The sequence below is a fragment of the Sphingopyxis soli genome, from assembly GCF_018682675.1.
Lineage (GTDB): Bacteria > Pseudomonadota > Alphaproteobacteria > Sphingomonadales > Sphingomonadaceae > Sphingopyxis > Sphingopyxis soli.
Window position 1 is genome coordinate 1 of record NZ_JAFMTR010000085.1, and the last position, 47,609, is coordinate 47,609.

At 66.6% G+C, this 47,609-nt stretch carries 37 protein-coding genes and 2 tRNA genes; 20 read left to right on the forward strand and 19 right to left on the reverse strand.

All coding sequences use genetic code 11. The features are described 5' to 3' along the window. Positions 1–57: 57 nt before the first annotated feature. Entirely contained in the window at positions 58–690 is a 633-nt protein-coding gene (locus J1N50_RS13230) for a glutathione S-transferase family protein (RefSeq protein ID WP_215354185.1), read from the reverse strand. Between the two features lie 102 nt (positions 691–792). On the opposite strand from J1N50_RS13230, the gene J1N50_RS13235 reads away from it, so the two are divergent. Next, positions 793–1,554 (forward strand): competence/damage-inducible protein A, encoded by a 762-nt coding sequence (locus tag J1N50_RS13235; RefSeq protein ID WP_215354187.1) that lies wholly within the window; start codon positions 793–795, stop codon positions 1,552–1,554. Here J1N50_RS13235 and J1N50_RS13240 read toward each other — a convergent pair. Continuing rightward, on the reverse strand, positions 1,527–2,753 hold the full coding sequence (locus tag J1N50_RS13240; RefSeq protein WP_425516945.1) for an MFS transporter: 1,227 nt from the start codon (positions 2,751–2,753) through the stop codon (positions 1,527–1,529). The genes J1N50_RS13235 and J1N50_RS13240 overlap by 28 nt on opposite strands. A 97-nt stretch (positions 2,754–2,850) precedes the next feature. Here J1N50_RS13240 and J1N50_RS13245 point away from each other — a divergent pair, with 97 nt between their 5' ends. After that, the gene (locus J1N50_RS13245) at positions 2,851–3,636 is read left to right on the forward strand and encodes a transglutaminase-like domain-containing protein (RefSeq protein ID WP_215354191.1); all 786 of its coding nucleotides are present in this window, start codon (positions 2,851–2,853) and stop codon (positions 3,634–3,636) included. An 8-nt stretch (positions 3,637–3,644) separates the two neighbouring features. Here J1N50_RS13245 and J1N50_RS13250 read toward each other — a convergent pair. Continuing rightward, positions 3,645–3,718 (reverse strand) — tRNA-Gly (locus J1N50_RS13250). 51 nt (positions 3,719–3,769) lie between these two features. After that, the gene (locus tag J1N50_RS13255; protein WP_215354194.1) at positions 3,770–4,240 is read right to left on the reverse strand and encodes an Lrp/AsnC family transcriptional regulator; all 471 of its coding nucleotides are present in this window, start codon (positions 4,238–4,240) and stop codon (positions 3,770–3,772) included. A gap of 99 nt (positions 4,241–4,339) precedes the next feature. Here J1N50_RS13255 and putA point away from each other — a divergent pair, with 99 nt between their 5' ends. Beyond that, entirely contained in the window at positions 4,340–7,432 is a 3,093-nt protein-coding gene (putA, locus tag J1N50_RS13260; RefSeq protein WP_215354196.1) for a bifunctional proline dehydrogenase/L-glutamate gamma-semialdehyde dehydrogenase PutA, read from the forward strand. Here the strand turns inward: putA and J1N50_RS13265 are convergent. After that, a complete protein-coding gene (locus tag J1N50_RS13265; RefSeq protein ID WP_246553486.1) occupies positions 7,429–8,367 on the reverse strand; it encodes a tetratricopeptide repeat protein in 939 nt (312 codons plus the stop codon). The two genes, putA and J1N50_RS13265, sit on opposite strands and share 4 nt — an antisense overlap. A gap of 158 nt (positions 8,368–8,525) precedes the next feature. Here J1N50_RS13265 and gdhA point away from each other — a divergent pair, with 158 nt between their 5' ends. The 11 genes from gdhA (at position 8,526) to ribA (ending at position 25,690) form a co-directional block, all read left to right on the forward strand. Then, positions 8,526–9,881: an NADP-specific glutamate dehydrogenase gene (gene gdhA, locus J1N50_RS13270; protein WP_215354205.1), complete on the forward strand. Its 1,356-nt coding sequence runs from the start codon at positions 8,526–8,528 to the stop codon at positions 9,879–9,881. A 48-nt stretch (positions 9,882–9,929) separates the two neighbouring features. Continuing rightward, positions 9,930–11,390, forward strand: a complete 1,461-nt coding sequence (locus J1N50_RS13275; protein WP_215354207.1) for a cytochrome c family protein — start codon at positions 9,930–9,932, stop codon at positions 11,388–11,390. A 4-nt stretch (positions 11,391–11,394) separates the two neighbouring features. Then, the gene (locus J1N50_RS13280; RefSeq protein WP_215354209.1) at positions 11,395–13,371 is read left to right on the forward strand and encodes a GlcG/HbpS family heme-binding protein; all 1,977 of its coding nucleotides are present in this window, start codon (positions 11,395–11,397) and stop codon (positions 13,369–13,371) included. Positions 13,372–13,374: 3 nt separating this feature from the next. Beyond that, entirely contained in the window at positions 13,375–15,312 is a 1,938-nt protein-coding gene (locus tag J1N50_RS13285; RefSeq protein WP_425516946.1) for a hypothetical protein, read from the forward strand. A 3-nt stretch (positions 15,313–15,315) separates the two neighbouring features. After that, positions 15,316–19,647: a hypothetical protein gene (locus J1N50_RS13290; RefSeq protein WP_215354212.1), complete on the forward strand. Its 4,332-nt coding sequence runs from the start codon at positions 15,316–15,318 to the stop codon at positions 19,645–19,647. A 117-nt stretch (positions 19,648–19,764) separates the two neighbouring features. Further along, complete coding sequence (locus tag J1N50_RS13295; RefSeq protein ID WP_215354214.1) at positions 19,765–22,077, forward strand: FtsK/SpoIIIE family DNA translocase; 2,313 nt, start codon at positions 19,765–19,767, stop codon at positions 22,075–22,077. Positions 22,078–22,168: 91 nt separating this feature from the next. After that, positions 22,169–22,408 carry a hypothetical protein gene (locus tag J1N50_RS13300; protein ID WP_215354216.1) on the forward strand — a complete coding sequence of 80 codons (240 nt, stop codon included), beginning with the start codon at positions 22,169–22,171 and terminating at the stop codon, positions 22,406–22,408. Next, positions 22,401–22,820 carry an aspartyl protease family protein gene (locus J1N50_RS13305; protein ID WP_215354218.1) on the forward strand — a complete coding sequence of 140 codons (420 nt, stop codon included), beginning with the start codon at positions 22,401–22,403 and terminating at the stop codon, positions 22,818–22,820. The genes J1N50_RS13300 and J1N50_RS13305 overlap by 8 nt, the downstream gene beginning before the upstream one ends. A gap of 71 nt (positions 22,821–22,891) precedes the next feature. Further along, a complete protein-coding gene (locus J1N50_RS13310) occupies positions 22,892–23,533 on the forward strand; it encodes a LolA family protein (RefSeq protein ID WP_215354220.1) in 642 nt (213 codons plus the stop codon). A 301-nt stretch (positions 23,534–23,834) separates the two neighbouring features. Next, positions 23,835–24,626: an exodeoxyribonuclease III gene (locus J1N50_RS13315; RefSeq protein ID WP_215354222.1), complete on the forward strand. Its 792-nt coding sequence runs from the start codon at positions 23,835–23,837 to the stop codon at positions 24,624–24,626. 5 nt (positions 24,627–24,631) lie between these two features. Continuing rightward, the gene (gene ribA, locus J1N50_RS13320; protein WP_215354265.1) at positions 24,632–25,690 is read left to right on the forward strand and encodes a GTP cyclohydrolase II; all 1,059 of its coding nucleotides are present in this window, start codon (positions 24,632–24,634) and stop codon (positions 25,688–25,690) included. Positions 25,691–25,750: 60 nt separating this feature from the next. On the opposite strand, the gene J1N50_RS13325 is transcribed toward ribA, so the two are convergent. From J1N50_RS13325 to J1N50_RS13335, 3 genes are all read right to left on the reverse strand, one after another. After that, positions 25,751–26,557 (reverse strand): LytR/AlgR family response regulator transcription factor, encoded by an 807-nt coding sequence (locus J1N50_RS13325; protein WP_215354224.1) that lies wholly within the window; start codon positions 26,555–26,557, stop codon positions 25,751–25,753. Then, positions 26,554–27,684 (reverse strand): sensor histidine kinase, encoded by a 1,131-nt coding sequence (locus J1N50_RS13330; protein ID WP_215354227.1) that lies wholly within the window; start codon positions 27,682–27,684, stop codon positions 26,554–26,556. The genes J1N50_RS13325 and J1N50_RS13330 overlap by 4 nt, the downstream gene beginning before the upstream one ends. Before the next feature lie 91 nt (positions 27,685–27,775). Beyond that, positions 27,776–28,285, reverse strand: a complete 510-nt coding sequence (locus J1N50_RS13335; RefSeq protein ID WP_215354229.1) for a winged helix-turn-helix transcriptional regulator — start codon at positions 28,283–28,285, stop codon at positions 27,776–27,778. Between the two features lie 127 nt (positions 28,286–28,412). On the opposite strand from J1N50_RS13335, the gene J1N50_RS13340 reads away from it, so the two are divergent. The 4 genes from J1N50_RS13340 (at position 28,413) to J1N50_RS13355 (ending at position 33,102) form a co-directional block, all read left to right on the forward strand. Further along, a complete protein-coding gene (locus J1N50_RS13340; RefSeq protein WP_215354231.1) occupies positions 28,413–28,742 on the forward strand; it encodes a CC_3452 family protein in 330 nt (109 codons plus the stop codon). Between the two features lie 166 nt (positions 28,743–28,908). After that, positions 28,909–31,002 carry a RelA/SpoT family protein gene (locus J1N50_RS13345; RefSeq protein ID WP_058456042.1) on the forward strand — a complete coding sequence of 698 codons (2,094 nt, stop codon included), beginning with the start codon at positions 28,909–28,911 and terminating at the stop codon, positions 31,000–31,002. Between the two features lie 68 nt (positions 31,003–31,070). After that, complete coding sequence (locus J1N50_RS13350; protein WP_215354233.1) at positions 31,071–32,300, forward strand: FAD-dependent monooxygenase; 1,230 nt, start codon at positions 31,071–31,073, stop codon at positions 32,298–32,300. Positions 32,301–32,394: 94 nt separating this feature from the next. Further along, a complete protein-coding gene (locus tag J1N50_RS13355) occupies positions 32,395–33,102 on the forward strand; it encodes a sigma factor (RefSeq protein ID WP_215354235.1) in 708 nt (235 codons plus the stop codon). Between the two features lie 34 nt (positions 33,103–33,136). Here the strand turns inward: J1N50_RS13355 and J1N50_RS13360 are convergent, their stop codons facing one another. Together J1N50_RS13360 and J1N50_RS13365 are read right to left on the reverse strand one after the other, a co-directional pair. Continuing rightward, the gene (locus J1N50_RS13360; RefSeq protein WP_215354237.1) at positions 33,137–33,790 is read right to left on the reverse strand and encodes an LON peptidase substrate-binding domain-containing protein; all 654 of its coding nucleotides are present in this window, start codon (positions 33,788–33,790) and stop codon (positions 33,137–33,139) included. Beyond that, positions 33,790–34,701: a tetratricopeptide repeat protein gene (locus J1N50_RS13365; RefSeq protein WP_215354240.1), complete on the reverse strand. Its 912-nt coding sequence runs from the start codon at positions 34,699–34,701 to the stop codon at positions 33,790–33,792. The genes J1N50_RS13360 and J1N50_RS13365 overlap by 1 nt, the downstream gene beginning before the upstream one ends. Positions 34,702–34,861: 160 nt before the next feature. Between J1N50_RS13365 and J1N50_RS13370 the strand changes: the two genes are divergently transcribed. Next, a tRNA-Gly gene (locus tag J1N50_RS13370) sits at positions 34,862–34,936 on the forward strand. 31 nt (positions 34,937–34,967) lie between these two features. Here J1N50_RS13370 and J1N50_RS13375 read toward each other — a convergent pair. The 9 genes from J1N50_RS13375 to dapB all read right to left on the reverse strand — a co-directional run bounded on the left by J1N50_RS13375 (position 34,968) and on the right by dapB (position 46,676). Then, positions 34,968–36,236, reverse strand: coding sequence for a thiolase family protein (locus tag J1N50_RS13375; protein ID WP_246553489.1), 1,269 nt, complete (start codon positions 36,234–36,236; stop codon positions 34,968–34,970). 155 nt (positions 36,237–36,391) lie between these two features. Next, positions 36,392–37,810 (reverse strand): efflux transporter outer membrane subunit, encoded by a 1,419-nt coding sequence (locus J1N50_RS13380; RefSeq protein ID WP_215354243.1) that lies wholly within the window; start codon positions 37,808–37,810, stop codon positions 36,392–36,394. A 138-nt stretch (positions 37,811–37,948) separates the two neighbouring features. Further along, a complete protein-coding gene (locus J1N50_RS13385; protein WP_215354245.1) occupies positions 37,949–41,131 on the reverse strand; it encodes an efflux RND transporter permease subunit in 3,183 nt (1,060 codons plus the stop codon). A gap of 160 nt (positions 41,132–41,291) precedes the next feature. After that, positions 41,292–42,569, reverse strand: coding sequence for an efflux RND transporter periplasmic adaptor subunit (locus J1N50_RS13390; protein ID WP_215354247.1), 1,278 nt, complete (start codon positions 42,567–42,569; stop codon positions 41,292–41,294). Positions 42,570–42,573: 4 nt separating this feature from the next. Next, positions 42,574–42,990 carry a hypothetical protein gene (locus tag J1N50_RS13395; RefSeq protein WP_246553490.1) on the reverse strand — a complete coding sequence of 139 codons (417 nt, stop codon included), beginning with the start codon at positions 42,988–42,990 and terminating at the stop codon, positions 42,574–42,576. Positions 42,991–43,349: 359 nt separating this feature from the next. Next, a complete protein-coding gene (locus tag J1N50_RS13400) occupies positions 43,350–43,961 on the reverse strand; it encodes a TetR/AcrR family transcriptional regulator (RefSeq protein ID WP_215354249.1) in 612 nt (203 codons plus the stop codon). 81 nt (positions 43,962–44,042) lie between these two features. Beyond that, entirely contained in the window at positions 44,043–44,714 is a 672-nt protein-coding gene (nth, locus tag J1N50_RS13405; protein WP_215354251.1) for an endonuclease III, read from the reverse strand. Then, on the reverse strand, positions 44,711–45,889 hold the full coding sequence (locus J1N50_RS13410) for a M48 family metallopeptidase (protein ID WP_215354253.1): 1,179 nt from the start codon (positions 45,887–45,889) through the stop codon (positions 44,711–44,713). The genes nth and J1N50_RS13410 overlap by 4 nt, the downstream gene beginning before the upstream one ends. Before the next feature lie 61 nt (positions 45,890–45,950). After that, the gene (gene dapB / locus J1N50_RS13415; protein WP_215354256.1) at positions 45,951–46,676 is read right to left on the reverse strand and encodes a 4-hydroxy-tetrahydrodipicolinate reductase; all 726 of its coding nucleotides are present in this window, start codon (positions 46,674–46,676) and stop codon (positions 45,951–45,953) included. A 126-nt stretch (positions 46,677–46,802) separates the two neighbouring features. On the opposite strand from dapB, the gene J1N50_RS13420 reads away from it, so the two are divergent. Further along, positions 46,803–47,507: an NAD-dependent deacylase gene (locus J1N50_RS13420; RefSeq protein ID WP_215354258.1), complete on the forward strand. Its 705-nt coding sequence runs from the start codon at positions 46,803–46,805 to the stop codon at positions 47,505–47,507. The last annotated feature ends 102 nt before the right edge of the window (positions 47,508–47,609 follow it).

A 47,609-nucleotide genomic window follows, 5' to 3' on the forward strand; every position in this document is an offset into this window, starting at 1 on the left:
CACGGCAAAACAGGAATCTGGAGTGCCGGTTTTGATTCAATCAAAACCGAACGCACTCTAGGCGGGCGTCGCCTGCATCTCGGCGATCAGCGCGTTGTCGATCGCCTTCGCCGCCTTGTACCCCGCGCGCTCGCGAAGGCCGACCGCATAGGCCTCGAATGCCGGGCGCGACGGGATCGTGCCGAACTGCAGCCCCCAGTCGATCTGGCTGCCGACATAGACGTCGGCGGCGCTGAAGCGCTCGCCCGCGACATAGGTCTTGCCCGCAATGGCACCCTCCAGCGCGTCGAGTGCAGCCCCCAGCGAGCCGAAACCCGCCATCCGCTGCTGGTCGGCGTCGGGCTCGATGCCGAAATGCTTTGCGGTGATCGCCTGTTCGACCGGCCCGGCGGCGAAGAACAGCCAGCGATAATAATCCGCACGGTCGGTCGTTGCCGGCGCGAGCCCCGCCGACGGAAAGGCATCCGCCAGATAGGCACAGATTGCGGCGCACTCGGTCACCACCCTGCCGTTATGGACGATCGCCGGAACCTTGCCCATCGGATTGATCGCGAGATAGGCCGCATCCTTCATCGACGTGCCATAGCCGAGGATCTTCGTTTCATACGGTGCGCCGACCTCCTCGAGCATCCAGCGGACGATCTGGCCGCGCGACATGGGGTTGGTATAGAAAATCAGCTCGTCGGCCATCGCGTCTCTCCTGTGAATTGCGAGTCGAATGCGAACATATCAGGAACGATCTTGTCATGCCAGCGGGGTTGTTTTGTCACCGTTCGCGGCTAAGGCAAAGCGATGAGCGACGAACGCATCTGGACCGCCGCCGTGCTGGTGATCGGCGACGAGATTCTCTCGGGCCGCACGCAGGACAAGAATGTCGCGCAGATCGCGACCTGGCTCGACGTGCAGGGGATCAGGCTGCGCGAGGTGCGCATCGTGCCCGACGTCGAGCAGGAGATCGTCGACGCGCTGAACGCCATCCGCGCGCGTTACGACTATGTCTTCACCACCGGCGGGATCGGCCCGACGCACGACGACATCACCGTTGACGCGGTGGCGAAGGCGCTGGGCGTCGGGGTGATCATCCACCCCGCGGCACGCGCGATCCTCGAACGTTATTATTCGGCGCGCGGCGCTGAACTCACCGAAGCGCGGCTGCGCATGGCGCGCGTCCCCGACGGCGCCGAGCTGATTCCGAACCGCATGTCAGGGGCGCCGGGGATCCGCATCGGCAATCTCTTCGTCATGGCGGGGGTGCCGCATATCACCGCCGGGATGCTCGATGCGCTGACGGGTCAGCTGGAAGGCGGCGCGCCGCTCGTCGCGCATACGATCGGCGCCTGGGCGCCCGAAAGCGAGATCGCCGATCTGCTCCGTCTCGGCGAGAAGGAGCATCCGGGGGTCGCGATCGGCAGCTATCCCTTTTTTCGCGAAGGCCGCACCGGCGCCAATTTCGTCGTCCGGTCGACCGACGGCGCGGCGGTCGGGGCGTGCGTGACCATGCTGACCGCGGGGCTGGAAGCGCTCGGCTATGCGGTAACCGACGGCGGGATCTGATCTGCGTACGGCAGGCGGCGAAGAACCGCCACCGCGAGCAATCCGAACAGCGCCGCGACCAGAAACGCCGCGCCGGGGAAATGGACCGGCGCCGTATCGGCGGTGAAAAACGCCATCGTGCCGGTAAGCAGGGCCGGCGCGGCGAGCTGCCCCAGGCCCATCGCCATCGCCGAAATACCCTGTACCTCGCCCTGCGTCTCGGCAGAGGCGCGGCGCGACATCATCGCCATCAGCGATGGCTGCACCGGCGCCTGCAGCGCGACGGGGACGAGCAGCAGGAAAGCGCCCCAGGTCGTATCGACGAAGGCATAGCCGACGAAGACCATGACCGCGACAAGGATGCCGAGCGTCGCGGCGTTGCGTTCGCCGAAGCGCGCCACCGCGGGGCCGACGACGAAGGCCTGCCCGATCGCGATCGCGACGCCGACCGCCGCGAGGCTCGCGCCGATCATCCCCGGTGTCCAGCCGAGCTGCGCGATGCAATAGAAGCTCCACGTCATCGGATAGACCAGGCTGGCGATCTGCCACAGCACGAGCACCGCCGCGATCCCGCCCATGCCCGGCAGGGCGCGCATCGTCCGCAGCGCGCCGAGCGGGTTGGCGCGGCGCCAGTCGAAGGCGCGACGGCGCTCGGGCGGCAGCGTCTCGGGAAAGATCGCCAGCCCGTAGAGCATGTTTGCAGCGGCGAGAATCGCGGCCGCGACAAAGGGCGCCCGCGGGCTCATCTCGCCGAGCAGGCCGCCGATTACCGGCCCGACGACGAAGCCGATGCCGAAGGCGGCGCCAACGAAGCCGAAGTTGCGCGCGCGCTGCTCGGGCCTGGTCACGTCGGCGATCGCAGCCTGCGCCGCAGCATAGCTGCCGCCGAATACACCCGAAATCGCCCGCGCGACGAACAGCCACGGCAAGGTGCCGACGACCGTGAGCAGCGTATAGTCTGCTGCGAGACCGCCCAGCGACAGGAGCAACACCCGCCGGCGGCCGAAGCGGTCCGACAGATTGCCGAGCACGGGCGAGGCAAGGAAGGTTGCGGTCGCCATGACGAGCCCGATCCAGGCGCCGACTCCGATCGCGTGCGGCAGGTCGATCGCGCCGACCTCCATCACGAGCTGCGGCAGCACCGGCATGATGATGCCGAAGCCGATCGCGTCGATGAAGATGGTCACGACGATGAAAGGAATGGTGCGCGCGGGCGTCACTTGAACATCATCCTGCAACGAATCATCTGCAGGCTCTTGCCGTCCCCGCCGCTCCTGTCTAGGCGGCACCTCCCCTCCCCCCATGCGTTATCACCGAATGAAAATCGAAATATCGACCCTTCTCGACTATCGCCTCGGCGATTCAGTCGACCTGATGCTTCAGATCGAGGCCGCCGATGGCGACGGCCAGCATGTTCTGCGGTCCGCGCTCGACCTTGGTCCCGACGGCGACGTCGCGCGGGTTGCGGGGCAGGACGGCATCGGCGAGCGGCTCTGGCTGCACCGCGGCGGACGTCTTCGCGCGCATTATTCGGCGCTGGTCGAGATCGACCGGCGCGGGCCCGACTATCGGACGCGCGCCGCAGTCGCGCCGCACCGTGTGCCGGCGGAGGCCGTACCCTATCTCAACGAATCGCGCTATTGCCCGTCGAACAAGTTCCACGCCTTCGTCGAGCGCCGTTTCGGCGAGCATGAGGGCGGCGCGAAGATCGCGCGGATGCGTGACTGGATCGAAAGCCGTTTCACCTATGTTCCCGGCACCAGCGACGCCGACACCGGCGCGCTCGACAGTTTCGTCGAGCGGCGTGGCGTTTGCCGCGACTATGCGCATGTGATGATCGCGCTCGCCCGCGCGGCGCATATCCCGGCGCGCATGGCGAGCGTCTACGCGCTCGGCGTCGACCCGCAGGATTTCCACGCGATCGCCGAAGTCTATCTCGACGGCGGCTGGTACATGGTCGATGCGACAGGCATGGCGCGGCCCGAAGGCGCCGCGCGCATCTGCGTCGGCCGCGACGCCGCCGACGTGGCGTTTCTGACGGCGTATCGCGCGATCGAACTCGTCGAACAGCGGGTGTCGGTGAAGGAGCTTGTCGACGCCTAGAAAGCGGCTGGAGCGGGTGAAGGGAATCGAACCCTCGTCGTAAGCTTGGGAAGCTTCTGCTCTACCATTGAGCTACACCCGCGGTCCCGCGCGATTGGCACAGCGGGCGGCGGCGGTCAATGGCTCTGCTGGCTCAGCGCGCCGCCTCGCGCACCGTTTCCATGACGACGAAGGTCGAGGTGTTCGCGACGTGCGGCAGGCTCGAGATTTTCTCGCCGAGCACGGTGCGATAGCGCCGCATGTCAGAGGTGCGGACCTTGAGCAGATAGTCGAAGCTGCTCGCGATCATGTGGCATTCCTCGATCTCGGCGATCCTCCGCACCGCGGCGTTGAACTCGCGCAGCGCCGCCTCGCGCGTGTCGGACAGGCGGACCTCGGCGAAGGCGACATGGTCGAGCCCGACCTTCGCCGGATCGAGGATCGCCGCAAAGCCCGAAATCACGCCATTCTCGACGAGCCGGCGCACGCGCTGCTGGCACGGCGTCTTCGACAGGCCGACCTGCCGGGCGAGGTCGGTGAAGGTGATCCGTCCGTCCTTGCGCAGAATCGCCAGGATCTTGCGATCGAAGTCATCCAATTCGACTGATTGTGCGCTTTCTTTCATATCAATCACCTAATCGATCGTCAAAAATAGGTCAAAAGATAAGTATTGGGGGCGATAATAGGTCTGATCGCCGCAGCGCAATGCTGTAGGATGCGCGTCATGACCCAGCCCCATGACCGCGCCGCCCTCCGCGCCCTCGCCCGCCGTCCCGAAGCCGAGATCGTCGCCGACCTGCGCGCCGAGCTCGCCCGTTCGCCAGCGACCGTCGCGGCGACCACGGCGCGCGGGCTCGCGCTGATCCGGAAGGCGAAGGCCGAGGGCGAACGCGAAACGCTCGTCGCGCAGCTGATGAACCGCTACCGCCTCTCGAGCGAGGAAGGCGTCGTGCTGATGTGCCTCGCCGAGGCGCTGCTGCGCGTGCCCGACAATGCGACGGCCAATGCGCTGATCCGCGACAAGATCGCCGGCCGCCACTGGAAGGACGGCGAGGACGAGGACAGCCCGCTGATCGTCGCCCTGTCGGCGCGCGGATTGTCGCTGGGGTCGGCGACCTTGATGCTCGATGCGATGGGCAGCAAGGCGAACCCGCTGTCGCTTCTCAAGTCGATGATCCGCCGCTCGGGCGAGCCGGTGATCCGCCAGGCGGCGCTCGCGGCGATGAAGCTGCTTGGCCAGCAGTTCGTGATGGGCGAGACGATCGACGCCGCGGTGAAGCGCGCCGACAAGGAAAAGCGCGAACTCGCGAGCTTCGACATGCTCGGCGAGGCCGCGCGCACGGCGGAAGATGCGCGGCGCTACTACGACAGCTACGCCCATGCCATCGCGCGCATCGGCAAACACGCCAAGCCCGGCGACCCGCACGCCAACCACGGCATTTCGATCAAGCTGTCGGCGCTTCATCCGCGCTACGAATATCTGCAGGCCGACCGTGTCCGTGACGAACTGATCCCCAGCGTCATCACGCTCGCCCGCGCCGCGCGCGATGTGAACATTCCGCTGATGATCGATGCCGAGGAAAGCGACCGGCTCGAACCGCATATGGACGTGTTCGCGGCGCTGATCGACGCGGGCATCGCCGACGGCTGGACCGGGCTCGGCATCGTGATCCAGGCCTATCAGAAGCGCGCGCCCGAGGCGATCCGCTGGGTCGCCGCAAAGGCGCGCGCGCGCGGCGTCAAACTGTCGATGCGCCTCGTCAAGGGCGCCTATTGGGATACCGAGATCAAGCGCGCGCAGACGATGGGTCTCGGCGATTTCCCGGTCTTCACCGCGAAGAACCACACCGACCTCAATTACATGCAGTGCGCGCAGATCCTCCGCGACGCGCAGGACTGCGTCTTCCCGGCGTTTGCCAGCCATAATGCGATGACGCTTGCCTTCGTGACCGAGCTGTTCGCCGGCGCCGATTATGAGTTGCAGCGCCTGCACGGCATGGGCGAGGGCGCGCACGACGCGATTCTGGCGCTCTATCCCCCGCCGCGGCCGGTGCGTGTCTATGCGCCGGTGGGGACGCACCGCGACCTGCTCGCCTATCTGGTCCGCCGCCTGCTCGAAAATGGCGCGAACTCCAGCTTCGTGCATCAATTTTCGGACCCCGATGTCACTCCCGAGCAGCTTGCCGTCGATCCGCGCGGCATCGCGAGCAAGCCGCCCGTGATCGCCACCGGCCTCACCCTCTTCGATCCGGCGCGCCGCAACTCGCGCGGCTACGACCTCGGCGAACCCGGCGTTCCCGAAGCGCTGACCGCCGCGATCGCCAAGGCGCGCCAGAGCAACCATATCGCCGCCCCGATCGTCGGCGGCGTAACGCAAGGCGGCGCCGCGGAACCCGTCCGCAATCCCGCCACCGGCGCCGTCGTCGGGCAGGTGATCGAGGCCGATCGTGCGACGGTCGATGCCGCAGTCGCCGCCGCGCGCAAGGCGCAGGACGACTGGAGCCTCGCCGGCGGCAGCTTCCGGGCCGACCGCCTCGAACGCGCGGCCGATCTGCTCGAGGAACGCGACGCGCTGTTCCTCGGCCTTGCAATCGACGAAGCCGGCAAAACGCTCGTCGATGCGGTGGCAGAGGTGCGCGAGGCGGTCGATTTCCTCCGCTATTACGCCGCGCAGGCGCGCGCCGACTTCACCTATCCCGTCGTGCTCCCCGGACCGACGGGCGAGCGAAACGAGCTGATTCTCGAAGGCAAGGGCGTCTTCGTCGCGATCAGCCCGTGGAACTTCCCGCTCGCGATCTTCCTCGGCCAGGTTTCGGCCGCGCTCGCGGCGGGTAACAGCGTCCTCGCGAAGCCCGCGGAGCAGACCCCGCTGATCGCGCACGCCGCGGTCGAACTGTTGCTCGAGGCGGGCGTTCCCGGCGACGTGCTGCACTATCTTCCCGGGCGCGGCGAGACCGTCGGCGCGGCGCTGACCGGCCATGACGACATCATCGGCGTCGCCTTCACCGGCTCGACCGAAGTTGCGCGAATGATCAACCGCAGCCTCGCGGGGCGCGACGGCCCGATCGCGACCTTGATCGCCGAAACCGGCGGCGCCAACGCGATGATTGTCGATTCGACCGCGCTTCCCGAACAGGTCGCGCGCGACGCCGTCGCCTCGGCCTTCCAGTCGGCGGGCCAGCGCTGCTCGGCGCTCCGCCTGCTCTGCGTGCAGGAGGATGTCGCCGACACGATGATCGCAATGGTCGCGGGCGCGATGGCCGAGCTCAACGTCGGCGACCCCGCGATCCTCTCGACCGACGTCGGCCCGATCATCGACGCCGAGGCGCAGGCGAATATCGCCGCCTATGTGGCCGAAGCGCGCGCCGCGGGCCGGGTGATTGCCGAGGCTGCGCGCACCAACCTGCCCGCCGACGGCCATTTCGTCCCGCCGGTCTTGATCCGGCTCGATCATGTCACCGATTTGAAGCGCGAGATCTTCGGCCCCGTGCTGCATGTCGCGACGTGGAAGGGCGGCGAACTCGACCAGCTCATCGATGCAATCAACGCTTCGGGCTACGGCCTGACATTGGGTGTCCACACGCGCATCGACGGCGTTGCGGCGCATATCGCGGCGCGCGCGCAGGTCGGCAACGTCTATGTGAACCGCAACCAGATCGGCGCGATCGTGGGGTCGCAGCCCTTCGGCGGGCGCGGCCTGTCAGGCACCGGCCCGAAAGCCGGCGGTCCGCACTATCTGCACCGTTTCGCCGAGGAAAAGTCGATTTCGACGGATATCACCGCAGCGGGCGGGAACGCGGCGCTGATGGCGGGTTAGGCTCCCGGCACGCCGAGAAGCTGCCCCTGCGCCTTCAGCCGTCCGGCGGCGGCCGGATTGGCGGCGATGCCGTCCTTCAGCGCCTGCGCGGCCTTCGCGGTTTCGCCCAGCGTCATCCGGCTGCGCATCAGCATGATCCAGCGGTCGACGTCCTTGGGATTGGCCTTCAGCTTGGCTTCGAGCCCGCTGACCATCCCCTCGATCATCGCGTCCTGCTGACCCTTCGGCAGCTGCGAGGCGGCCTCCATGTCGGCGCGCGTCGGCCCCGGGATCGCGCGCGCCGCGACCGGCATTTCGTCCGGGGTCAGCGCCCGCGCCCGCGTGTTCTGCAGCCGCGTCGCGACGTCGATCTTGTGGATCGCCCCGACCTGTTCGATCGTGCGGCGAAGATCGGCTTCCCACGGCGCGCCCTGCGGCGTGTCGGCGAGCAGCGCGAACCAGTCCTCGATCGCGCCCTTGTGGTCGCCGCCGATATCCTTTTTCACCGCAAGGAAATAGCGCGCACGCGGATCCTTGGCGTCGAGCGCGATCGCCTTGTTGAACGCCGCGAGCGCCGCGGCGGGCATCGGGTCGCGCTCGCTCGCCATTACCCGCGCCTCGCCGAGCGCCGACCAGAGTCCCGCCGAGTCGGACGAAAGCGCGGTCGCTTTCTCGTAGGCGGCGACCGCGCCCGCGAATTCGCCCATGTCGAAACGTGCCGCACCGAGCTGCATCCACGCCTCGGCGCTGTTCGGTTCGGTACGTGTCCGGGCTTCGAGCGCGGCGAGCTGGTCGTCGGGGGACGTTGCGGCTTCGGCGGGCTTTTGCGGCGCGGAATCGGCGGAATCGCGCCAGATTGCATAGCCCACCGCTGCGATGAGCAGCAGCGCGGCAGCGATCAGGACCGCCCGGTTGGCGGGCGTCATGCCCCCTGCCATCTTCTTGCTCTCGCTCATCTTTGTCCTCTCGTACGGCTCGCAAAAAACATGGGCGCGACGCGCTCGCGTCTTGCCTTTGCCTCGCGATGGTGTAGCCTTCGACCCGCGAGGTCGGTCAACGACAAAATCGTCAGTGGGGTCGCACCGATTTTCCCAGCCAACAGGGGGAGGGGTGCATGGCAGTTTCGGATCACGTCGACTTTCCGACGTTTATGGAAGGGGTGAAAAAGCGCAACCCCGGCCAGGATGAGTTCGTGCAGGCGGTCCAGGAGGTCGCCGAAGATATTTTCGATTTCATCGCCGACAAGGAAGAATATCACGCGCAACAGATATTGCGGCGCATCGCCGAGCCCGACCGGGTCGTGTCCTTCCGCGTGTGCTGGGAGGATGACGCCGGCAATATTCGCGTGCAACGCGGCTGGCGCGTCCAGAACAACAACGCGATCGGCCCGTACAAGGGCGGAATCCGCTTTCACCCGAGCGTGACCGAAAGCGTCCTCAAATTCCTCGCCTTCGAGCAGACCTTCAAGAACGCGCTCACCGGACTGCCGATGGGCGGCGGCAAGGGCGGCTCGAATTTCAATCCCAAGGGCAAGAGCGTGCGCGAAATCATGCGCTTCTGCCAGAGCTTCATGACGGAACTCTATCGCCACATCGGCGCCGACGTCGACGTGCCCGCGGGCGACATCGGCGTGGGCGGGCGCGAGATCGGCTTCATGTTCGGCCAGTACAAGCGCATCACCAACGAATTCACCGGCGTCCTCACGGGCAAGGGGCTCGAATGGGGCGGCTCGCTGATCCGCACGGAGGCGACCGGCTATGGCGCGGTCTATTTCCTCGCCAACATGCTCGCGGCCAAGGGGCAGGACCTGACCGGCAAAACCGCCGTCATCTCGGGCTCGGGCAATGTCGCGACGCACGCGGCGGAAAAGATCGTCCAGCTTGGCGGCAAGGTGCTCACCCTGTCCGATTCGGGCGGCTTCATCCACGATCCCGACGGCATCACGCAGGAGAAGATCGACTGGGTGAAGGCGCACAAGACGCACCGCCGCGGCCGGATCGAGGACTATTGCGACGAGTTCAAAGGCGCGAGCTTCACCGCAGGCAAGACCCCGTGGGGCGTTCCCTGCGACGTCGCGCTGCCGTGCGCGACGCAGAACGAGTTGCTCGGCGAGGATGCGAGGACGCTGGTCGCCAACGGCTGCATCGCGGTCAGCGAAGGCGCCAACATGCCGACGAACCTCGAGGGCGTGCATCATTTCAAGCATGCGAAGATCATGTTCGCGCCCGGCAAGGCGGCGAATGCGGGCGGCGTTGCCGTCTCGGGCCTCGAGATGAGCCAGAACAGCGAGCGCCGCAGCTGGAAGGAAGAAGAGCTGCAACAGATGCTCAAGGACATCATGGCGGGCATCCACAAGAGCTGTCTGACCTATGGCGACCAGGGCGGAGGCTATATCGATTATGTGAAGGGCGCGAACATCGCGGGCTTCAAGAAGGTCGCCGACGCGATGTTGGCATTCGGAGTGGTGTAAGTCGCAGTCTAGGCGCAAAAGCGCCAGGCGGGAAAAGGGGACACAGGCATGACGACCGACGCGATTGTGGGGCGCGGCGAACGACCGTGGGCGACCGTCTGGACGCTCGCGGCGTTGCTGCTGGCGCTGACGATCGCCGCGATCGTCGCGGCGCCTCCCGCGCGTTCGCAAGGCGAGGCCGGCGGCCGTTATACCGGGGTCGCCTCGTGCGCCGGGTCGACCTGTCACGGCCGGATGGAGGGCGACGGCACGGTCGTCCGCCAGGACGAGCTGATGCGCTGGCAGGAACCCTCGACACCCGGCGGCGCGCACAGCCGCGCCTGGGCGGTGCTCAGCAACAGTCGCAGTCAGTTCATCGCGAAGAATCTCGGGATCGGCGATCCGTCCACCGCGCCGATGTGCCTCGGCTGCCACAGCACGCAGGGCGCGATCGTCGCGCCGGGCGGCGCGCGGCGCGGGTCGGTTCCGCTCGAGGACGGGGTCGGCTGCGAATCGTGCCACGGGCCCGCAGGCGGCTGGATCGCGAGCCACTATGCGGGCGTGGGCGCCAACGCCAACCCCGATGCCGAGATGCGCGAGAAGCATCTTTCCAACCTCCGCGCCGGGCTCTGGAAGCTCGAGGACCCGGTGGTCCGCGCGGGGGTGTGCGTCGATTGCCACTTCGGCTCGGCGGGCGAGGGGCAGTTCGTCACCCACCGCATCATGGCGGCGGGGCACCCGCGCATTTCGTTCGAGCTCGATCTCTTCTCCTCGCTGCAGGCGCATCATCAGGAAGATGCCGACTATGGCTGGCGCAAGTTCGGCGCCGGTTCGGGACGCACCAACCATGTCCAGATGTGGGCGGTCGGGCAGGCGGTCGCGCTCGAACGCAGCCTCGCGCTCTTCCAGTCGCGGCGCGGGACCGAGGGGATGTTTCCCGAATTCTACTTCCTCGACTGCCATAGCTGCCACCGCCGCATCTACGACCAGGCGAAGCCGGTGAAGACCAGCCTCGACAATCCGGGACGGGCGAACATCCCCGAAGGGATGCCGCCCTATAATGACGAGAATCTGATCATGCTCTCGGCCGCGGCACGCGTCGCGGCGCCCGCGCTCGCCGACCAGCTCGCGGTGCGGACCGCCGCCTTCCACAAGGCGATGACCATCGACCGCGCGAGTGCGGTGAGCGCCGCTGCGCAGCTCCAGCAGACGGTGTCGGCGCTGAAGGCCGCCTTTGCCGCGCGCAGCTTTTCGGGCGCCGACGCCTTCGCGCTTGTCGATGCGATTTCGGCGAAGGCCGTAAGCGACCGGCTGACCGATTATTCGGGGTCGCAGCAGGCGGTAATGGGGGTCGACACGCTGCTCAACGCGATGGTGTCGTCGGGCCGGATCACCGTCGGCGCCGCCGCCGGAATCCGCGCCGACATCGACCGCGCCTACACCGCGGTCAAGGATCCGAATGCGTTCCGCCCTGCCGATTTCCAGGCCTCGCTGGGGAGCGCGGTGCGCGCGATCGGGGCGCTGCGGTAAAGATATGCAAAACACATCCCGCCTCTTTCGTTCGGTGGCCTCCGTCGCGGCTGCCTCGCTCCTGCTCGCCTCCTGCGGCGGCGGCGGGGGAGGCGGCGGCACGCCGACCCCGGCGCCGACGCCGACACCCACCCCGACACCGACCGGCGGGCTGTTCACGCCGCCCGCTGCCGAATCGCTGAGCGTGACCGAGGTCCAGACGATCCTCGCCAATGCGATATCGGAGGCGCAGGCGCGCGGGTTGCCGTCGGTGATCGCGGTGACCGACCGCGTCGGCAACGTCCTCGCGGTCTTCCGAATGAACGGCGCCCGGCCGACCGCGACCACGTCGCCCGCGCCGAACGGCCAGAATATCGACGCCCAGAATGTCACCTTCCCGGCGGAGGGCGGCGCGATCGCGAAGGCGATCACCGGCGCCTATCTGTCGAGCGGCGGCAACGCCTTTTCGACGCGCACCGCGAGCCAGATCGTCCAGGAACATTTCCCGCCCGCGCCGACCACTGTCGGGCTCGAAAGCGGGCCGCTGTTCGGGGTGCAGTTCAGCCAGCTTCCGTGCAGCGATTTCTCGTCGCGCTTCGGCGCCGCGGGCAACGCCGCGCTGATCGGGCCGAAACGCTCGCCGCTCGGCCTCGCCGCCGATGCGGGCGGGCTACCGCTCTACAAGAATGGCGTGCTCGTCGGCGGCATCGGCGTGATGGGCGACGGCGTCTATGGCAGCGACCCCAATATCCTCGATGTCGAGAATGATCCCGAGGAGTTCATCGCGCTCGCCGGCACGCGGGGATTCGAGGCGCCGGCGGCGATCACCGCCGACAAAATCAGCGTCGATGGCACGACCTTGCGCTTCTCCGACGCGACCTTGGCCGGCGTGATGTCGAGCGGCGGCGCCAGCTTCGCCTCTTTCAATGGAACCGCGGGCAATCTCGTCGCGGTTCCCGGCTATGCCGCCGCGGCTGTCACGGCCGGCGTTGCCTATGGCACCGAGGCGTCGGGCATTCGTGCCTCGACGCCGGCAGAATTCTCGAACCGCGATGCGTTCATCTTCACCGACGGCAGCGGTAACAACCGCTATCCGATCCGCGCGGCCACCGACGGCGCGGCGGTCGCCACCCCGCTTTCGCAGGCCGAAGTGCGCGCGGTGCTCGAAGAGGCGTTCACGGTGATGAGCCGCGCGCGCGCGCAGATCCGCAAACCGCTCGACAGTCGCGCGCAGGTCACGATCACCGTCGTCGACACCTTCGGCACCCCGCTCGGCATGGTCCGCTCGCCCGACGCCCCGATCTTCGGGTCCGATGTGTCGTTGCAGAAGGCACGCACGGCCGCCTTTTTCTCGAACCCCAACGCAGGCGCCGAACTCAGCGCCAATGCCAGCGCCGATATCCGGCAGTTCGTGACCGCGGTGCGAACGTTCCTGAACAATCCGGCGGCGCTGACGGGAACGATCGCCTTTCCCGACCGCGCGGGCGGCAATCTGTCGCGCCCCTATTTCCCCGATGGCGAAGTCGGGCGACCGAACGGCCCTTTCTCGCGCCCGATCGCGCAATTCAACCCCTTCTCGACCGGGCTCCAGTCGGCGCTGATCATCGGCAACCTCGGCCAGCATGTCGGTTTCCTGCAGGGCGCGAATCCCGACACGCCGGCGCGTTGCACGACCCTGCCCGATGTCGCTGCGGGACAGAACCGGCTGCAGAACGGCATCCAGATCTTTCCCGGCTCGGTGCCGATCTATCGCGGCAGCACGCTGGTGGGAGGTATCGGCGTGTCGGGCGACGGTATCGACCAGGACGATATGATCAGCTTCCTCGGCACGCATAATGGCGGGGCGAGGGTCGGCGGGATCGGCAATGCCCCGATGGCGATCCGGTCGGACAATGTCGTCGTGACGCTCGCCGACGGCAAGACAGTGCGGCTGCGTTATGTCGGCTGTCCGTTCGCGCCCTTCCTCGACACCAATCAGCAAAATGTCTGTCAGGGGCTTTAGCGGGTGAGCGTCGACGTCAGCCTGCTGCCGATCATTGCGACCCTCGCGGCGCAAGGCGCGTCCGCGGCCGAGGTGCCTCCTGCGCCGCCTGCGGCCGATCCGGTCACGGCTGACGAAAGCATTGCCCAGGGTGCGGAGGCGCCGCCGGTCGAGGAACTGACGCCGCCGCCGCCCCCCGTCGACTGGCAGGAGGTGATCAAGGACGATCTCGTCACCCAGATCATCGAGGGGCGACGCCGCCCCGGCTATATTCCCGACCTTCCCGACCAGTTGACCCAGGACAATGTCGGCGCACTGCGCCCGCCGCCGCCGCAGGCCTTTCCGGGGATCGAGGACCAGCTTCCGGTCCCCGACCGCTGGCGGCTGATCGAGACGCTGGGCGTCGTCAAGGAACGCTGGTTCGACCCCTATCACCAGAATACGTTGAAGGGCGACCGGCCGATCAACCGCGACAAGGTCAAATGGTTGCCGATCAAGGGCGACGACTGGTTCTTTGTCGCCAATGCCGTGTCCGACACGGTGTTCGAACCGCGCACCTTCCCGATCCCCGTCGGCGTCCAGACGACTTCGCGCCCCGGCAGCATCGACGTGTTCGGCAAGAACCGCAGCTTTGTGTTCGCGCAGACCTTCATCGCCGGCGCCGCGCTGATCAAGGGATCGACCGCGTTCAAGCCGCCCGACATCGAATATCGCGTGACGCTCGCCTATCAGGCCAATTATGTCGACGTGCCCGAACGGCGCGTCCTCGACGTGCGTCCGTCGAAACCGAGCCACCGCTACGACAGCTTCCTCGGCGTGCAGGAACTGTTCGTCGACAAGCACCTCGGCAACGACAGCGACCGCTACGATTTCCATTCGATCCGCATCGGCATCCAGCCGTTCCAGAGCGATTTCCGCGGCTTTCTGTTCAACGACAGCCAGCTCGGCATCCGCCTGTTCGGCAACCGCGACAACAACCGGTTTCAATATAATGTTGCGGCCTTCTGGCGGCTCGAGAAGGATACCAACAGCGGCCTCAATGATATCACCCAGACGCCGCGCGACGATTTCATCTTCACCGCTAATCTTTATCGTCAGGATTTCCCGTTCGTCGGGCTGACCAGCCAGGTCAGCGTGACCTACAATATGAACCGCGAAAAGAAGGACGTGCAGATCGACCATAACGGTTTCCCTGTGCGGCCGGCGCTGCTCGGCGATCTGCGCGGTCGCGAATATGACGTCGCCTATCTCGGCTACAGCGCCGACGGCCGCATCGGGCGGATCAACGTCACGGCAAGCTTCTATGCAGCGCTCGGCGAGGACCGGAACAGCTTCTTCACCAGCAAACCCGCAAAGATCCGCGCGGGCTTTGCCGCGGCCGAACTCAGCTACGACCATGACTGGATGCGCTTCCGCCTCTCGGGCCTCTACGCCAGCGGCGACCGCAACCCGTACAACAATGTCGAGGGCGGGTTCGACGCGATCTTCGAAAATCCGATCTTCGGCGGCGCCGACACCAGCTACTGGATTCGCCAGACGATTCCCTTCGCGGGCGGCGGGCGCGTCATCTCGATCAATGGCCGCAACGGCATATTGAACTCGCTGCGCTCGTCGAAGGAAGAGGGGCAGTCGAACTTCAACAATCCGGGCACGGTGTTCGTCGGCGCGGGCGCCGATTTCGACCTCTCGCCCGAAACGCGCGTCAGCTTCAACGCCAACCACCTCTGGTTCGACAATACGAAGGTGCTCCAGAACCTCCGCGTCGAGGGCTCGATCCCCAAGGATATCGGGTTCGACCTGTCGGTGGCGGGGATCTGGCGACCGAAGGCGACGCAGAATATCGTCGGGCGCCTCAGCGCCGCGGTTCTCCTTCCGGGTAAGGGGTTCAAGGATTTGTTCGACAACAAGGAACGCGACAAGGCCTATGTCTCGATCCTTGCCAATGTGATCGTGAGTTTCTGACCGATGGCGCGCAAGCTCTTCGCTCTCTTCGCTTTTCTGGTGATGGCGCTGGCGTTCGGCGGTCAGGCGGTACGCGCGTCGGAGGAGGAAAAGCCGGTCAAGGTCGTCTATCGCTTCACCCCGCCCGCGCCGAAGGAGCAGAGCGAGGCCGAGATGGCCGAGAAATCGGCGGGTTGCTACAGCTGCCACGTCCGCACCGACCAGCCGACGATGCACAAGACGCCCGCGGTGAGGCTCGGCTGCACCGATTGCCACGGCGGCGATTCGACCTCGCCCGCAGCCTTCGGCAAACCCGAACTCGGCTATGAAAGCGCCTATAATCTCGCAGCGAAGAAGGCCGCGCACCCGCAACCGACCCTGCCCGGCGCGTGGGGCGACAGTCCCGCGAACCCGAAGCGCAGCTATACGCTGCTCAACAAGGAAGCGCCCGAATATATCCGCTTCGTGAACCCCAGCGACTATCGCGTCGCGCGGGAAGCATGCGGAGCCTGCCACCTCGAGGTGATCGAGGCGACCGAGCGTTCGCTGATGTCGACCGGCGCGATGCTGTGGGGCGGCGCGGCGTATAACAACGGCATCGTCCCCTATAAGAACTATATATTCGGTGAGGCCTATACGCGCGACGGCAAGCCGGCGTGCCTCCTTTCGCCCTCGTCGCGGCTGACGAAAGAGGAATATGCCGAGGCGTGCAAGCCGAGCTTCGGTTTCGACAAGATCCTGACCGACGCCGAGAAGAAGCGCGGCGCGCTCGCAAAAATGTATCCGCTCCCGCGCTGGAGCGTGATTCCGCCCGGCGACGTCTTCCGCGTGTTCGAGCGCGGCGGACGCAATATCAACACCCAGTTCGCGGAAATCGGCCTGCCGAACCCGACGGGCAGCATCCAGCGGCTCGAAGAGCCGGGCCGGCCCGATCTCAAACAGTCGAACCGTGGCCCCGGCACCGGGCTGCGCGTCGCGATCCCGGTGCTCAACATCCACAAGACGCGCCTCAACGATCCCTTCATGTGGTTCATGGGCACCAACGACCAGCCGGGCGACTATCGCCATTCGGGCTGCGCGGGATGCCACGTCATCTACGCCAACGACCGCGAGCCGCGGCACAGCCTGATCTATGCGCAATACGGCCGCGACGGCGAGACGGCGACGGTCGACCCGACGATCCGCGACCGCAAGTGGAAGCCCGAAAGCGACGAACATGGCGGCGGGCACGGCGACGGTCACGGCAGCGGCGGTTCGGACCATGGTGACGGTGCGAAGCATGCTCCCGATCCCGACCAGCATGGCGCGCTCGTCGACCCCGCCGCCGCAAAGGCCGGACCGCCGGCCCAGGCAAAGAAGGAACGCCTCGAATCGGGCCACCCGATCGGCCACGCCTTCACGCGGGCGATCCCGACCGCGCAGTGCATGACCTGCCACATGCACCAGCCGAACATCTTCCTGAACTCCTATCTCGGCTACACGATGTGGGATTATGAATCCGACGCGCCGCAGATGTGGCCGGGACCGAACAGCACCGCGCCGCGCCCGCCGGGGATGAGCGACGAGGACTATCAGAAGAAATACAAGCAGCAGCATTATCCGACCGCGGCCGAGGTCCACAAGACGCTCGAACGCAATCCCGAGGGGGCGGCGACGCGCGGGCTATGGTCCGACGTCGAGTTCCTGCGCGACGTCTATGACGTCAACGACACCAACCAGAACACCCAGTTCGCCGACTATCACGGCCACGGCTGGAACTTCCGCGGCATCTTCAAGCGCGACCGCAACGGCAATCTGCTCGATGCCGAGGGCAATATGTCGACCTATGGCACCGACAAGGCGCATATTGTCGACCCCGCCGATCCCGAGAAATGGCGCAAGAGCTGCAGCCACTATACCGAGGCGAAGGAGCGCGAGCTCTGCCTGTCGACCGCGGCCCCCGACGGCCGCGAGGGCAAATTCGTGCCGCCGGGCCTCAACCCCGGCAAGGCGGTGCACATGATGGACATCCATGCCGAAAAGGGGATGCAGTGCGCCGACTGCCACTTCGCGCAGGATGCGCATGGCAACGGCTATATCCAGGGCGAGGTCGCGAACGCGGTCGAGATCGGGTGCAAGGATTGCCACGGCACCGCCGACGCGCTGCCGAACCTGCTGACGTCGAACGTCGCGGCGCGGCCGCAGGGCACCAATCTGGCGCTGCTCCGCAATTCGGACGGCCGCCGCCGCTTCGAATTCCAGTATAACGACGATGGCGAGGTCACCGGCCTGATCCAGCGCTCGATCGTCGATCCGAAGCTCGAATGGCAGGTGAGCCTCGTCAAGCAGGCGGTGACCCCGGGGCCGCATTTCAATGCCAAGGCGGCGCGCGCGAAACTGATGTCGCGCTCGGGTGCCGACGACGGCAAGTTCGAATGGGGCCCCGGCGTCGCGAAGGAGGATCGCGCGCACGGCGACGACAAGATGACCTGCTTCACCTGCCACCTTTCCTGGACGACGAGTTGCGGCGGCTGCCATTTGCCGATCGAGGCGAACTGGAAGACCAAGATGCACCATTTCGAGGGGGAGGAGACGCGCAACTTTGCGACCTACAACCCGCAAGTGGCGCGCGACGAGATGTTCCAGCTCGGCCGCCACATGCTGACCAAGCCCGGCGAACCCGGTCCGAACGGCGAGGTGCGCGGGATCATCACGCCGGTACGATCTACCTCGGCACTGATCCTGTCGTCGACAAACCTCAATCGCGAGCGGATCTATGTGCAGCAGCCGCCGATTTCGGCCGCGGGCTTCTCGAGCCAGGCCTTCGCACCGCACTTCCCGCACACGGTACGGCGGCAGGAAACCAAGCAATGCACCGACTGCCACCTGTCCGAAGCCGACGACAATAATGCGATCATGTCGCAGCTCTTGCTGATGGGCACCAATTTCGTGAACTTCGTCGGGCTCAACGTCTGGTCGGGACAGGAAGACAGTTTCCAGGCGACGCGCGTCACCGAATGGGACGAGCCGCAGGCGGTGATCGGCAGCTATCTCCAGAAATATGCCTATCCCGATTATTGGGACATGCACGTCAACCAGAACGGTCGCGAGCTCAAGAACTGGGTGCGCGGCAAGGTGTTCGACAAGAAGATTTCGGGCGAGAAATATGCGCTCGAGGAATTCGCGAACATCAACCAGGGCACGAGCGGCCGCGTGAACTGCCTGCAACAGCGCGGCGAATATATGTTCGTCGCCGAGGGCAAGGGCGGCTTTCGCGTCTATGACGTCGCCTCGATCGGCAACAAGGGTTTCTCCGAACGCATCGTCCGCGCGCCTTTCTCGCCGCTGGGGCACGACACGCATGTGAAGACGACCAACGCAACCTGCATGGCGATCGGCACCAACCAGCCGATCAGCATCTCGCGCAACGACCATATCGTGAAGGATTTCCCCGAGAATCACGAGCAGGCCTTTCACCCGCTCTATCGCTACGCCGTCATCACCGACAGCGTCGAGGGGCTGGTCCTCGTCGATATCGACACGATGGCGAACGGCGAATTCCGCGACAACAAGCTGACGCGCGCGCTAACGTGGAATCCGGACAATGTCCTGAAGGGCGCGAGGCATGTCACGCTGGCCGGCAATTACGCCTATGTCACCACCGATGCGGGGCTCGTCGTCGTCGACCTGTCGGCGCCGCTCGAACCCAAGGTCACGGCGCAATTGCCGCTGACCGACGCGCGCGCCAGCGCGGTGCAGTTCCGCTACCTCTGGGTCACCGATGCCGGCGGTGTCAGCCTGTTCGACATCACCAATATGGCGCAGCCGGTGCCGGTGCCAGAAGGCAATGTGCGGCTTGCCAATGCGCGGAAAATCTATCTCGCGCGGACGTATATGTATGTCGCGGCGAAGGCCGACGGGCTGGTGATCGTCGACGTGACGCGGCCCGCGGCGCCGGTGGTCTGGCCCGCGCTGACCTTCGACGGCAAGCTGAACGATGCCGAGGATGTAATCGTCGCGTCGACCAACGCCTCGCTCTTCGCCTATGTCGCCGACGGCCGGAACGGCATCAAGGTGCTGCAGCTGACCAGCCCCGACAATCCCGGCCTTTACGGCTTCTCTCCGAAGCCGACGCCCGAGCTGATCGCGTGGGCGAGGACCCCGTCGCCGGCGATCGCGCTGTCGAAGGGTCTCGACCGCGACCGCGCAGTCGACGAGAGCGGGGGGCAGATCGCCGTGTTCGGCCGCGTCGGTTCGCGTCCGTTCACGCGGAGCGAGATGGAGAAGCTGTTCCTCAACAGCAAGGGCCAGCTGTACAAGGTCCGCGACGAGGTCGATCAGGCGGCGTGGCGGCCGCCCTTGCTTTACCCGAACTGAACGTCGCAGGCCAGGCAAGGGGGCCGTTGAACAAGCGTCCCGACCCCTGCTCGCTTGACGGCGAGTCCGCCCCGTGCGCATATCGCCCTGCACTCACCCATGGGGACCGAAAACAGCATGGCCAGCCGCAAGCCCGTCGCCGGAAAGGCCGATTGGCGCACTATTTTTCGCCAGAGCATCGCGCGCAGCCTCGTCATAGCCGGGGCGGTGGGGCTGGCCGCCTTCACGATTTTCCTGACCCTCGCCTTCCTGACCTATGACAGCACCGATGCGGCGCTCAATACCGCCGCGAACGGCAATGCCGCGAACTGGATGGGCGGCGCCGGGGCGTGGTTCGCCGACCTTGGCCTGTCGATCGGCGGCGCCCCGATCGTGCTGCTGCTCCCCTTGCTCGGGATCATGGCGTGGCGGCTATGGTCGGGCGAGCCGCAACCTTTTTGGCCGCGACAGCTCGCCTATAGTTTTGCGGGTATATTGCTCGTCGGGCTCGGCGCCGAACTATGGGCGCCCGCGAACGGCGCGCCGATGCCCGCGGGTTGGGGCGGCATCATCGCGCTCGTCGTCGGCGGGGCGGTGGCGCCCCTGTTCGAACTGGCGGGCGACCCCGTCGCCGCGCTCGCCCGCTTCGGGACGATCCTGCTGCTCGTCGGGATCGGCCTCTGGCTCGCCTTCCGTGCGCTGCGGCTCGAAAAGGGCTGGGCGTCGCGGCTTAGGCTTCCGGCGGCCGAGGGGGGGCGGATTGTCGACCCCGCGCGCACCGACGACGGCACCGTCAAGGCGCCCAATCTGATGGAGCGCGTGATCCGCCCGCGCCCGCGCGCCGAGCCGATCGACCGTGCTCCGCCCGAGATCGCCGAACCGGTGCAGCGCGCCGCGCCGTCGAAGCCCAAGGCGAAGCCGCAGACCGAACTGTTCACCAACTATCAGCTTCCCTCGATCGACCTGCTCGCCCCCGCGCCCGAGCGGCAGGCGGGCGCGATCGACAAGGCGGCGCTCGAACGCAATGCGCGCCTGCTCGAATCGGTGCTCGAGGATTTCCAGGTCAAGGGCGTGATTACCGCGGTTCGTCCCGGCCCCGTCGTCACCATGTACGAACTCGAACCCGCGCCGGGCACGAAGGCGAGCCGCGTGTCGAACCTCGCCGACGATATCGCGCGCAACATGTCGGCGCTGTCGGCGCGCATCGCGCCGATCCCCGGCCGCACCGTGATCGGCATCGAACTGCCCAACGCGCACCGCGAGGCGGTGGTGCTGCACGAAATCATCGGCAGCGCGCTGTTCCAGGACCAGACCGGCGCGCTGCCGATCATCCTCGGCAAGAACATCAGCGGCGACCCGGTGATCGCCGACCTCGCCCCGATGCCGCACCTCCTGATCGCGGGGACGACGGGGTCGGGCAAGTCGGTCGGGCTGAATGCGATGATCCTGTCGCTGCTCTATCGCCTCGGCCCCGATCAGGTGAAGATGATCATGATCGATCCCAAGATGCTGGAACTCAGCGTCTATGACGATATCCCGCACCTGCTTGCGCCCGTCGTTACCGAACCCAAGAAGGCGATCCGCGCGCTCAAATGGGCGGTCGAGCAGATGGAGGATCGCTACCGGATGATGTCGTCGCTGTCGGTGCGCAACCTCGCCTCGTACAACGACAAGGTGCGCGGCGCGCTCGCCAAGGGCAAGTCCTTGGGGCGCCGCGTCCAGACCGGCTACGATCCCGACACCGGCCAGCCGGTCTATGAGGAAGAGACGCTCGACTATGCGCCGCTGCCGCAGATCGTGGTGGTGGTCGACGAGCTTGCCGACCTGATGATGACCGCGGGCAAGGAGGTTGAATTCCTGATCCAGCGCCTGGCGCAAAAGGCGCGCGCGGCGGGCATCCACCTGATCCTCGCGACGCAGCGTCCGTCGGTCGACGTCATCACCGGCGTCATCAAGGCGAATTTGCCGACACGCATCAGTTTCAACGTCACCTCGAAGATCGACAGCCGCACCATTCTGGGCGAGGCGGGCGCCGAACAGTTGCTCGGCAAGGGCGACATGCTCTATGTCCCCGGCGGCAAGCAGATCACGCGCATCCACGGTCCCTTCGTCTCCGACGACGAAGTGCGCGCGGTCGCCGATCACTGGAAGGGGCAGGGCCGTCCCGACTATATCGAGAGCGTCACCGAAGACCCCGAGGACGGCGGCTTCGCGATGGAAGGCGCCCCGGCGGGCGGCGACAGCGCAGAGGACCGCATGTATGCCAAGGCATGCCAGATCGTCGCGGAAAGCCAGAAGGCCTCGACGAGCTGGCTGCAGCGACAGTTGCGGATCGGCTACAACAGCGCGGCGCGCCTGATCGAGCGGATGGAAGAGGAAGGCATTGTCAGCGCGCCGAACCATGTCGGCCGCCGCGACGTGCTGACCGATCAATATGGCCAGCCAAGATGATCTCGGCCAGACTCATGTCGGCAACGCTTCGCCGCGGCGAGCTTGCCAGTGATTTGCGACCACCTAGGCTGTGGTTGCGGGGGATAGCGACATGACTAGCATTCGATCCGAGATTGATGCCAATTTTGATGCGTTTCAGCGCCAGCTGCATGCGAGTCTGACCTCGCATAGAGGGGAATTTGCGCTGCTGCGCCACGGTCAGATCATCGACTTCTTTGAATTCCCCGGCGCGGCGCTGATTGCGGGGAAAGAACGATTTCCCGACGCGCTCTTCTCGATCCAGGAGGTCAACGACGAACCCATTGATTTGGGCGTCTGGTCGCATGCCTGAAATCGAGTGGCGGCATGATGGCCGCCGCATCGTCATTCCCGCCGCGATTCTGCGGGCCGACGATCCGGCCGATCTTCGTTTCCATCCAGTAACGGCGCTGGTCGATACCGGCGCGACGTCGAGCGGGATCATGCCGGCAGTCGTCGAAGCGCTCGATTTGGCTCCGGTTGGGAAGCGGCTGGTAAAGGCTGCACACGGCGAGGCCATGGTCGACACGTTCGTTTTCCGTATCGGGCTGTTCGCCGACACATCGGACCGGATCCAGCCTTCCTTTCCCTATGTATTCGATGGCATAATGGGTCTCCGCTTTGGGCCCAGCGAGCATTTCGATGCCAGCGTCGGCATGGATATCCTCGGCCAATGCGATTTTTCCATCGCCCGGAACCGAAGTTGCCGCCTGACATTTTGTTGAAGGTGCAGTTCAGGGCGGGTTCAATGCCCGCATGGCATGCTCGGCCGCCCAATAGCAGAATAGAGAGCCAGATGATCTTCCAGACCAAGCTCACCCGTCTTGCCGCCTTCACCTTCGTTCCCGCGCTCGCCGCGGGTTTTGCGATCGCCGCCCCCGCGATCGCACAGTCGGCCAGCGCGTTGGCGTCGGTGCAGTCGCACCTCAAGGCGACGAGCTCGATGACCGCCGATTTCGTCCAGACCGACCGCAACGGCCAGCGCCTGTCGGGCAAGCTGACCCTGAAACGTCCCGGCAAGATCCGCTTCCAGTATCAGAAGGATGTCCCGCTGCTGATCGTCGGCGACGGCAGCCGATTGACGATGATCGACTATCAGGTGAAGCAGGTGCAAAGCTGGCCGGTCAAGAATTCGCCGCTCGGCGCGCTGCTCGATCCCGAACGCGACCTGTCGAAATATGCGAAGGTGATTCCGACCGGCAGCGACGAGGTGCTGAGCGTCGAGGTCAAGGATCCGAAGCGACCCGAATATGGCACGATCACCATGGTGTTCATCCGCGACGGGTCGGCGCCAGCCGGCCTGCGTCTGCGCGGCTGGGTGGCGCTCGATTCGCAGAACAACCGCACGCGCATCGACCTCAGCAATCAGAGGTTCAACGTCGCGGTCGCCGATTCCGCCTTCAAATGGACCGATCCGCGTCCGCGCAAGAAGGTGTGATCGGAATGCTTCGACGAACGGCGCTTCAGAGCCGACGAACGACAGCAGACGGCACGTTGTTCAGCTTGGCGACAGGGAAACCGGGCTAAACAACTCTCGAAGACGCCGCCACGGCCTCCGGATTTGGGTTTCCCCCTGTTGCCCCAGCCGGAATGCCAGGCCTCTTCATTCAAGAGCGTGACGAACGCTGACCTTGAACCCCCGTTCCACCGCCCCTGGAACGGGGGTTTATGTTTGCGCGTGTCGTTTTGCCGCTCGCGCTCCGTTGCTAACGACGCGCTGCGCCGATAGAGCCAGCCGAATGACCTTCAGCATCGCTTCGTGGAACATCAACAGCGTCCGCGCCCGCATCGGGATCGTCGAGAAATTCCTGCGCGAGGAAGCGCCCGACGTGCTCTGCCTGCAGGAGACGAAGGTCGAGTGCGGCCTTTTCCCGAAGGCCATGTTCGAACAGCTCGGCTACACCCATATCGTCACCAACGGCCAGCGGATGCACCATGGCGTCGCGACGATCAGCCGCGTGCCGCTGACCGAGGTGCGCAAATATGACTGGCAGGCGAATGGCGAGGCGCGCCATATCGGCGTAACGCTGCCGTCGGGCGTGCGGCTCGACAATGTCTATATCCCCGCCGGCGGGGATATTCCCGACCGCAACCTCAACCCGAAGTTCGGACAAAAGCTCGACTTTTTCGGCCGCATGACCGAATGGTCGGCAACGCTCGTCGATACGCCGACGATCCTGACCGGCGACTTCAATGTCGCGCCGCTCGAAAGCGACGTTTGGAACCACAAGGCCTTGCTCGATGTCGTCAGCCACACCCCGGTCGAGGTCGAAACGCTTGCGCGGTTGCAGTCCGCGTCGAACTGGGTCGACCTCGGCCGCCACTTTATCGAGGCGCCGACCCCGCTCTTCACCTGGTGGAGCTACCGCGCAAAGGACTGGGAGGCCTCGAATCGCGGCCGTCGGCTCGACCATATGTGGGTCACCCCCGACCTGATGGCAAAGGCGGTCGCGCACCGGACCGTCCAGCCCGCGCGGAGCTGGGAGCGCCCGTCGGATCACATCCCCATCGTCACGGAGTTCGCCTTTTGAGCGAGATCGCCGACCAGCCGCACGCGCGGAGGGCCGCGCGCGCGATCGATGCGCTACGCCGCGGCTGGCCGTTCCGCGTGACCGGCGCCGACGGCACGCTCGATCTGCTCGCGGTCGAGAGCGCGCGCGACACGGCGCTGGCCGACTTCGGCAGCAAGGATCTGCTGCTGTCGGGCGAACGCGCCGTGACGCTCAAGCTCACCAACCAGCGCCCCGCCGCGACGCCGGGGCCGGTGCGGCTCGCGGGCGCGACCGACAGCGTCGCGGCCGCGCTGGCGATCGCCGACCCCGCGCTCGATCTCGCTCACCCGCTCAAGGGGCCGTTCCAGACGATCGCAACCGGCGGCGAGGCGGCCGCCAGCGCGGCGATGACGATGGCGCGCCACGCCGGTCTGCTCCCCGCCTTTTTGGTCCGTGAAGCGAAGGGTGCGGCGGAAACCCAATGTTCGGTCGAGGACGTCGCGGCGCTGCTCGACCCGGCGCGGCTCGAGATTGCGGCACGTGCGCGTTTGCCGGTCGAGGCGAGCGAAACGGCGGAGATTGTCGCCTTCCGTAGCCCCGAGGAAGCCTCCGACCATGTCGCGCTCGTCATCGGCAAGCGCGATCACAATCCGCCGGTGGTCCGCCTGCACAGCGAATGCCTGACCGGCGACGTGCTCGGCAGCCTCAAATGCGATTGCGGCCCGCAGCTTCATGCCGCGCTGCACGCGATGGCCGATGCGCCGTGGGGCGTGCTCCTCTACCTCCGGCAGGAGGGGCGGGGGATCGGGCTCGTCAACAAGCTGCGCGCCTATGCGCTGCAGGACCAGGGGTATGACACGGTCGACGCCAACCTCAGGCTGGGCTTTCCGGTCGAGGCGCGCGATTTTGCGATTGCGGGACGGATGCTGGAGTTGCTGGGCATCCCGCGTATCCGGCTGATGACCAACAATCCGGAGAAGGTCGCACGGCTCGAGAAGGAAGGCGTCGAGGTCGTCGAGCGCATCCCGCTCGCGCTGCCGACGAACAAGTATAACGAGCAATATCTCGCGACCAAGCGCGACCGGACAGGGCATCAGCTTTAGCCGTTTGTTCCCGCTGCGCGGGAGCGGGCCGGTGCCGCCGGTGCCGTCAGGCAGCGAAAATCAGTGGACGAACCGCGCCACCACGTCGCGGTAGCTGCGGCTGACCTTCACTTGCGCGCCCGATCCCAGCACGAGGAAGCATTCGCCGTTGGTGTGCGGCTTGACCTGCTTGACCTGGCTGAGATTCACGATCGTCGAGCGATGGACGCGCTGGAAGTTGCGCGGATCGAGCCGCTTTTCCAGATCCTTCATCGTCTCGCGCAGGATCAGCGAATTGTCGGCGGTGTAGATGCACATATAGTCGCCCGCGGCGTCGATGCGTTCGATGCTGTCGACGTCGACGCGGAAAATCTGGCCGCGGTCCTTGATGTTGATCATCTTTTCATAGCGGTCGGCGGCGTGCGCGTCGGCCTGAACCTCGGCGTCATAATCCTCCACCGCCTCGGGTGCGACCTCGGCGAGCACGGTCTTCAGCCGCTCGACCTCGGCCGCGCCGCGCTTTTCGGCGAGGCGCTGGCGGACACGGTCGAGCGCGTCGGCCAGCCGCTCGGGCTCGACCGGCTTGACCAGATAATCGACCGCCTGCGCCTCGAACGCGCGGATGGCATGGTCCGAATAGGCGGTAACGAAGACGACCAGCGGCGGCTCGACCTCCATCAGGCCCTGGATCACCGAAAAGCCGTCAAATCCCGGCATCTGGATGTCGAGGAACACCAAGTCGGGTTTATGCGTCTTGATCTTTCTGATGGCCTCGCGGCCGTTCTGCGCGGTGTCGACCACCTCGACATCGGAATGCGCTTCGAGCCGCAATTGCAGGCCCTGGGTCGCCAGTTTTTCATCATCCACCAGGATGGTTCTGATCGTCATGTCCGTTCGGTTCCAATCGTCGTCACTTGTCCATCGGGCTGAAAAGGAAACTCGATAATCACCGTGAAACCTCCGTCGGCGCCCGACTGCACCTCGAACCGCTGCTGGTCGCCATAAGCCTGCGCCATCCGGTCCCGGATATTGGCTAAACCCACACCGGTCGATTCCGTTGCAATCACGCCAGTGGTGGGATCAACACCCCCCTCTGACAATCCTGCCCCCGTGTCCGACACGGTGATCCGGACGTTTTGACCGGCAAGCTGAGCCGAGAGCGTGATGTCCGCGCCTTCCTCCTGCGGCGTGACGGCATATTTGATCGCATTCTCGATCAGCGGCTGGAGCAGCAGCGAGGGCAGGCGCGCGCGCTGGACCGCGGGGTCGATGTGGAAGTGCGGGCGCAGCCGGTCCTCGAAGCGCATCTTCTCGATATCGAGATAGAGCTTCAGCGTCTCGATCTCCTGCGCCAGCGTCACCTGCGCGGTCGGTTCGTTCGCCAGCGTGTAGCGCAGGAAGGCCGACAGGCGGGAGAGCATCGCGTTCGCGGGCTCGGTCTGTTTGAGCAGCACCAGCGTCGAGATGCTGTTCAGCGTGTTGAACAGGAAATGCGGGTTCAGCTGGTAGCGCAGCATCGCGAGCTGCGCCGACGCCGCCTGCGCCTCGAGCCGCAGCATCCGGTCGTTCTGTTCCTCGAGCTGGAGGAAATAGTTGATCGCGAAATAAAGCGCCGACCAGGCGCCGAGCGAGGTTGCATCGATATAGATCGCGCCGAGGAGCAGGCTGGTGAAGCCCGCCTCGCTCGCCGGATTCTGGATCTGCGCGACCCATGCGTCGATGAACGCCCAGAGCGCGACGGCGAGGCCCGCGAGCCCGAAGCTGACCCCCCACATCAGGATCGGCCGCCGGTTGATCAGCGCACGATAGCAGACCGACAGGATCAGCGTCAGCGAGAAGCCGGTGATCGCCGAAATCGTCTGCGGGATCAGGAAGGTGAAGGGCTGGCCGTTGGCGAGACCCGACACCCCGCGCAGACCGAGCCATGCGGACCAGCCGAGGATCTGGAGATTCCAGAAGGCGCGCACCTTGTTGCCGAAAAAGGGACCCGGCGACGAAAAGCCGAACAAAGGCATCGAGGAGGATGCGGACACGGATGCGGAGGCGGGCTTGGTCGCCATGGTCAACGGGGCTGGATCAAAAGCTTTGCGCGCGCGGCGGCAGCGATCATTCGGCCGCGACCGCCGCCATTCGCACGCGCGCCTGACCGAGCGGCTGCAATTCGGAGCGATGCTTCCAGACCAGCTCGCCATAAGCCAGCGAGCGGCCGTCGTGCGCGGTGATCGTCACCGGTCCGATCGGCTGCTCGTCGCGTGTGTCGACGAGCACGGGGGTCGAAGGCACGCCCGCGCCCCATTTCTCTCCCCACTGGCGCAGCGCGATCATCGCGGGCAGCAGTTCGATGCCCTTCTGCGTGAGCTGATACTGCACCTTCCGGCGATCCTCGGCCATCACCTCGCGCGCCATGATGCCATGGTCGACCAGCTTCGACAGCCGGTTCGACAGGATGTTGCGCGCGATCCCGAGCTCCTGCTGGAATTCCTCGAAATGATGGACCCCGTTGAACGCGGCGCGAAGGATCATGAACGACCAGCGCTCGCCCATCGCCTCGAGCGCGAGCGGCAGCGCGCAATTGTTGCCGTAAATATCGTTCAGCGGTTCGCGTAATTTTCCCATGCCCCATGCCCTAACGTAATTTTGCCCCTCGCACAAAAAAATATGGATCCTTAGTTGCATTTTGCAACCCGCAAACCCAATTGCATTTTGCAACCCTTCGGGTTGCGCAAAACAGGAAGGACTCCCCATGATCAAGCTTTCTTCGCCGGCGCCTCTGCTGGCGGTCGCCGGCGCCATGCTCGCCGGCCTTGGCGCGCTTGCCCCCGTCGCGGCGAACGCCGCCAGCGGCAGCTATTACCGCGCCGAGCTCGCCGGTCCGGCGCCGACGGCCAAGTTCGTCGCGCGCGATGTCGTGTGGGTTTGCGACGGCGCGAATTGCGGCGCCGGTCGCGGCACGAGCCGGCCGCTGCTCATCTGCACCGGCCTCGCCAAGAAGGCCGGCGAAGTGAAGAGCTTCGTCGCCGACGGCAAGCCGCTCGAGGCCGACGATCTCGCACGCTGCAACGGCGTGAAATAAGCCGACCGACCGGGTGGCGCGCGAACGCTCTCCCCTCTCCGCCGCCGCCCGGTCCACTCCGGTGAACGAAGCTTTTAACGAGGCTTAGCAAAATTGCGGCGCCCCCGTACTCGGCGCAAGCAAATTTCGCATTGCAATTGCGCCCGCATGAACGACATTGGGCTTGATGCTCAGGCAATATGAACTTGTCGAGCGCGTGCGCGCTTACGACCCCGACGTCGACGAGGCGTTGCTCAACCGCGCCTATGTCTTCACCGTGCAGAAGCACGGCAGCCAGAAGCGCGCCTCGGGCGACCCCTATTTCAGCCATCCGGTCGAAGTCGCGGGCATCCTGACCGACCTGCATCTCGACAGCGAGACGATCGTCACGGCGCTGCTCCACGACACGCTCGAGGACACGCTGACCACCCCCGACGAGATCGAGCGACTGTTCGGCAGCGACGTCGGGCGGCTCGTCGACGGGGTGACCAAGCTTTCGAAGATCGAGGCGCAGACCGAGAATGAGCGCGCTGCCGAAAATCTGCGCAAGTTCCTGCTCGCCATGTCCGACGATATTCGCGTGCTGCTGGTCAAGCTCGCCGACCGGCTGCACAATATGCGCACGCTGCATTTCATCAAGAATCCCGACAAGCGCCGCCGCATCGCCAAGGAGACGATGGATATCTACGCGCCGCTCGCCGAGCGGATCGGCATGTATGAATATATGCGGGAGATGCAGCTGCTGGCGTTCCGCGAGCTGGAACCCGAGGCTTATGCGACGATCACCGGCCGCCTCGCCAAGCTGACCGCAGGCGGCAAGGACAAGGTCGCCGCGATCAGCCGCGAGATCAAGGACCTGCTCGCCGAGGCGGGGATCGAGGCCGAGGTCTCGGGGCGCGAGAAACATCCCTATTCGATCTGGCGCAAGATGCAGGAGCGGCACGTCAGCTTCGAGCAGGTGACCGACATCATCGCCTTTCGCGTGATCACCCCGTCCGACGCCGATTGCTACGCCGCGCTGGGGCTGATCCATCGCAAGTGGAAAATGGTTCCCGGCCGCTTCAAGGATTATATCTCGACCCCGAAGCGCAACGGTTACAAGTCGCTGCACACGACGATCATGCATCAGCAGAATATGCGGATCGAGATCCAGATTCGCAGCCTGGGCATGCATCAGCAGTCCGAATTCGGGCTCGCCGCGCATTGGGCGTACAAGCAGGGCGGCGCGGCGCCCGACGGGCAGGCGGGGTGGATTCGCGATCTGCTGGAGATCCTCGAACAGACCCACGATCCGGAGGAGTTTCTCGAGAATACCCGCATCGCAATGTATCAGGACCGCATCTTCGCCTTCACGCCGAAGGGGAGTTTGCACCAGTTGCCGAAGGGGGCGACCCCGGTCGATTTCGCCTATGCCGTGCACACCAAGCTCGGCGACCGCACCGTCGGGGCGAAGGTCAACGGGCGGCTCGTGCCGCTCCGGACGCAGCTCGCCAACGGCGACACGGTCGAAATTCTCTCGTCGGACAAGCAGACGCCGCAGCCGGCCTGGCTCGGCTTCGCGGTGACCGGCAAGGCGCGCGCCGCGATCCGCCGCCATGTCCGCTCGAAGGAAAAGGTCGAGCTCGCCGCGCTCGGCCGCAAGATGTACGACGAGATCGTCGCGCGGCTGCCCAACAAGGTCGGCGACAAGGCGCGCGCGGCGGCGCTGACGCGGCTCAAGCTCGAGGACGACAGCGCGCTCTATGTCGCGATCGCCAAGCAGCGGGTTTCGGACAATGCGGTGCTGGAGGCGCTGGTCCCCGGCATCACCGCCGAGATGAAGACCAAGCCCGGCAAGCTGGCGCAGGGCGCGGCGGTGTCGATCGCGGGGTTGACCCCCGGGGTCGCCTACCAGCTTGCCGATTGCTGCCATCCGGTGCCGGGCGATCGCATCGTCGGCCTGTCGCGTCCCGGCGAGGGGATCGAGGTGCATGTCATCGACTGCCCCAGGCTCGCCGACGGCGTCGACGCCGACTGGATCGACCTCAGGTGGCAGGAGGATAGCGAGGGCGGCAACGCGCGGCTGTGCGTCGTGATCCTCAACGAACCCGGCACGCTTGCCGAAATGTCGGGCATCCTTGCCGCCAATTCGGCGAACATCACCAATTTGCGCCTGTCGAACCGCGAGGGCGGCTTCCATACCTATGACGTCGTCGTCGAGGTACGCGACGTCCACCATGTGATGCGCATCCTGTCGGCACTGCGCGCGTCGGACAGCATCGTGCAGGCCGAGCGGCTTTAGGCGAAAAGCGCGTCCGGCGGGATGGTGGGAAATCTTTCCTTCGGCGGGAAAGATGCTAGGGCAAACCCATGACCGAAATTCTGCGCAGCGATGTCTTGATCTCCGGCGGCGGCCTCGTGGGTCAGGCGCTGGCACTGGCGCTCGCGCATCACGGCCTGTCTTCGCAGATCGTCGATCCGGCCGACCCGGTCGCGACGATCGCACCGGGTTTCGACGGCCGCGCCTCGGCGATCGCCAGCGCGACGTGGCAGATGTTCGAGGTGCTGGGGATCGCCGGCCGCCTCGCCGGACATGGCTGCGCGATCCATGCGATCAAGGTCAGCGATGGCGGCCAGGCCGGCGAGCTCGACTTCGTGACGTCGCCCGAGGACCGCGCGCTCGGCACGATGGTCGAGAATCGCCGGCTTCGCCTCGCGCTCGCGGCGGCGCTTGCCGAAGCGCCGCTGGTGCGGCTGTTCATGCCGTCAACGGTCGTCCATCGCGAGATGGGCGCTCATGGCGTCACATTGACGCTCGGCGACGGCACCCGGCTCGCCGCGCCGCTGCTGATCGTCGCCGAGGGGCGCCGGTCGCCGACGCGCGATGCCGCGGGCTTTGGCATCGCGAGCTGGTCCTATCATCACCACGCGATGATCGGCGCCGTGGCGCACGGCAAGTCGCACGGCAATGTCGCGCACGAAATCTTCTTCCCTTCCGGGCCCTTTGCGCTGCTGCCGCTCGTCGACGACGACCAGGGGCGCCACCGCTCGGCCTTCGTGTGGACGGTTTCCGAGAAGGACGGGCCGGGCTTCGCGAAGCTCGGCGATCGCGGCTTCACCGCTGAACTCGAAAAGCGCGCCGGCGACCTGCTCGGCTCGATGGCCCTCGTCGCGCCGCGTATGACCTATCCGCTGGGTTTCCATCACAGCGCAACGATCGTCGGCGACCGCATCGTGCTCGTCGGGGACGCGGCGCACGGAATCCACCCGATCGCGGGGCAGGGGCTCAACCTTGGCCTGCGCGACGTCGCCGCGCTTGCCGAAGTGCTGGTCGAGGGCGCGCGCCTGGGGCTCGATCTCGGCGATGCGGCGCTGCTTGCGCGCTACCAGCGCTGGCGCGGGCTCGACAGCCTGATGGTCAGCCTCGCGACCGACGGGCTCACCCGCCTGTTCGGGATTCCCGGCCGCACCGCGTCGGCGGTCCGCCGCGCGGGGCTCGGCGCAGTCCAGCGAATGCCGATGCTCAAGCGCTTCTTCATGGACGAAGCGCGCGGCGAGGCGGGCGACCTGCCACGCCTGCTGGCAGGTGCCGAAATATAGGTAGTATTACCTAGGCGCGCGCCATGCGCCCGCTAACCATCGCCGCCTATCCCTGTCGCACGGCCATCGGACGGCCCTGATGGGGGGAACGGTCATGTCAGCGAAAAGCGATGCACTCGAACAGGCGGTCACCACGTTGATCCAGGCCCGCGCCGCGCTCGAGGCCGCGCCGGGTGCCCGCGCCCGCGCGCGCGTCGACCGCGCCTTTGCAGCGCTTGCGACGCTTGCGGCGCCGCGCATCCGCTATTTCACGCGCAGCTATGGCCTGTCGGACGTCGCCGAAGATGCGCAGCAGGCTTGCGCGATCGCGCTGCACCGTGCCGCGGACCATTATGATCCCGCGCGCGCGCTCTTCACCACCTATGTGAACTGGCAGATTCGCGCCGAACTGCAGGCGCTTCGCCTCCGCCTGCACGGCGACCAGCGTTGCGCGGGGCGTCGGCAGGTCGCCGCCACCTTGTCCTACGAGGCGCTCGCCGACGAGGGCGTTGACGAATGGCTCGTCGATCCGGCGGCCGAGGAAGCGACCGAGCAGGCGGCGTCGGACGGAATGGCGGCGCGCGTTGCCGACCGGCTCGTCGCCGAATGGGCATCGCGTCGGCAATCGGCGCTGCTGCGAACGCCACGCGGCGCGGCGGCACCGGCGCGGGTTGCGGCAAAGGTGCGCGACGAAGGGGCGCTCGTCCGGCGCCAGCTTGCCTATACCGAGGCGCTGGTCGAACGGCTTGGCGAGGCCGACCGTCATACGGTCCGCCGCGCCTTCGCGGATATGGGGCGGCTTGCCGGGGCCAAACCGCACTGATTTTTCGTTGACGTGAAAGCCGGCGCCACCCGGATCACTGCAGCGTCGCGCGTCCGTCCTCGCCGTCGAAGCGGCCGAAGAATCGCATCATCTGGACGACCAGTTCGGCGCGCGCGTCGATCGGGCTCGCCTCGAGCAGCGCTTGCTTCGCGGCTGCGTCGAACGGCGCGACCTGCGCGATGCCGTTGACCAACGTCGCGTCGTCGAGCTGGCCGACCGAATCCCAGTCAACGACATAGCCCTGCCGCGCCGCAAAGCGCTTCGCCTCACGCTCAAGGCTCGCGCGCTCGACGCTGGCGAGGGCGGCATCCTCTTCGGCTTCGACCTCGATCTCGGCCTCGACCTGCCGGAACGGCGTCGTGACGTCGAGCTCGCGGCGGACGCGGAAGCGCGCGACACCTTCGAGGACGAGGTTGAAGCGGCCCTCGTCGAGCGCCTCGACATCGACGATCCGCCCGACGCAGCCGACGTCGTAGAGCGCGGGCGGCTCGACATTTTCCTCGCCGGGGATCTGGCGCGGCTGGATCATCCCGATCTGCCGGTCGCGCGCCAGCACTTCCTGCACCATCGCCTTGTACCGCGGTTCAAAGATATGAAGCGGCAAATGCAGCCCCGGGAACAGCACGGCACCGGGCAGCGGAAAGATCGCGATCCGCTGGATGGTATGCAGGGGAGCGGTGGCGCCCATCAGCCGAACAGGATCAGCGACAGGCGGCGGCGCTGCGCCGCGACCCACGGATCCTCGAGGCCGACGGCCTCGAACAGCGACAGCAGCTTTGCGCGTGCCGCGCCATCGTTCCACTCGCGATCGGCGGCTATGATATGGAGCAGATTGTCGGCGGCGGCGTCGCGCCTCCCGGCGCCGATCTCGGCGGCGGCGAGGTCGAAGCGCGCCTGATGGTCGTCGGGATTGGCGGCGACCGCGGCCTCGAAGCCCGCCAGCTCGCTCGCGTCGGGCGCGTCGGCGGCGAGCGCCAGCGCGCTTTTCGCCTGCACGATCGCGGGATCGCCCGCAATTTCGGCGGGCACTGCGTCGAGCGCGAGCCCCGCGCCCTCGGTATCGCCCGTCAGCAGCAGCGCCCGAATCAGCCCGCCGTGGGCGGCCGCGTTGTCCGGCGCCATCTCGGCGATCTGCGAAAAGATGCCGGCCGCGCGCGCGCCATCGCCCTCGGCAAGCACCGCCTCGCCCATTTCGATCAGCGGCGCGATCTCGACCGCCCGATCCTTCGCGGCGCTTTCGACCGGAAGCTGCGCCAGCAACTGGTCGAGAATCGCCTTCAGCTGGCTTTCGCTGCGCGCATTGGTCAGGTTGGCGACCGGCTGGCCCTGGAAGATCGCATAGACGGTCGGGATCGACTGGACCTGGAACTGGCTGGCGATGAAGCCGTTCGCGTCGACATCGACTTTCGCCAGCACGACGCCCCTGTCGGCATAATCGGCCGCAACCTTTTCGAGCACCGGTGCGAGCTGCTTGCACGGCCCGCACCATTCAGCCCAGAAGTCGAGGATCACCAGCTTCGACATCGACGGCTCGACGACGTCGCGGCGGAAGGCTTCGACGGCTTCTTTTTCCTGCGGGTTCAGACCGAGAGTGGCCACGGCGGCGGTGCTCCTTTTTGTGCGCTTGTCCGCTTATGTGGGATTTGCGCGCGATATGCCAACCCTTCGCAGAAAATCGCAAACAGGGCTTGCCGACTCCGAAAGCCGATGCTAATCGCCCGCCTCACCCGCTGGGAGCCACCCGTTTCCAGCCGCCAGAGCGGGCGTAGCTCAGGGGTAGAGCACAACCTTGCCAAGGTTGGGGTCGAGGGTTCGAATCCCTTCGCCCGCTCCAGTTTTCCGAAATCGACGAACGATCGCCGGCCTTACGGCGCGCGCAGCAGCGCCACCGTCCCGTGGCCGCCGTCGGCGCAGACGCTGACGATCGCCCATGACCCGGAAGGCAGCGCCGACAGTTCCTTGACCGCCTGGCTGAGGTCGCGCGCGCCGGTCGCCGCGAAGGGGTGGCCGATCGCGACCGAGCCGCCGTTCGGGTTGACCCGGTCCCACGGGAAGGGGCCGAAGTCGAAATCGACGCCCGCGCGGTCCTTCGTCCAGCCGGGCTTTTCGAGCGCGGCGACGTTGGCGAGCAGTTGTGCCGCGAAGGCTTCGTGGATTTCCCACAGCGCGACGTCCTCGTAACGCAGCCCGTGCCGCGCGAGCAGGCGGGGGATCGCGAAGCTCGGCGCCATCAGCAGACCGTCGACATGATGATCGACTGCCGCAATCTCCTGATCGACCAGCTCGGCGAAGGGCGTTCCGGCGGGCAGGCGCGACAGCCCCGCCTCGGTCGCGACCCACAGCGCCGCGGCACCGTCGGTGATCGGCGAGCTGTTGCCCGCGGTCAGCGATCCCTTGCCCGATTTGTCGAAGGCGGGCGGCAGCGCGGCAAGTTTTTCGGCCGAGGTGTCGGCGCGCGGATTGGCGTCGCGCGCGAGTTCGGGGAGCGGAATGACGAGATCGTCGAAGAAGCCGCGCTCCCAGCCCGCGACCGCGCGCTGGTGGCTCTTCAACGCCCACTCGTCCTGCGCTTCGCGGGTAATGCCCCACGCCTGCGCCGTTTCCTCCATATGGTCGCCCATCGTGCGGCCGGTGATGCGGTTCGCCCAGCCCTTGACCGGCAAGGTCAGGTCGTCGGCGGTCAGCGCCTGCAAGGCGGCGATCGCGGCGGGCGGGTCGGTGCGAAACAGCTTCGTGATCCGTTTCGATACGTCGAGCTTGAGCCCGATCGGTGGATTGCTCATCACCTCGGCGCCGCCGACAAGCGCAAGGTCGGCGCTGCCGCCGAGCATTCCGGCGGCGGCAAAGGCCGCGACCATGCTCGTCGAACAGGCAAGGACAGCGGAGAAGGCGGGAACGGTCGGGTCGAGCCCCGCATCGAGCCACACTTCCCGGCCGATATTGCTCCACCCGAGGCTCGGGATCACCGTGCCCCAGACGAACAGGTCGGGGCGCGCAATATCGGCCATCGCCCTGGCGAGCGGGACCGACAGGCTGATCGCGTCATGGTCGGCAAGCGCGCCGCCGCCGCGTCCGAACGGGGTGCGAAGGCCGGAGGCGACGAAGATTTTCCGGGCGTAGCGCTGCATGGTCATGAACTCCCGATGCGGATCGCGGGGCGGCGGAAATGCCGCGCGCAACGTCTATATTGGGAAACCAATGTCGCCGGACAAGGCGCGATCCGGGCGGATTGCCTATGCCCGCAGAAACAAATTCTGTGTCCTCGCGATGGCGGGGACACAGGGCAATATCAACTCCGGTTCCACCGTCCGCCGAGCGCGCGGAAAACGTCGACCTGCGCGTCGGCGATGCGCGCGTCGGCAAGCGCCAGCGAGGCTTCGGCTTCGGCAAAGGTGCGCTCGGCGTCGAGCGCAACGAGGCCGTCGATCTGCCCCTCGCGCTGCTGCGCGCGGGTGATCTTCACGGCAGTCTCGGCCTGGTCGCGCGCCGATTGCAGCGCCGTGCGGCGGTCGAGCAGATGCGCGTAGGACGACAGCGCCGTCTCGGTTTCCTCGAGCGCGCGCAGCACGGTGCCGTCGAAGGTCGCGAGTGCGGCCTGCGTGTCGGCCTCGGCCCCGGCGATGCGCGCGCGCGCGCCTTCCTGGTTGAGGAAGTTCCAGTTGATCAGCGGGCCGAGAAGCCAGCGCAGCGGCCCGCCGCCGAACAGGTCGCCCAGCCCGCCGCTCGTCTGTCCGACAGAGCCGCCGAGCGTGATCTTCGGATAAAGGTCCGATGTCGCGACACCGATCCGCGCGGTCGAGGCGGCGAGGCGGCGCTCGGCTGCGGCCACGTCGGGCCGCCGCGCCAGCAGCGCAGCGCCGTCGCCGACCGGGATCGGCTGGTCGAGGCGCAGCGTGGTGCGCCGTTCGGCCGCGATCGGCGGCAGTTCGGCGGGGCTGCGCCCGGTCAGTGTTGCGAGCCGGAACAGCGCGCCATCGCGCTCGGCGGCGATCGCCGGAATGTCGGCCGCGCGCTGGTCGCGAAGCGCGGCGATGCGCGCGGTATCGAGCTTCGTCGTCAGCCCCACCTCGGCACGGCGCGCGGTGAGCGCGACGGACTTGTCGAGCAGCGCGACGATGCGTTCGGCGACGCCCAGCCGTTCGGCGGCCGAGGCGGCGTCGGCATAGGCGCGCGCGGTTTCGGCGGCGACGGTGACGCGCACCGCGTCGGCGTCGGCCTCGGCGGCGGCGACATCGCCGCGCGCCGCCTCGATCCCGCGCGAGACGCGGCCGAACAGGTCGACCTCATAGCCGACGGTCAGCCCGGCATCGACCTGCCAGCCGGTGCGGTCGGCGCCGGGCGGAACCTGACCCTCGCTGACGCGGCCATAGGTTGCCCCCGCGCCGAGGTTGGTCGAGGGCAGGCGGTCGCCGCGAACCTCGCGCAAGGACGCGCGCGCCCTGGCTATCCGCGCGACCGCGACGCGGACGTCGGTGTTCGCCGCGAGCGCATCGGCGACGAGCCCGTCGAGCACCGGATCCTTATAGAGCCGCCACCATTCGGGGTCCGCGTCATTGGGGGCGGGAGCGGTGGTCGTCACGCCCTCGCGCGCCGAAAGGAAGGGGCCGGACGACGCCGCAGGGGGCGTGGGGCGGGCGTAGTCCGGCCCGACCGCGCAGGCCGAAAGCATCAGCGCGGATACGGTGACGAAAAGGGAACGAAGAAGCATCGAAGGTCTCCTGAACTTGCTTTCAAATCATCTATGCTCCCCCGCGAAGGCGGGGGGCCATCATCGGACGATGCAAACCGGAGCCGACCGGAGATGGGTCCCCGCCTTCGCGGGAACGCACAGATATTGGCAAAAACATTACTCCGCCGGCTGCAGCGCGGGTTCGGCAGGACCGCCGCGGCCGCGCAGGGCCGCGATACGGTCGCCGAGCGCGCGGCAGACGACATAGAAGGTGGGGGTGAAGAGCAGGCCGAACGCGGTCACGCCGATCATCCCGAAGAAGACCGCGGTGCCGAGCGCCTGACGCAGCTCCGCACCCGCGCCGCTCGCGATCAGCAGCGGCACCGCGCCGAGGATGAAGGCGAAGCTGGTCATCAGGATCGGACGCAGGCGGTCGCGCGCGGCGCGCACCGCGGCTTCGACCGGCGACAGACCATCCTGTTCTTCGGCCTGCTTAGCGAATTCGACGATCAGGATCGCATTCTTCGCCGCGAGCGCGATGAGCACGACGAGCCCGATCTGCGTCAGGACATTATTGTCCATCCCGCGCAGATTGACGCCGACCATCGCCGCGAACAGGCACATCGGCACGATCAGGATGATCGACAGCGGCAAGGTCAGGCTCTCGTACTGCGCCGCCAGCACCAGGAAGACGAACACGACCGCCAGCGCGAAGACGAGCGCCGCCGTGCTGCCCGCCGCCTTCTGCTGATAGGCGATGCCGGTCCATTCGGTGCCGTAACCCGCAGGAAGCGTTTCGGCCGCGAGCTTCTCCATCGTCGTCAGCGACGCGCCCGAGCTGTACCCCGGCGCGGTGTCGCCATCGACCTCGACCGCAGGATAGAGGTTATAGCGGACGACGCGGTACGGACCGGTCTTGTCCCTGAAGGTCGCGACCGAACCGATCGGCACCATTTCGCCGGTGTTCGAGCGCGTCTGCAGGTTGGCGATGTCGGCGACCGACTGGCGGAAGGGCGCATCGGCCTGTGCGGTGACGCGATAGGTGCGGCCGAGCAGGTTGAAGTCGTTGACGAACGCCGATCCCAGATAGACCTGCAACGTCTCGAACACGCGCTCGGGGGGCACGCCGAGAAGATTCGCCTTCGCCCGGTCGATGTCGGCATAGACGCGCGGGCTGCCGGTGTCGAAGAAGGTGAAGACCTGCGCCAGACCCGGCGTCTGGTTCGCCTTGCCGATCAGCTTGCCCGATTCCTCGGCCAGCTTCTGGTATCCGTGACCGCCGCGGTCCTGCACCATCATCCGGTAGCCGCCGGCCGAGCCGATGCCCTGGATCAGCGGCGGCGGGATCACGATCACGCGCGCTTCGGTGATGTCGGCGACGTCGGCGCGGGCTTCGTTCATGATCTCGTCGAAGCTGACGCCGAGCTTCCTCCGTTCCTCGAAGCTCTTGAGCGGGAAATAGGCCGCGGCGGCGTTCGGGGCGAGCGTCTGCGACGGCCCGTCGAAGCCCGCGAGCATCACCGAACCGAGAATGCCTTTATTGGGCAAAATCCGCTCGGCGACCTTGCGCAGCGCCGCGTCGGTGCGTTCGACCGAGGCGCCGGGCGGCAGCTGGACGACCGCGAGGAAATAGCCTTGATCCTGCGCCGGAATGAAGCCTGTCGGCGTTGCCCAGAACAGGCCCGCCGTGGCGGCGATCAGCCCGCCATAGGTGATCATCATCCGCTTCGGGCGCCGGACGAGCCGGTCGGTGAGCGAGGCATAGCCATTGCTCATCTTCTCGAACGCCGCGTTGAAGGCGTCGCCGGCGCGGCCCGCCAGTGCGCGGAGGCGCGAGGGTTTGGCGGGCGCGGCGTGCGGCTTCAGCAGGATCGCGGCGAGCGCGGGCGACAGCGTCAGCGAGACGATCAGCGAGATGATCGTCGCGGTCGAGATCGTCACCGCGAACTGCTGATAGAAGGCGCCCGACAGCCCGGTCAGGAACAGCGTGGGGACGAACACCGCGCAGAGCACGAGGACGATCGCGACGAGCGCGCCCGACACCTCGTCCATCGAGGTCTGCGCGGCCTTCAGCGACGACAGTCCCCGTTCGAGGTTGCGCTCGACATTCTCGACCACGACGATCGCGTCGTCGACGACGATGCCGATCGCGAGCACCAGCCCGAACAGCGACAGATTGTTGAGGCTGTAGCCGAACGCCGCGAGCACGGTGAAGGTGCCGACGAGCGATATGGGAATGGCGACGATCGGGATCACCGCGGCGCGCCACTTCTGCAGGAACACCAGGATCACAATGACGACGAGGACCATTGCCTCCAGCAGCGTATCCTTCACCGCGTCGATCGACTGCTCGATGAACTTGGTGGGATTATAGATGACGCGATATTCGAGGCCTTTGGGGAAAGTCTTCGACGCGGCCTCCATCTCGGCCTCGATCGCCTTGGCGGCTTCGAGCGCGTTCGACCCCGGGCGCTGGAACGCCGCGAGCAGCACCGTCGGGTCGCCCGACAGATAGGTGTTGCTGTTATAGTCCGACGCGCCGAGCTCGACGCGCGCGACGTCGGCGACGCGAACCTGCCGCCCGTCGGCGTCGGTGCGGATCACGACATCGGCGAACTGCTGCGGGTCGGCGAGGCGGCCCTGCGTCTCGACGTTGAGCTGATAGGCGTTGCCGCTCGCATAGGGCGGCTGGCCGAGCGAGCCCGCCGCGACCTGCACATTCTGCGCGCGCAGCGCCGCCACGATCTCGCCCGCGGTCAGGTTGAGCGCCGCGGCGCGCGTCGGGTCGATCCAGACGCGCATCGCATAGTCGCGCGCGCCGAACAGGCGGACGTCGCCGACGCCGTCGATACGGCTGAGGCGGTCCTTGAGCTGGGTCAGCGCATAGTTGGAGAGGTACGAACGATCGAGCGACTTGTCGGGCGAGACGAGGTTCACCACCATCAGAAAGTCGGGCGAGGTCTTGCGCGTCACGACGCCGAGGCGCTGCACCTCCTCGGGCAGGCGCGGCACCGCGATCGCGACGCGGTTCTGCACCAGCACCTGCGCGGCGTCGAGGTCGGTGCCGATCTTGAAGGTGACGGTGATCGTCACCGTCCCGTCGCCGGTCGACTGGCTCGACTGGTAGAGCATGTTGTCGACGCCGTTGATTTCCTGCTCGATCGGCGTCGCCACCGTCTCGGCGACGGTCTCGGCCGACGCGCCGGGATAGCTGGCGGTGACCGTGACCGTCGGCGGGACGATGTCGGGATATTGCGAGACGGGCAGCGACCAATAGGCGATCGCGCCGACAAGGGTGATGATCACCGCGATGACCGCGGCAAAGATCGGGCGCATGATGAAAAAGCGCGAAAGACGCATGACGGGCTCCCCGGACTGGAGGATCGAATTTCCAAATTACCCCCTCCCGCTTGCGGGAGGGGCAGTGAGGCTTGCGAGCTTGCTCGCTAGCCGCAGCGGGGAGGGCATCGGACCTACGGGCCCTCCCCAACCCCCTCTCTGAAGGGAGGGGCTTTCAGGCTCAGCGCGCGAAGGTCGCTTCGCCGACCAGCGCGGTGCTCGGCGGCGCGGCGGTCGCGGCAACCGGCGCGATCTTGCCGGCGCGCGTCTTCACCTTGCTGCCGGGCTGCGCGAGCTGGGTGCCGACGATCACGATGCGGTCGGCCGGCGTGACGCCGCCGCGCACGACGCGCAGGCCGTCGACGACGGGACCGAGCTGTACCTCGCGCACTGCGACCTGACCGTCCTTGCCGACCACGAGCAGCGTCTTGCGCGCCTGATCGGTCTGGATGGCCGCGTCGGGGACGAGCAAAGCGCGTTCCTTTGCGCCGCTCGACAGGCGCATGTTGCCGAACATGCCGGGCGACAGGAACAGGTCGGGGTTCGCAATCACCGCGCGGCCGCGGATCGTGCCCGACCGCGGGTCGATGCCATTGTCGGTGAAGTCGAGCTTGCCGGTGCGGCTGTAGCTCGTCTCGTCCTGCAGTTTGACCTGCACCTCGGTCCCCTTGGCGCCCTCTTCCTGCGCGCGCTTCGCTTTCAGGAACAGGCCTTCGGAGCCGTTGAAGCTGAAGTAGATCGGGTCGAGTGCGTTGATCGTCGTCAGCAGGCTGCCGGCGCTGCCTTCGCCCGCGGCGACGAGGTTGCCGGCGTCGACGCGGCGGTCGGAGATGCGGCCGCTGATCGGCGCGCGGACCTGCGTGAACTCCATGTCGAGCGCGCGCGAGCGGACCCGCGCTTCGGCGGCCGCGAGGCTCGCCGAGGCGGCGCGCACCCGGGCGTTCAGCTGGTCGAGATCGCTCTGCGACACCGCCTCGTCGGCAACCAGCCGGTTGGCGCGGGCGAGATTGGTCTGCGCCAGCGCGAGATCGCTGCGCGCGCTCGCCGCTTCGGCGCGGGCTTCGGCGAGCGCGGCGGCGAACGGACGCGGGTCGATCGTGAAGAGCAGCTGGCCCTTGCGGACGATCTGGCCGTCGGTGAAGTGGACGCCGGTAAGCTGGCCCGACACGCGCGGGCGCACTTCGACCGAGTTCACCGCCTCGAAGCGGCCGACATAATCGTCCCATTCGTTGATGTCGCGCACCAGCGGCGCCGCGACGGTGACGACCGGAACCGGCGGCGCGGCGTTCGCCGGCGCTTCGCGGTGGGTCAGACCCCAGCCGGCGGCGACAAGCAGGATGGCGGGAAGGCCGTATTTCAGGCCGCGAGTGCGCCAGCGGCGCTTCGCGACATCGCTCGGAGCGGCGACGAGGGCGGCTTCGGCCGTCTCCTCGCCCTTGATGGGGGAGAGCATGTTCATGGGATTACTTTCGGAAAAGGCGGGCGACGTGCACTTCGGCGACACGCTTGCCGAGCAGTTCATAATGGTCGGCGCTGAAACCGGCCTCGAAGAAGGCGCGGATTTCGTGCTTCGGCACCGAATAGCTGTGGTGCCAGGTCAGCACCGCCATACGGCGCAGCGCCTCGAGCTTCGGATCGGCCAGGCGGCGGTTGAAGCCTTCGCCGAAGATCCGGCCGAGGAATTTCTGGAAGCGCCCGGGTTCGCGCAGGCTCGAAGGCCGGTCGTGACGCGCGAGCATCACGACCGACCACTCGAGCGCCGAAAAGCCGGCGGGAATATCGGCTTTCGGCGCCGCGGGGGACAACGCGGGGGCGAAATGCTTGGGGTTTGCGGCGGCGATGGCGCTGGCGAACCCGTCGTTCAGTGCAAGATAGGCCATGGTTCGATCCTCCTGGGGATGAGGGTTGTATCGGGGTGCCGGGCGCAAGGGGGCGCGAACCCCGGGGACACTTGCGCCCGGCGAGGGGAGATTCTGGGTATGAGGAACCGTCCGCCGCCCGGCGGGCGTCAGCGCAAAATTCCGGAAGATGTTAAAGCTGGGCTAGCGAACTAGTCCCGGGTGCAGTCGCAGCGGCTCATCGGCGTTTCCCTTCGCTTCTGGCGGCGGGGCAGGAGCGCCCTGACCATCTGTACTGAACGGTATATAAACCTGCCGTTCATCTTGTCAAGGAGTTTTGTACCGGTCGGTATCGAAAATTTTTCGGGCGGCGATTTTTTTCTTTCGCCGACCGACCGGCCCTATTTGCTCGGCCACAGCGCCAGGCTGGTGTCGACCAGCCGCTCGAGTTCGGCGCGGGTCGCGCCGGCCCCCGCTTGCACGGTAATTCCCTGCAGGATCGCGTAAAGAAAGCTCGTCAGCCCCTCGGCATCGATGTGCGCGGGCAGGTCGCCTTCGCGCTTTGCCTGTTCGAACCGCTCGACCAGCGCCCGCTGCGACGAGGCGCGGCGGCGGATCACATCGGCCTTGATCGACTCGGCCTCGGGGCTGCACGCGAGCGAACTCATCAGCCCCATGCAGCCGTGCGGCTCGCCGTCGGCGGCGTGGACATCGACCCCGCCGCGCAGATAATATTCCGCGACCTTGCGCGCCGTCGGCTGCCGGAGCGCGGCGCGCGTATATTCGAGCTTCTCCGCCTCGTAGAGGTCCAGCGCCTTGTGAAACAAGGCTTCCTTGTTCCCGAAGGCGGCATAGAGGCTGGGCTTGGTGATGCCCATCGCCTCGGTAAGGTCGGTCATCGACGCGCCGTCATAGCCCTTCGCCCAGAAGACGTGCAGGGCTTCTGCCAACGCCTTGTCGACGCAGAACTCACGCGGACGTCCCTTGACCGGGGGGGCAATTGTGCTTTCCATAACGAGCGGTATATAATGACGGACGCAAGAATGTCTAGGGGCTGACCTTGGGGGAGCGGTCCGCACTCCTGTCGATGAGGTTCAGGACCCGGCTGCCTTCTTCGCTTTCTTCGCACCAGGCGTGGGGGTTTTCGGCTTGTAGCGGCAGAGATCCTCGACCGGGCAGCGCCAGCATTCGGGGGTGCGCGCCTTGCAGATGTAGCGGCCGTGGAGGATCAGCCAGTGGTGCGCGCCGACCCGGAACGGCTGCGGCGTCTCCTTGTCGAGCTTCCTTTCCACCGCGAGCACGGTCTTGCCGGGCGCGAGGCCCGTGCGGTTGCCGACGCGGAAGATATGCGTGTCGACCGCGAAGGTCTCGGCTCCGAAGGCGCAGTTCATCACGACATTGGCGGTCTTGCGCCCGACGCCGGGCAGTTCGACGAGCGTATCGCGGTCGGCGGGCACCTCGCCGCCGAAATCACGGACGAGAATTTCGCTGAGCGCGATGACGTTCTTCGCCTTCGCGTTGAACAGCCCGATCGTCCTGATGTGCTGCCTGAGCCCCTCCTCGCCGAGGGCGACCATCTCCTGCGGAGTCTTCACCTCCTGAAACAGCCGCCGCGTCGCCTTGTTCACCCCGACGTCGGTCGCCTGCGCCGAAAGCACCACCGCGACGAGCAGCTGGTAGATATTGCCGAATTCCAGCTCGGTCTCGGGGCCGGGGTTCAGCTCGGCGAGGCGGCGGTAGAATTCGAAGATGTCGGCCTTTTTCATTCGGGTGCCGGGGTTTCGACCGGCGGATGCGCCGCCTTCCACTCCATCGCCGCGCGCACGCGCCGTTCGACCGAGGGGTGCGAATAGAAGACGAACTCCTCGACCGCGTTCGGGCGCGGGCTGCGATATTCTGCGGTCTTGACCAGCGCGCTGGCGAGCGCGTCGGGCAGGTTCACCGTCTGCAGCGAATAGGCGTCTGCCGCGCTCTCGTCGGTGCGCGACAGCGTGTTCAGCACCGGCTGCGCGAGGAAGGCGAAGAGCGAGAGGAGGAACATCAGCACCGGGAAGCCGCGCGGATCGCCGATCCCCGCATCGCTGCCGAACGCACGCGCGACGCGCGGAAAGATCCGGTCGGCGAGAAAGAAGAGCAGCACCGCGAGCAACGAAAAGACGATCACGATGATCCACACGTGACCGAGGACATAATGGCCGATTTCGTGCCCCGTCACCGCCTTCACCTCGTCGAGCGAGGCGCCCTTCAGCGCGACGTCCGAAATCGCGATGCGCGCCGAATGGCCGAGCCCCGAGACATTGGCGGTGAAATTGTTCGACTGGCGCGAGCCGTCGAACATGTAGATGCGGCCGGGGTCGATCCCCGCCTCCTTCGCCTGGACGACCAGCGCATCGCGCACCGGCCCCGCCGGCACCGGCTTGTAATCGTTGAACAGCGGTTCGATCACGACCGGTGCGAGCAGCAGGATCAGCGAAATCGCGGCGGCGGCGAGCCCGCCCGACCAGATCCACCAGCGCTTCCCCGCGCGCCGGATCAGCGCATAGATGCCGAGGAAGAAGAGCGCGCCGAGCAGAACCCCGATGACCAAGCCGATGGCGCCCTGCCCCAGATAATCGCCGAGCGGCTGGCTGGTGCGGCCATAGGCGGTTTCGCGCCACCAGCCGGTGTAGAGATCCCACGGCAGCGTGACGATCGCCGAAAGCAGCAGGAAGGCGGCACAGACAAGGAAGGTGCGGAGCGCAAAACCGCGCTTGCCCAGCTTTGCGTCGATCCGGTCGAGGATGCGCAGGCGCACGAAAAGATAGGTGACCAGCCCTGCGACGACAACGCCCCAGAAACTCAGCCATTCGCTGCCACGGGTATAATCGGCGGCCTTGGCGAGCGCCTCGGGACCGAGCGCGTCGATATAGGCCTTGGTCGCGGCGGCGGGATCGAAACTCATGGCAGTGCTCCAGCTGTATTATCTCTATAGAACACAGAGAGGGGCCGCGGGCAAGCGGGGGTCAGAGACCCAGCACCTGCGGCATCGTGTAGCGGCCGGGCTTCTGGTGGACCAGCCACAGCGCCGCGCGAACGGCGCCGCGCGCGAAGATCATCCGGTTCTCGGCGCGGTGCGCAAGGGTGATCATCTCCTCGGGCCCCGCGAAGATCACGTCATGGTCGCCCGCGACGGTGCCGCCGCGCAAGGACGCGAAGCCGATCTTGCCGTGCCCGCGCGCGCCGGTGAGGCCGTCGCGGCCGCGTTCGGAGCAGGTTGCGAGACTGATCCCGCGCCCCTCGGCAGCCGCCTGGCCGAGGAGCAGCGCGGTGCCGCTCGGCGCATCGACCTTCTTGCGGTGGTGCATTTCGACGATCTCGATATCCCAGTCGGCATCGAGCCGCGCCGCCGCCTCGCGCACCAGATGCGCGAGCAGGGTGACGCCGAGCGAGGTGTTGCCGGTCTGGAGCACCGCAATGCCGTGCGCGGCGTCGTCGATCAGATAATGGTGGCGCTCCTCGAGCCCGGTCGTGCCGATCACGATCGGCTTTTTCGCGGCGACGCAGGCATCGAGCGTCGCTTCCAGCGCGGCGGGAGAGGAGAAATCGACGAGCACGTCGCTGTCGGAGGCGAGGCGGACGATGTTGCCGCCCTTGTCAACGCCGCAGCTGCGCTGGCCGGCCTCCGAGATCGCGGCGGCAAGCGCGACGCCCATCCGCCCTTCGCTGCCGATAATGCCGATGCTGGTCATGGTACGTCCCCTCGATTTCACTCCCCCTTAGCCGCTCGCATCGAGCGAAGTCGAGATGGTCCGAAGGTCGGCGCGATGTCGACGGGCATCTCGACTTCGCCCGATCCGAACGGTTAGGGAGGCAGCATGTCTCCGATCCAGAATATCGTCATCCTGACCGGCGCCGGCGTTTCGGCCGAAAGCGGCATCGACACCTTCCGCGACGCGGGCGGGCTGTGGGAACAGCATCGCGTCGAGGATGTCGCGACCCCCGAGGCGTTCGAACGCGACCCCGATCTCGTGTTCCGCTTCTATGACATGCGGCGCGAAGCGATCCAGACGAAGCAGCCGAACGCCGCGCACCGGGCGCTCGCGCGGCTCGATGCGGAATGGCCCGGCGAGCTGACGATCGTCACGCAGAATGTCGACGATCTGCACGAGCGCGCCGGGGCGAGACGGCTCATCCATATGCACGGCGAGCATCTGACCGCCTGGTGCACCGGTTGCGACGCGCATGTGCCGTGGACCGGCGCGTTGATCGACCGGCCCGCCTGCCCGGCGTGCGGCGTGCGCGGCCACCTGCGCCCCGACATCGTCTGGTTCGGCGAGATGCCGTACCGGATGGACGAGATTTACCATGCCATCAATCGCGCCGATCTGTTCGTGTCGATCGGCACGTCCGGCGCAGTCTATCCCGCGGCCGGGTTCGTGCGCGAGGCACGCGCGACGGGGGCGCTGACGCTCGAGCTCAACATGGAGCCGAGCCAGGGCAGCCACTGGTTCGACGAGGCGCGCCACGGCCCGGCGACCGAGCTGGTTCCGCAGTGGGTCGAACAGATGCTGGAGCGGTGAACCCACTCGGCGCGATACGGCACCGGCCGGTTTCGACCAAAGCACGACATTTCCAGCATCGTCATCCTGGCTGCGGCGATGGCCTCGCTGTTTCAGGATCCA

Excerpts from the sequence above, each read along its gene's own strand:
- J1N50_RS13230 (WP_215354185.1), bottom strand. The coding sequence starts at position 690 with ATGGCCGACGAGCTGATTTTCTATACCAACCCCATGTCGCGCGGCCAG.
- J1N50_RS13235 (WP_215354187.1), top strand. The coding sequence starts at position 793 with ATGAGCGACGAACGCATCTGGACCGCCGCCGTGCTGGTGATCGGCGAC.
- J1N50_RS13245 (WP_215354191.1), top strand. The coding sequence starts at position 2,851 with ATGAAAATCGAAATATCGACCCTTCTCGACTATCGCCTCGGCGATTCA.
- J1N50_RS13255 (WP_215354194.1), bottom strand. The coding sequence starts at position 4,240 with ATGAAAGAAAGCGCACAATCAGTCGAATTGGATGACTTCGATCGCAAG.
- putA (WP_215354196.1), top strand. The coding sequence starts at position 4,340 with ATGACCCAGCCCCATGACCGCGCCGCCCTCCGCGCCCTCGCCCGCCGT.
- J1N50_RS13265 (WP_246553486.1), bottom strand. The coding sequence starts at position 8,367 with ATGAGCGAGAGCAAGAAGATGGCAGGGGGCATGACGCCCGCCAACCGG.
- gdhA (WP_215354205.1), top strand. The coding sequence starts at position 8,526 with ATGGCAGTTTCGGATCACGTCGACTTTCCGACGTTTATGGAAGGGGTG.
- J1N50_RS13275 (WP_215354207.1), top strand. The coding sequence starts at position 9,930 with ATGACGACCGACGCGATTGTGGGGCGCGGCGAACGACCGTGGGCGACC.
- J1N50_RS13280 (WP_215354209.1), top strand. The coding sequence starts at position 11,395 with ATGCAAAACACATCCCGCCTCTTTCGTTCGGTGGCCTCCGTCGCGGCT.
- J1N50_RS13290 (WP_215354212.1), top strand. The coding sequence starts at position 15,316 with ATGGCGCGCAAGCTCTTCGCTCTCTTCGCTTTTCTGGTGATGGCGCTG.
- J1N50_RS13295 (WP_215354214.1), top strand. The coding sequence starts at position 19,765 with ATGGCCAGCCGCAAGCCCGTCGCCGGAAAGGCCGATTGGCGCACTATT.
- J1N50_RS13300 (WP_215354216.1), top strand. The coding sequence starts at position 22,169 with ATGACTAGCATTCGATCCGAGATTGATGCCAATTTTGATGCGTTTCAG.
- J1N50_RS13305 (WP_215354218.1), top strand. The coding sequence starts at position 22,401 with ATGCCTGAAATCGAGTGGCGGCATGATGGCCGCCGCATCGTCATTCCC.
- J1N50_RS13310 (WP_215354220.1), top strand. The coding sequence starts at position 22,892 with ATGATCTTCCAGACCAAGCTCACCCGTCTTGCCGCCTTCACCTTCGTT.
- J1N50_RS13315 (WP_215354222.1), top strand. The coding sequence starts at position 23,835 with ATGACCTTCAGCATCGCTTCGTGGAACATCAACAGCGTCCGCGCCCGC.
- J1N50_RS13325 (WP_215354224.1), bottom strand. The coding sequence starts at position 26,557 with ATGACGATCAGAACCATCCTGGTGGATGATGAAAAACTGGCGACCCAG.
- J1N50_RS13330 (WP_215354227.1), bottom strand. The coding sequence starts at position 27,684 with ATGCCTTTGTTCGGCTTTTCGTCGCCGGGTCCCTTTTTCGGCAACAAG.
- J1N50_RS13335 (WP_215354229.1), bottom strand. The coding sequence starts at position 28,285 with ATGGGAAAATTACGCGAACCGCTGAACGATATTTACGGCAACAATTGC.
- J1N50_RS13340 (WP_215354231.1), top strand. The coding sequence starts at position 28,413 with ATGATCAAGCTTTCTTCGCCGGCGCCTCTGCTGGCGGTCGCCGGCGCC.
- J1N50_RS13345 (WP_058456042.1), top strand. The coding sequence starts at position 28,909 with ATGCTCAGGCAATATGAACTTGTCGAGCGCGTGCGCGCTTACGACCCC.
- J1N50_RS13350 (WP_215354233.1), top strand. The coding sequence starts at position 31,071 with ATGACCGAAATTCTGCGCAGCGATGTCTTGATCTCCGGCGGCGGCCTC.
- J1N50_RS13355 (WP_215354235.1), top strand. The coding sequence starts at position 32,395 with ATGTCAGCGAAAAGCGATGCACTCGAACAGGCGGTCACCACGTTGATC.
- J1N50_RS13360 (WP_215354237.1), bottom strand. The coding sequence starts at position 33,790 with ATGGGCGCCACCGCTCCCCTGCATACCATCCAGCGGATCGCGATCTTT.
- J1N50_RS13375 (WP_246553489.1), bottom strand. The coding sequence starts at position 36,236 with ATGACCATGCAGCGCTACGCCCGGAAAATCTTCGTCGCCTCCGGCCTT.
- J1N50_RS13380 (WP_215354243.1), bottom strand. The coding sequence starts at position 37,810 with ATGCTTCTTCGTTCCCTTTTCGTCACCGTATCCGCGCTGATGCTTTCG.
- J1N50_RS13385 (WP_215354245.1), bottom strand. The coding sequence starts at position 41,131 with ATGCGTCTTTCGCGCTTTTTCATCATGCGCCCGATCTTTGCCGCGGTC.
- J1N50_RS13390 (WP_215354247.1), bottom strand. The coding sequence starts at position 42,569 with ATGAACATGCTCTCCCCCATCAAGGGCGAGGAGACGGCCGAAGCCGCC.
- J1N50_RS13395 (WP_246553490.1), bottom strand. The coding sequence starts at position 42,990 with ATGGCCTATCTTGCACTGAACGACGGGTTCGCCAGCGCCATCGCCGCC.
- J1N50_RS13400 (WP_215354249.1), bottom strand. The coding sequence starts at position 43,961 with ATGGAAAGCACAATTGCCCCCCCGGTCAAGGGACGTCCGCGTGAGTTC.
- nth (WP_215354251.1), bottom strand. The coding sequence starts at position 44,714 with ATGAAAAAGGCCGACATCTTCGAATTCTACCGCCGCCTCGCCGAGCTG.
- J1N50_RS13410 (WP_215354253.1), bottom strand. The coding sequence starts at position 45,889 with ATGAGTTTCGATCCCGCCGCCGCGACCAAGGCCTATATCGACGCGCTC.
- dapB (WP_215354256.1), bottom strand. The coding sequence starts at position 46,676 with ATGACCAGCATCGGCATTATCGGCAGCGAAGGGCGGATGGGCGTCGCG.
- J1N50_RS13420 (WP_215354258.1), top strand. The coding sequence starts at position 46,803 with ATGTCTCCGATCCAGAATATCGTCATCCTGACCGGCGCCGGCGTTTCG.